The 57671-nt window shown below is 69.1% G+C and carries 49 protein-coding genes and 1 pseudogene (1 of these 50 running past the window's edge); 28 read left to right on the forward strand and 22 right to left on the reverse strand.

Annotation, left to right across the window (positions count from 1 at the left end; translation table 11 throughout):
• The 5 genes and pseudogenes from AB0J58_RS01120 to AB0J58_RS01140 all read left to right on the forward strand — a co-directional run.
• Positions 1–329 (forward strand): annotated as a pseudogene (locus AB0J58_RS01120) (AMP-binding protein); the annotation flags it as partial.
• Between the two features lie 159 nt (positions 330–488).
• A complete protein-coding gene (locus AB0J58_RS01125; protein ID WP_364209032.1) occupies positions 489–2624 on the forward strand; it encodes a condensation domain-containing protein in 2136 nt (711 codons plus the stop codon).
• Positions 2621–6412, forward strand: coding sequence for an amino acid adenylation domain-containing protein (locus tag AB0J58_RS01130; protein WP_364208553.1), 3792 nt, complete (start codon positions 2621–2623; stop codon positions 6410–6412). The genes AB0J58_RS01125 and AB0J58_RS01130 overlap by 4 nt, the downstream gene beginning before the upstream one ends.
• Positions 6409–6627, forward strand: a complete 219-nt coding sequence (locus tag AB0J58_RS01135) for an MbtH family protein (protein ID WP_343983256.1) — start codon at positions 6409–6411, stop codon at positions 6625–6627. Before AB0J58_RS01130 ends, AB0J58_RS01135 begins: the two co-directional genes overlap by 4 nt.
• Entirely contained in the window at positions 6624–7352 is a 729-nt protein-coding gene (locus AB0J58_RS01140) for an alpha/beta fold hydrolase (RefSeq protein WP_364208556.1), read from the forward strand. Before AB0J58_RS01135 ends, AB0J58_RS01140 begins: the two co-directional genes overlap by 4 nt.
• 9 nt (positions 7353–7361) lie before the next feature.
• On the opposite strand, the gene AB0J58_RS01145 is transcribed toward AB0J58_RS01140, so the two are convergent.
• Positions 7362–8243 carry an alpha/beta fold hydrolase gene (locus AB0J58_RS01145; protein WP_364208559.1) on the reverse strand — a complete coding sequence of 294 codons (882 nt, stop codon included), beginning with the start codon at positions 8241–8243 and terminating at the stop codon, positions 7362–7364.
• A gap of 249 nt (positions 8244–8492) precedes the next feature.
• Between AB0J58_RS01145 and arcC the strand changes: the two genes are divergently transcribed.
• The 3 genes from arcC (at position 8493) to AB0J58_RS01160 (ending at position 11140) form a co-directional block, all read left to right on the forward strand.
• Entirely contained in the window at positions 8493–9401 is a 909-nt protein-coding gene (arcC, locus tag AB0J58_RS01150; protein ID WP_343983247.1) for a carbamate kinase, read from the forward strand.
• 27 nt (positions 9402–9428) lie between these two features.
• A complete protein-coding gene (locus AB0J58_RS01155; RefSeq protein ID WP_364208562.1) occupies positions 9429–10520 on the forward strand; it encodes a ring-opening amidohydrolase in 1092 nt (363 codons plus the stop codon).
• Positions 10521–10585: 65 nt separating this feature from the next.
• The gene (locus AB0J58_RS01160; RefSeq protein WP_364208565.1) at positions 10586–11140 is read left to right on the forward strand and encodes an SseB family protein; all 555 of its coding nucleotides are present in this window, start codon (positions 10586–10588) and stop codon (positions 11138–11140) included.
• Here AB0J58_RS01160 and AB0J58_RS01165 read toward each other — a convergent pair.
• On the reverse strand, positions 11061–12080 hold the full coding sequence (locus tag AB0J58_RS01165) for a hypothetical protein (protein WP_364208568.1): 1020 nt from the start codon (positions 12078–12080) through the stop codon (positions 11061–11063). The genes AB0J58_RS01160 and AB0J58_RS01165 overlap by 80 nt on opposite strands.
• Positions 12059–13051: a hypothetical protein gene (locus AB0J58_RS01170; RefSeq protein ID WP_364208571.1), complete on the reverse strand. Its 993-nt coding sequence runs from the start codon at positions 13049–13051 to the stop codon at positions 12059–12061. Before AB0J58_RS01170 ends, AB0J58_RS01165 begins: the two co-directional genes overlap by 22 nt.
• Before the next feature lie 204 nt (positions 13052–13255).
• Here AB0J58_RS01170 and AB0J58_RS01175 point away from each other — a divergent pair, with 204 nt between their 5' ends.
• The 4 genes from AB0J58_RS01175 (at position 13256) to aroB (ending at position 16822) form a co-directional block, all read left to right on the forward strand.
• The gene (locus tag AB0J58_RS01175) at positions 13256–13957 is read left to right on the forward strand and encodes an A24 family peptidase (protein ID WP_364208574.1); all 702 of its coding nucleotides are present in this window, start codon (positions 13256–13258) and stop codon (positions 13955–13957) included.
• A 69-nt stretch (positions 13958–14026) separates the two neighbouring features.
• Positions 14027–15205 (forward strand): chorismate synthase, encoded by a 1179-nt coding sequence (aroC, locus tag AB0J58_RS01180; RefSeq protein WP_343983227.1) that lies wholly within the window; start codon positions 14027–14029, stop codon positions 15203–15205.
• A 40-nt stretch (positions 15206–15245) separates the two neighbouring features.
• Positions 15246–15749 (forward strand): shikimate kinase, encoded by a 504-nt coding sequence (locus tag AB0J58_RS01185; protein WP_343983224.1) that lies wholly within the window; start codon positions 15246–15248, stop codon positions 15747–15749.
• A complete protein-coding gene (gene aroB / locus AB0J58_RS01190; RefSeq protein ID WP_364148333.1) occupies positions 15746–16822 on the forward strand; it encodes a 3-dehydroquinate synthase in 1077 nt (358 codons plus the stop codon). Before AB0J58_RS01185 ends, aroB begins: the two co-directional genes overlap by 4 nt.
• Before the next feature lie 190 nt (positions 16823–17012).
• Here aroB and AB0J58_RS01195 read toward each other — a convergent pair whose 3' ends face one another.
• The gene (locus AB0J58_RS01195) at positions 17013–19094 is read right to left on the reverse strand and encodes an ATP-dependent DNA helicase (RefSeq protein ID WP_364208577.1); all 2082 of its coding nucleotides are present in this window, start codon (positions 19092–19094) and stop codon (positions 17013–17015) included.
• A 907-nt stretch (positions 19095–20001) separates the two neighbouring features.
• On the opposite strand from AB0J58_RS01195, the gene AB0J58_RS01200 reads away from it, so the two are divergent.
• Together AB0J58_RS01200 and AB0J58_RS01205 are read left to right on the forward strand one after the other, a co-directional pair.
• Complete coding sequence (locus tag AB0J58_RS01200) at positions 20002–21258, forward strand: hypothetical protein (RefSeq protein WP_364208580.1); 1257 nt, start codon at positions 20002–20004, stop codon at positions 21256–21258.
• A 192-nt stretch (positions 21259–21450) separates the two neighbouring features.
• Positions 21451–23034, forward strand: coding sequence for a Na+/H+ antiporter (locus AB0J58_RS01205; RefSeq protein ID WP_364208583.1), 1584 nt, complete (start codon positions 21451–21453; stop codon positions 23032–23034).
• A 6-nt stretch (positions 23035–23040) separates the two neighbouring features.
• On the opposite strand, the gene AB0J58_RS01210 is transcribed toward AB0J58_RS01205, so the two are convergent.
• Together AB0J58_RS01210 and AB0J58_RS01215 are read right to left on the reverse strand one after the other, a co-directional pair.
• A complete protein-coding gene (locus AB0J58_RS01210) occupies positions 23041–23472 on the reverse strand; it encodes a hypothetical protein (RefSeq protein ID WP_364208586.1) in 432 nt (143 codons plus the stop codon).
• Between the two features lie 115 nt (positions 23473–23587).
• Complete coding sequence (locus AB0J58_RS01215) at positions 23588–23845, reverse strand: UBP-type zinc finger domain-containing protein (protein WP_364208588.1); 258 nt, start codon at positions 23843–23845, stop codon at positions 23588–23590.
• Positions 23846–23975: 130 nt separating this feature from the next.
• Between AB0J58_RS01215 and AB0J58_RS01220 the strand changes: the two genes are divergently transcribed.
• The 3 genes from AB0J58_RS01220 (at position 23976) to AB0J58_RS01230 (ending at position 25118) form a co-directional block, all read left to right on the forward strand.
• Positions 23976–24377: a hypothetical protein gene (locus AB0J58_RS01220; protein ID WP_364208591.1), complete on the forward strand. Its 402-nt coding sequence runs from the start codon at positions 23976–23978 to the stop codon at positions 24375–24377.
• A gap of 70 nt (positions 24378–24447) precedes the next feature.
• Positions 24448–24789, forward strand: a complete 342-nt coding sequence (locus tag AB0J58_RS01225; RefSeq protein ID WP_343983198.1) for a DUF202 domain-containing protein — start codon at positions 24448–24450, stop codon at positions 24787–24789.
• Complete coding sequence (locus AB0J58_RS01230) at positions 24786–25118, forward strand: DUF202 domain-containing protein (protein ID WP_364208594.1); 333 nt, start codon at positions 24786–24788, stop codon at positions 25116–25118. Before AB0J58_RS01225 ends, AB0J58_RS01230 begins: the two co-directional genes overlap by 4 nt.
• A gap of 78 nt (positions 25119–25196) precedes the next feature.
• On the opposite strand, the gene AB0J58_RS01235 is transcribed toward AB0J58_RS01230, so the two are convergent.
• The gene (locus tag AB0J58_RS01235) at positions 25197–26318 is read right to left on the reverse strand and encodes a ferritin-like domain-containing protein (protein ID WP_343983192.1); all 1122 of its coding nucleotides are present in this window, start codon (positions 26316–26318) and stop codon (positions 25197–25199) included.
• Positions 26319–26411: 93 nt separating this feature from the next.
• Here AB0J58_RS01235 and AB0J58_RS01240 point away from each other — a divergent pair, with 93 nt between their 5' ends.
• Positions 26412–27044 carry a TetR/AcrR family transcriptional regulator C-terminal domain-containing protein gene (locus AB0J58_RS01240; RefSeq protein ID WP_364208597.1) on the forward strand — a complete coding sequence of 211 codons (633 nt, stop codon included), beginning with the start codon at positions 26412–26414 and terminating at the stop codon, positions 27042–27044.
• 67 nt (positions 27045–27111) lie between these two features.
• Here AB0J58_RS01240 and AB0J58_RS01245 read toward each other — a convergent pair whose 3' ends face one another.
• Both AB0J58_RS01245 and AB0J58_RS01250 read right to left on the reverse strand, forming a co-directional pair.
• Complete coding sequence (locus AB0J58_RS01245) at positions 27112–27606, reverse strand: transglycosylase SLT domain-containing protein (RefSeq protein ID WP_030923427.1); 495 nt, start codon at positions 27604–27606, stop codon at positions 27112–27114.
• Between the two features lie 349 nt (positions 27607–27955).
• Positions 27956–28348: a transglycosylase SLT domain-containing protein gene (locus AB0J58_RS01250; protein WP_364208600.1), complete on the reverse strand. Its 393-nt coding sequence runs from the start codon at positions 28346–28348 to the stop codon at positions 27956–27958.
• A gap of 220 nt (positions 28349–28568) precedes the next feature.
• On the opposite strand from AB0J58_RS01250, the gene AB0J58_RS01255 reads away from it, so the two are divergent.
• Entirely contained in the window at positions 28569–29054 is a 486-nt protein-coding gene (locus AB0J58_RS01255) for a glutathione peroxidase (protein WP_364208603.1), read from the forward strand.
• Here the strand turns inward: AB0J58_RS01255 and AB0J58_RS01260 are convergent.
• Entirely contained in the window at positions 29026–30024 is a 999-nt protein-coding gene (locus AB0J58_RS01260; protein WP_364208606.1) for a LacI family DNA-binding transcriptional regulator, read from the reverse strand. The genes AB0J58_RS01255 and AB0J58_RS01260 overlap by 29 nt on opposite strands.
• A gap of 177 nt (positions 30025–30201) precedes the next feature.
• On the opposite strand from AB0J58_RS01260, the gene ugpC reads away from it, so the two are divergent.
• The gene (gene ugpC, locus AB0J58_RS01265) at positions 30202–31422 is read left to right on the forward strand and encodes a sn-glycerol-3-phosphate ABC transporter ATP-binding protein UgpC (protein ID WP_364208609.1); all 1221 of its coding nucleotides are present in this window, start codon (positions 30202–30204) and stop codon (positions 31420–31422) included.
• A gap of 124 nt (positions 31423–31546) precedes the next feature.
• Here the strand turns inward: ugpC and AB0J58_RS01270 are convergent, their stop codons facing one another.
• Positions 31547–32299 carry an SDR family oxidoreductase gene (locus tag AB0J58_RS01270; protein ID WP_364208612.1) on the reverse strand — a complete coding sequence of 251 codons (753 nt, stop codon included), beginning with the start codon at positions 32297–32299 and terminating at the stop codon, positions 31547–31549.
• A gap of 367 nt (positions 32300–32666) precedes the next feature.
• Here AB0J58_RS01270 and AB0J58_RS01275 point away from each other — a divergent pair, with 367 nt between their 5' ends.
• The 3 genes from AB0J58_RS01275 (at position 32667) to AB0J58_RS01285 (ending at position 36149) form a co-directional block, all read left to right on the forward strand.
• Complete coding sequence (locus tag AB0J58_RS01275) at positions 32667–33509, forward strand: hypothetical protein (RefSeq protein ID WP_364208615.1); 843 nt, start codon at positions 32667–32669, stop codon at positions 33507–33509.
• On the forward strand, positions 33499–35265 hold the full coding sequence (locus tag AB0J58_RS01280) for a DUF4012 domain-containing protein (protein WP_364208617.1): 1767 nt from the start codon (positions 33499–33501) through the stop codon (positions 35263–35265). The genes AB0J58_RS01275 and AB0J58_RS01280 overlap by 11 nt, the downstream gene beginning before the upstream one ends.
• A gap of 290 nt (positions 35266–35555) precedes the next feature.
• The gene (locus tag AB0J58_RS01285; protein WP_364208620.1) at positions 35556–36149 is read left to right on the forward strand and encodes a hypothetical protein; all 594 of its coding nucleotides are present in this window, start codon (positions 35556–35558) and stop codon (positions 36147–36149) included.
• Here AB0J58_RS01285 and AB0J58_RS01290 read toward each other — a convergent pair.
• Genes AB0J58_RS01290 through AB0J58_RS01310 form a run of 5 tightly spaced genes read right to left on the reverse strand, consistent with a single transcriptional unit; the run spans position 36115 to position 41704 of the window.
• A complete protein-coding gene (locus AB0J58_RS01290) occupies positions 36115–37491 on the reverse strand; it encodes a polysaccharide biosynthesis tyrosine autokinase (RefSeq protein WP_364208624.1) in 1377 nt (458 codons plus the stop codon). The two genes, AB0J58_RS01285 and AB0J58_RS01290, sit on opposite strands and share 35 nt — an antisense overlap.
• A 4-nt stretch (positions 37492–37495) precedes the next feature.
• Positions 37496–38524, reverse strand: coding sequence for an MraY family glycosyltransferase (locus tag AB0J58_RS01295; protein ID WP_364209035.1), 1029 nt, complete (start codon positions 38522–38524; stop codon positions 37496–37498).
• A 5-nt stretch (positions 38525–38529) separates the two neighbouring features.
• Entirely contained in the window at positions 38530–39519 is a 990-nt protein-coding gene (locus tag AB0J58_RS01300) for a GDP-mannose 4,6-dehydratase (protein ID WP_364208627.1), read from the reverse strand.
• A gap of 56 nt (positions 39520–39575) precedes the next feature.
• Positions 39576–40541: an NAD-dependent epimerase/dehydratase family protein gene (locus AB0J58_RS01305; protein WP_364208630.1), complete on the reverse strand. Its 966-nt coding sequence runs from the start codon at positions 40539–40541 to the stop codon at positions 39576–39578.
• Complete coding sequence (locus tag AB0J58_RS01310; protein WP_364208633.1) at positions 40538–41704, reverse strand: glycosyltransferase; 1167 nt, start codon at positions 41702–41704, stop codon at positions 40538–40540. Before AB0J58_RS01310 ends, AB0J58_RS01305 begins: the two co-directional genes overlap by 4 nt.
• Positions 41705–42094: 390 nt before the next feature.
• Between AB0J58_RS01310 and AB0J58_RS01315 the strand changes: the two genes are divergently transcribed.
• Positions 42095–43351, forward strand: a complete 1257-nt coding sequence (locus AB0J58_RS01315; protein WP_364208636.1) for a hypothetical protein — start codon at positions 42095–42097, stop codon at positions 43349–43351.
• A 428-nt stretch (positions 43352–43779) separates the two neighbouring features.
• Positions 43780–44694, forward strand: coding sequence for a glycosyltransferase family A protein (locus AB0J58_RS01320; RefSeq protein WP_364208639.1), 915 nt, complete (start codon positions 43780–43782; stop codon positions 44692–44694).
• A 114-nt stretch (positions 44695–44808) separates the two neighbouring features.
• On the opposite strand, the gene AB0J58_RS01325 is transcribed toward AB0J58_RS01320, so the two are convergent.
• The 6 genes from AB0J58_RS01325 to AB0J58_RS01350 form a co-directional block, all read right to left on the reverse strand.
• Complete coding sequence (locus tag AB0J58_RS01325) at positions 44809–46125, reverse strand: polysaccharide biosynthesis C-terminal domain-containing protein (RefSeq protein ID WP_364208640.1); 1317 nt, start codon at positions 46123–46125, stop codon at positions 44809–44811.
• A gap of 136 nt (positions 46126–46261) precedes the next feature.
• Positions 46262–46423 (reverse strand): hypothetical protein, encoded by a 162-nt coding sequence (locus AB0J58_RS01330; protein ID WP_364208643.1) that lies wholly within the window; start codon positions 46421–46423, stop codon positions 46262–46264.
• Between the two features lie 84 nt (positions 46424–46507).
• Complete coding sequence (gene asnB, locus AB0J58_RS01335; protein ID WP_364208646.1) at positions 46508–48409, reverse strand: asparagine synthase (glutamine-hydrolyzing); 1902 nt, start codon at positions 48407–48409, stop codon at positions 46508–46510.
• 5 nt (positions 48410–48414) lie between these two features.
• Positions 48415–49557, reverse strand: a complete 1143-nt coding sequence (locus AB0J58_RS01340; RefSeq protein WP_364208649.1) for a glycosyltransferase family 4 protein — start codon at positions 49555–49557, stop codon at positions 48415–48417.
• 219 nt (positions 49558–49776) lie between these two features.
• Complete coding sequence (locus AB0J58_RS01345; protein ID WP_364208652.1) at positions 49777–50772, reverse strand: methyltransferase domain-containing protein; 996 nt, start codon at positions 50770–50772, stop codon at positions 49777–49779.
• Positions 50773–50983: 211 nt separating this feature from the next.
• Positions 50984–52315 (reverse strand): glycosyltransferase, encoded by a 1332-nt coding sequence (locus AB0J58_RS01350; RefSeq protein ID WP_364208655.1) that lies wholly within the window; start codon positions 52313–52315, stop codon positions 50984–50986.
• Between the two features lie 218 nt (positions 52316–52533).
• Between AB0J58_RS01350 and AB0J58_RS01355 the strand changes: the two genes are divergently transcribed.
• The 3 genes from AB0J58_RS01355 to rffA form a co-directional block, all read left to right on the forward strand.
• A complete protein-coding gene (locus AB0J58_RS01355) occupies positions 52534–54726 on the forward strand; it encodes a hypothetical protein (protein ID WP_364208658.1) in 2193 nt (730 codons plus the stop codon).
• A gap of 805 nt (positions 54727–55531) precedes the next feature.
• Positions 55532–56413 (forward strand): class I SAM-dependent methyltransferase, encoded by an 882-nt coding sequence (locus AB0J58_RS01360; protein WP_364208661.1) that lies wholly within the window; start codon positions 55532–55534, stop codon positions 56411–56413.
• 228 nt (positions 56414–56641) lie between these two features.
• A protein-coding gene (gene rffA / locus AB0J58_RS01365; protein ID WP_364208664.1) for a dTDP-4-amino-4,6-dideoxygalactose transaminase crosses the window boundary here: on the forward strand, positions 56642–57671 show its 5' portion. Its footprint extends 125 nt past the window's final position; only the first 1030 of its 1155 coding nucleotides appear in the window; its start codon is at positions 56642–56644; its stop codon lies off the right edge, out of view.

Consider the following 57671-nt stretch of genomic DNA (forward strand, 5'->3'; position numbering starts at 1 on the left):
ATCAGACGCCGTCGGCGTTTTATCAGTTGATGGCGGCGGAGCGGGATCTGGGTGGGGTGGATCTGTCGTTGCGGTATGTCATCTTCGGCGGGGAGGCGCTGGAGGGCGGCCGTATCGCCGAGTGGCATGGTCGTGGGATCTCCCTGGTGAACATGTATGGGATTACCGAGACGACGGTGCACGTCACTTATGCGCCGCTGAATGTGGACAGCGCGGCCGGATTGATCGGGGTGGGAATTCCGGATTTGCGGTTGTATGTGTTGGATGAGTTTTTGCGGCCGGTGCCGGTGGGTGTGGTGGGGGAGTTGTATGTGGCGGGTCCGGGGTTGGCGCGGGGTTATGTGGGCCGGGCGGGATTGACGGCGGAGCGGTTCGTGGCGTGTCCGTTCGATGGTTGTGGTGGGCGGATGTATCGGTCGGGGGATTTGGTGCGGTGGGGGCGGGGTGGGGGGTTGGAGTATGTGGGCCGGGTTGATCAGCAGGTGAAGGTGCGGGGTTTTCGGATCGAGTTGGGGGAGGTCGAGGCGGTGCTGGCGGCGCATCCGCTGGTGGCGGATGTGGCGGTGGTGGTGCGGGAGGATCGGCCGGGGGACCGGCGGCTGGTGGCGTACGTGGTGGCGGACGCGACGGACACGACGGTGGATCTGTCGGGTGGGTTGGATGTGGGGGGTTTGCGGCGGTTCGCGGGGGAGGTGTTGCCCGATTACATGGTGCCGTCGGCGGTGGTGGTGGTGGAGGTGTTGCCGTTGACGGGGAACGGGAAGCTGGATCGGGCGGCGTTGCCGGCGCCGTCGGTGTCGGGGTCCGGGGTGGGGGCCGGGGTGGTGTCGGGTGGGGTGTTGTCGGCGCGTGAGGAGGTGTTGTGCGCGCTGTTCGCGGAGGTGCTGGGGGTTGAGCGGGTGGGGGTGGACGAGGGGTTCTTCGATCTGGGTGGGGACAGCATCGTGGCGATTCGGTTGGTGGCTCGGGGGCGTGCGGCGGGGGTGGTGTTCTCGCCTCGGGATGTGTTCCGGTATCAGAGTGTGCGGGAGTTGGCCGCGGTCGCGGTCGAGGAGCGGCAGCGGCGGGGTGAGCCGGAGGAGGCGGGGGTGGGGTGGTTCCCCGCGACCCCGATCATGGCCTGGCTGAATGACCTGGCCGGGCCGATCGGTGACTTCAGCCAGACGGTCGTCCTGCAGGTTCCTCCCGGGTTGGGGTTGGATCGTCTGATCTGCGCGGTGCGGGTGGTGCTGGATCACCATGACGTGCTGCGGTTGCGGATGTCGGTGGACGGGGGGTATGAGGTCGCTCCGCGGGGGGCGGTGGTGGCCGAAGGGTGTGTGCGGCGGGTGGAGGTGTCGGGGGAGCCGGAGGATCTGGCCGTCGTGGTGGCCGAACAGGCGGCGCTCTCGCGGTCGGGGTTGGATCCGGTGGCCGGGCGGTTGGTCCGGGTGGCGTGGTTGGATGCCGGGCCGGAGGTGTCGGGCCGGTTGGTGGTGACGGTGCACCATCTGGCGGTGGACGGGGTGTCCTGGCGGATCCTGCTGCCGGACCTGTTCACCGCCTGGCACGCGGCCGGCCGGGAAGCGGCCCCGCTAGCGGCGGCTCACGAGGAGAACGTCCGCCAGACGGCCCCGCGAGAGGCGACCGCTCAAGAGGGAGCCGCGCTGGAAGCGGCCACTCAAGAAGCGGTCGGTCGGGGAACCGTCCCGGTGCTGGAGCCGGTGCCCACCTCCTTCCGTACCTGGGCACACCGCCTGCACGACGAGGCGGCCCGCAGGGTCGGCGAACTCGACCACTGGACCCGCACGCTCGGTGGCGGCACCGGGCGGCTGGACCCGTCCACGGACACCTTCGCCACCCAGCGCCACCTCACGCTCGAACTTCCCGCCGATGTCACCGTTCCGCTGCTCACCCGGCTCCCGGCGGCGTTCCGCGGCCGGGTCAACGACGTGCTGCTCGCCGGGCTCGCCCTGGCCGTGACCCGTTGCACCGGGCAGCGGGAGGTCCTGCTCGACCTGGAGGGACACGGCCGTGAGGAGATCTTCCCCGACGTCGACCTGTCCAGGACCGTGGGCTGGTTCACCACCATCCACCCCGTCAGGATCGACGCGGGTCCCGCCGACTGGACCGACCTTCCGGGGCCCACCGCCGCGCGGGCGATAAAACGGGTCAAGGAGCAGCTCCGTGCGACTCCCGGCGAAGGCATCGGTTACGGCCTGCTCCGCCACCTCAACCCCGTCACCGCGCGGGAGCTGGCCCGCTGTCCCGTACCGGAGCTGGCTTTCAACTACCTCGGCCGCGTCGAGGCCGCCACAGGTGCGGACTGGTCCCCGGCGCCTGAGTCGGAGGCGGTGGGCGGTGGGCACGCGGACGACCTCGCGCTCCCGCACGCGCTGGAGGTCAACGCCCTCACCAGGGACCTGCCGGACGGGCCGCGCCTCTCGGCGACCTGGTCGTGGGCCGGGCGCCTGTACGGCGAGGAGCAGGTCAGGGAGCTGGCCGAGGCGTGGTTCACCGCCCTCACCGGCCTGTCCCGACACACCGGAGACGGCCTGACCCCGTCGGACCTGCTGATTTCCATCAGCCAGGAAGAGATCGACGCGTTCGCGGCGGAACTCGACGCGGAGTGGAGCGCACGGTGAGCCAGCTTGAGGACATCCTGCCGTTGTCGCCGCTGCAACAGGGCCTGTTCTTCCACGCCGTGTTCGACGAGGCGGCGCCCGACGTCTACACCGCGCAGCTCGTGCTGGAGCTGGAGGGCGCCCTCGACGTCCCCGCGCTGCGGGACGCGGCCTGCCGGCTGGTGCACCGCCACGCCAACCTGCGGGCCTCGTTCCGGCAACGGGCGGGGGGCGATCCCGTGCAGCTGGTGCACCGGCGGGTGGAGGTGCCGTGGCGGGAGGTGGCGGGAACCGACGCCGAGACGGTGGCCGCCGAGGAGCGGGCCCGGCGGTTCGACCTGTCCAGGCCGCCGTTGATGCGGTTCGTGCTGGTACAGAGTGGCCCCCAGAGATACCGGCTGGTTTTCACCAACCATCACATCCTGCTGGACGGCTGGTCGACACCGCTGCTGGCGGCCGAGCTGTTCGCGCTGTACTCGGGCCGGGAGCCCGCCCCCGCGCCGCCGTACCGCAACCATCTGGCCTGGCTGGCACGCCAGGACCGGGCCGCCGCGCGGGAGGCGTGGTGCCGCGCCCTGGACGGGGTCGCCGGGCCGACCCTCGTAGCCCCGGACCTCGCCACCCGGACGCCGGTGAATCCCGGACGCGTCCGAGCCCGCCTCGACGAGGACCTCACCGGCCGCCTCACCTCCGTGCTGCGCGCCCGATCGCTCACCCTCAACACGGCGGTCCAGGGGGTCTGGGCGCTGCTACTGGCCCAGCTGACCGGCCGCGACGACGTCGTCTTCGGCGGTACGGTCTCCGGCCGCCCACCCGAGCTGCCCGGCGCCGAACGCATGATCGGGCTGTTCATCAACACCCTGCCGGTCCGGGTACGGCTGCACCCCGCCGAGACCCTGGCCGGGCTGCTCGAACGCCTCCAGGCGGAGCAGTCCGAGCTGTTCGCCCATCACCACCTCGGCCTGTCCGACATCCAGCGCGCCTGTGGGCTGGGGCGGCTCTTCGACACCATGACGGTCCTGGAGAACTACCCTCTCGACACCGCGACCCTGAACGACCGTTCCGCGGAAGCGGGCGTGGAGGCGGGACTGCGGCTCGCGGGTGCCTCGGGCAGCGACGCGACCCACTACCCGCTGGCCCTGGCGGTCGTCCCCGGTGAGCGCCTCTCCCTGCGGCTCGATCATCGCCCCGACGTCGTCCCGCACGCCGAGGCCGTCGGGCTCCTGGACAGGCTCGTCCTTCTTCTCGGGGCCGTCGCCGCCGACCCCGAGCTGCCGCTCGCCCGGCTCGACCCGCTCTCCGCCGACGAGCGCGTCCGGATCCTTGACGAGTGGAACGGCCCCGAATCCCCTCCCGTGCCCGAGGCCGCGGCGACGATCGCGAGTGTCTTCGCCGAGCGGGCGCGGCGGACGCCGGACGCCGAGGCCGTCGTCGGCGACGATTTCTCCCTCAGCTACGCCGAGCTGGACGGCCGGGCCAACCGGCTGGCTCACCGGCTGATCGGGCTGGGCGTCCGCCCTGAGACGCCGGTCGCGGTCCTGCTCGACAGGTCCGCCGACGTGGTCGTGACGACCCTGGCCATCGCCAAGGCGGGGGGAGCCTACGTCCCGATCCATCACGGCTACCCACCGGACCGGATGAGCTGGGTGATGGCCGACACCGGCGCTCCGGTACTGGTAACCGACCGCTCCCCCGGATTCGAGCACGCCGCCCAGGTGGTCCGGGTGGACGAGCCCGTCCCGGCCGATCCGGCACCGCCGGAGCCACGGGTCGAGGTTCACCCCGAGCATCTCGCGTACGTCATCTACACCTCGGGTTCGACGGGAACGCCGAAGGGGGTCGCGGTGCGGCAGCGCGACGTCGTGGCCCTGGCCGCGGATCACAGGTGGGAACGGCACCGGCGGGTGCTGATGCACTCGCCGCACGCCTTCGACGCCTCCACCTACGAGATCTGGGTGCCGCTGCTCCGCGGCGGCACCGTCGTCGTCGCGCCGCCGGGCGACCTCGGTCCCGACGCGTTCGCCGGTCTCGTCGCCAGGCACCGCCTGACCGCGCTGTTCATCACGACTGCACTGTTCAACCTGGTCGCGGAGGAGGCGCCGGGCACGTTCGCGCCGCTCGCCGAGGTCCTCACCGGCGGTGAGGCCGCCTCGGCCGCGGCCATGCGCCGGGTGCTGGCGGCCTGCCCGCGGACCCTGCTCGGCCATGTCTACGGACCCACCGAGACCACGACGTACGCCACCCACCACCCTGTCTCCGCTGTCTCCCGCGCCGGTACGCCGCCCATCGGGCGGGCCATGGACGGCATGCGCGCCTACGTGCTGGACGGCTTCCTGCGGCCGGTCCCGCCGGGGGCGCCGGGCGAGCTGTACCTGGCGGGCGCCGGGCTGGCCCGCGGTTATCTCGGCCGCCCGGCGCTGACCGCGGAACGGTTCGTCGCCTGCCCGTACGGCGGGCGGATGTACCGGACCGGGGACGTGGTCAGGTGGTCGGCGGACGGCGAGCTGGAGTACCTGACCCGTGCCGACCGCCAGGTCAAGCTCCGGGGATTCCGCATCGAGCCGGCGGAGATCGAGGCGGCCCTGGCCGGGCACCCGGATGTCGTCCAGGTGGCCGTGACCGTCCGTGACCGCCGCCTGCTCGCCTACGTGGTCGGCGCCGTGGCGGCCGAGGAACTGCGGCGGTTCGCCGGGCGGACGCTCCCCGAGTACATGGTGCCGTCGTCGGTGATCGGCCTGGACGCGCTGCCGCTCACTCCGAACGGGAAGGTGGACCGCGCCGCCCTGCCCTCGGAGTCCGCTCCCGCCGCGGGGCGCGACCCTCGCACCCCCGAGGAGGAGTCGCTCTGCCGGCTGTTCGCCCAGGTGCTCGGCCTGGAGCGGGTCGGCGCCGACGACGGGTTCTTCGACCTGGGGGGTGACAGCATCGGCGTGATCCGGCTGGTCTCCCTCGCGGCGCGGGAGGGGCTGGTGATCAGCCCGCGCGAGGTGTTCGCCCACCAGACGGCCGAGGCGCTCGCCCGCGCGCGGGGGAAGAGCGCGCGGGACCTGGGAGAGGGCGGGCTGGAGATGCTGCTCCCACTGCGTGCCTCGGGTTCCCGGCCGCCACTGTTCTGCGTGCACCCCGGTGCCGGGCTCGGCTGGCCGTATGCGGGACTGCTCCGCCATCTCGGCCCCGACCAGCCCCTTTACGCCTTCCAGGCCAGGGTGTTGGCCGAGCCCGACTACGTGGCCCCGTCGATCGAGGCGATGGCCCTGGACTACCTGGAGCGCCTGCTCCAGGTCCGGCCGCACGGGCCGTACCGGCTGGCGGGCTGGTCCATGGGCGGCCTGATCGCCCACGCCATGGCCGTGGAACTGCGCGAGCGGGGGGAGGAGGTCGCGCTGCTGGCGCTGCTCGACTCCTACCCGGGCCAGGAGATCAACCCGGACGAGCGCGATGTGCTAGTCGAGTTGCTCTCGGCCATCGACTACGACGGGCCGGGCGAGATCGGCGACGTCGTGGAGTTCCTGCGCGAGCGGGGCGGCCCGTACGCCACGCTGGACGAGCGGACGCTGACGGCGGTCTACCGGAACTACCGGAACGGTGTGAAGATTTCCGAGGAGTACGTACCGAGGATGTTCGAGGGGGATGTGCTCTTCGTGACCGCTGCACACGGCCACGAGGAGGGCGGTCCCACGGCTGCCGACTGGAAGCCGTACGTCACCGGTGCCATCCATGATCACCAGGTCGCCTGCGACCATGCGAACATGTTGAGTCCCGGGCCCGTCGCGGAGATCGCCGCCCTTCTCAGAGAGGACACAGAGTGAGCAGCAACCCGTTCGAGGACCCCGAGGGCGTCTATCTGGCGTTGATCAACGACGAGGGCCAGTACTCTCTCTGGCCCGCCTGGTCGGAGATCCCGGCGGGCTGGACCGTCGCCTTCGGCGAGGACTCCAGGCAGGCCTGCCTGGACCACATCGAGGCCAACTGGACCGACATGCGGCCCAACAGCCTGATCCGGGCACACGAGGGAAACGTATGACCTGGCTGCGCTGCGCCTCCCCCCGCCCGGGGGCGACCACGCGGCTGTTCTGCTTCACGCACGCGGGCGGGTCGGCCACCGCCTACCGGGACTGGCCCGCGCTGCTACCCGGCTCCGTCGAGCTCCACGCGACGCAGCTGCCAGGCAGGGCGGACCGGTTCGGAGAGCCGTCGCCGGAGGACATGGACACGCTGGCCGACCTGGTGACCGAGGCGATGTCGCCGCTGCTCGACCGGCGTTTCGCGCTGTTCGGGCACAGCATGGGAGCGACGCTCGCCTACGAGGTCACGCGCCGCCTGGAGGCCAGAGGACTCGCCCCGGCGCGGCTGCTGGTGTCCGGGGCGAGGGCACCGCACGAGTCCCGGGAGAGGCGCGCGATCTCGGAGTACGACGACGACCGCCTCGTCGCCGAGCTGGCCAAGCTCGGCGGTACCGAGGCGGAGATCCTCTCCCACCGGGCGATGCGCGAGATCGTCCTGCCCTACATCCGCGCCGACTTCCGGCTGGTCGAGGCCTACCGCCATCGCCCGGGGCCCCCGCTGTACACCCCGATCTCCGCCCTCGTCGGCGACGCGGACCCGGAGGTCACCCCGGCCCAGGCCAAGTCGTGGGAGGCCCGCACGATCTCCGACTTCTCTCTCACGGTCTTTCCCGGCGACCACTTCTACCTGCAGCCGCAGCGCGCGCCGGTGGTCGGGGAGATCACCCGGCTGCTCGCGGGCTGAGCGAGCCGATCAGAGGATGAGCGCGAAGCAGTCCGGCCGGTAGCCGCGGGGCATCGGCCCGGGAGTCTCCAGCGCCTTGTTGACATAGGAGAGCATCACCGGATCGAGCGCCTCCAGGTTGTGCCCGATGGCACCCTCGATGATCCCCTTGAGCGGGCAGTCGTCCTGGAGCATCCGGTTGGTCACCTGCTCGGGCGGCCCCTCGACGAAGGTCGAGGCGGCCTCCTGCTCGGCCTTCAGCCCGAGCGCGGTGTAGTCGACGCCGGGCTCGACCATGGAGGGGGTGTTGAGCTCCTTCATCAGGGCCGAGTCCGAGCGGAGCTCGTCGCAGACCGTCTCCCCGCCGCAGCTCCTGCGCAGCTCCCCGGTCAGCTCGTGGTGCGGCGCCCCCAGGGTGACCAGCTCGGACACCTTGCCCGACCCGCCCTCCGAGCGCAGGTACGCCCGGGGGACGATCCCCCCGAGGCTGTGCCCGACGATCGCCACCTTCTGGGCCCCGGTGGCCTGGAGCACCCCGTCCACGAAGTCGCCCAGCGTCCGGGCCGAGCGCCTGATCGAGTTGCTCCAGCCGTAGTCGAGGGCGAAGACGCAGTAGCCCTGTTTGCTCAGGTAGGGGGCCGCGACGGGCCAGGTCGCCGCGCCGGTGCTTCTCGCGCCGTGCACGAGCACCACCGGGTACGGCGCGTCCTCGCCGGGCCGGCAGTCGAAGTCGTTGGCCTTCGACAGTCCCGCCGAGGCCAGCCGTCTGGCCTCGGCGACCATGTCCGCCTTGGGCGGCGGGGACGCGGACCGCCCGCCGGTGAGCGTGCCGGCCGCGACGGTGAGCACCGCGAACCCCGTCACGACACACAGGACGATCACGATGATGTGGCCGAGACGGAACTGCCCCACTCGATCTCTCCTCAGAAAGAACGCCGGACAAGAGCCTTTCTCGCGACCCCGCCCCGGAGCTATGCCCTGCCCGCACCTGTTGCCGCCCCAAAGTTGGCACTCCGCGACAAGCGATTCCCCTGCCGATGCCACAGCGGGGGCGTCTACGCCCCGGAAGGCCACCCGGCTGGCGGATTGTGTCGAAGAGTTGGCCTTCCTTGGGCAGTGAGTGCCCATGAGGCGAGGCGCGGGGGCCGTTAGCGTCAGCCTGTGGGTGAACGAGTACTGATCGCGCTCGGTGGCAACGCGATGACGGGGCCCGACGGCGGGGCCTCACCCGGCGACCAGCGCCGCGCGGTCGAGCAGGCCGTCCGCCATGTCGCCGCGCTCGTCGCGGACGGCCACCGGGTGACCCTCACCCATGGCAACGGCCCCCAGGTCGGCAACCTGATCCTGAAGAACCAGCTCGCCGCGCACGTCGTGCCTCCGGTGCCGCTCGACTGGTGCGGGGCGCAGACGCAGGCCACCATAGGCACCCTCGTCCTCAACGCGCTCGACGGCCGCGCGGCCGTCGTGGTCACCCGCACGCTCGTCGACCCCGCCGACCCGGCCTTCCAGGACCCGGTCAAGCCGATCGGCCGCTACTTCAGCGAGGCGGAGGCCCGTCGATTCGAGGAGCTCGGACAGACCTGGCGCCGCTTCGACCGGGGCTGGCGCCGCGTGGTGGCCTCTCCCGAGCCACTGGAGATCCTCGACGCCCCCGCGATCGCCGCGCTGGTGGCCGCCGGCTTCACCGTCGTGGCCGCGGGTGGTGGCGGCGTGCCCGTGGCCCGCGACGCCGGAGGGCGGCTGGGCGGGGTCGAGGCCGTGATCGACAAGGATCTGGCGGCGGCGGTGCTCGCCCGGGACGTGCGGGCCACGGTCCTGGTCATCGCGACGGACGTCCCGGGGGCCGTCGTCGGGTTCGGCACGGCCCAGGCCAGGCCCCTGGGCGCGGTCACCGCGGCCGAGTTGCGCGTACTGCACGCCGCCGGGCACTTCGCCGGCGGCAGCATGGGGCCGAAGGTCGAGGCCGCGCTGCGCTTCGTCGAGCAGGGTGGCGACCGGTCGGTGATCACCTCCCTGGAGAACATCGGGGCGGCGCTCACCGGTGAGAGCGGCACCGTGGTGCGAAAGTGAACACGACGCGATTGAAAGGTGGCAGGGATGCCGGAACCCATTGAAGTGCGCAAGGTGCCCATCGAGAGCGTGACCGACGCCTCCGGGCTGGCCCGGCTCATCGACGACGGGGTGATCGAGGCGCACCGGGTGCTCGCGGTGATCGGCAAGACCGAGGGCAACGGCGGGGTGAACGACTACACCCGGATCCTGGCCGACAGGGCCTTTCGCGAGGTGCTGGAGGCCAAGGGACATCCTTCCCCCCAGAGTGTGCCGCTGGTGTGGTCGGGTGGCACCGACGGCGTGCTCAGCCCGCATGCCACGATCTTCGCCACCACGGCGAACGCCGAGCCGAGCGACGAGCCGCGGGTGAGCGTCGGCATCGCGATGAGCGATGTGATCCTGCCCGAGGACATCGGCCGGCCCGCGATGGTGGAGAAGGTCGCCGCCGGAGTGCGTGAGGCCATGAAGCTGGCCGGGATCGACGACCCCGCCGACGTCCACTACGTCCAGACCAAGACCCCGTTGCTCACCCTGTCCACGATCAACGACGCCAAGTCGCGCGGCAAGGACGTGGTGATCGAGGACACCGGACCGTCGATGGACATCTCCAACTCCACCACCGCGCTCGGTATCGCCGTCGCGCTCGGCGAGATCGAGATGCCCGCCGCCGACCAGATCCACCGCGACCTGTCGCTCTACTCCTCCGTCGCGTCCTGCTCCTCCGGCGTCGAACTGGACCGGGCCCAGATCGTGGTCGTCGGCAACGTACGTGGCATCGGCGGCCGCTACCGGATCGGCCACTCGGTCATGCGGGACGCGCTGGACGCCGACGGCATCTGGGAGGCCATCCGCTCCAGCGGCATCGAGCTGCCCGACCGCCCCCATCCCTCCGACCTGGGCGGCCGGCTGGTCAACGTCTTCATGAAGTGCGAGGCCGACCCGTCGGGCAGCGTGCGAGGCCGCCGCAACATCATGCTCGACGACTCCGACGTGCACTGGCACCGCCAGATCAAGGCCACCGTGGGCGGCGTCGCGGCCAGCGTCACCGGCGACCCGGCCGTGTTCGTCTCGGTCGCCGCGGTCCACCAGGGCCCGAGCGGCGGCGGCCCGGTGGCCGCCATCGCCGACCTCGGCTGACGGGGACGCGCTCGGGCGGGGGCGGAAATCCTCCCCGAGCGCCACCGCGGGTAGGCTCCCGGTTCGTGCCGAGTATTCCGCAGCCCCTGGTCCCCGGCGACGACGGCGCCGCCGACGCCGCCGTGACATCCGCGCTCGCCGCCTTCACCGCGGGGGAGGCGGAGGCCGGTGCGGTCGTCGCCGCGCTGAGCGGGACACGGCTGCTCGTGCCCGTGGTCGCCCTGCTGAAGGAGTCGGAGATCGGCGAGCACGGGTTGCGGCAGGAGAAGGAGAGCGAGATGGCTCTGCCGAAGCTCGTCGGCGCGGACGGGCGCGAGGCGGTGCTCTCCTTCACCGGGATGGAGCCGCTGCGGCGGTGGCGCCGGGACGCCAGGCCCATCCAGGCCACGATCCTCCAGGTCTGCCAGGCGGCGGTGCACGAGAACACCGCCGCGGTGGTGATCGACGTCGCGGGCCCGGTGCCCTTCGTGATCGAGGGTGCCCTGCTGCGGGCACTCGCCGCGGTCAAGTCGGGCACCCTTGACGAGCTGGGCCCCGAGGTCACAGTGGCACGGATGGAAGAGATCGCCGAGCCTCCCAGACGTCGGCGGTTCGGTTGGCCACCGCGTGGACGAGGTTGATCGTCAGAATCGCCGGGGCGATCACGGCGACGAACCCGCCGAAGTCGCGTTCGAAGACCAGGGCGAGGATCACGGCGGTCACGCCGTTCTGCTGGGCAAGCCCCAGATGTACCCGGTCGATCAGCGGCAGGCCGTGGGTGAGCACCAGCGCGGCGACCATCTGCGCGGCGTACGCGGCCAGCCCGAGCAGCACACCCATGCCCATGTTCGTCCCGCCGACGAGCAGCAGGCCCATCAGGAACGCGGACAGCGCGAACGCCGCGCTCACCGCCCGCCCCAGCCAGCGCGCGTCGGGCATGCGCAGGTAGAGCCCGGCGGTCGCCAGGCCGAGCATGAGGGAGCTCCACGCGGCCGACACGACGGCCCCGACCGCCGTCAGGTAGGTCAGCACCGGCGGAGCGTTCCTGACCAGCCGCCAGAGCAGGTAGACCCCGGCCGCGAACAGCACGTTCAACCCCAGGTCGGCGAAGTACGAGGCCGACAGGCCGCCCCCTCCCGAGCCGCTGACCAGCGCCGCCGCGTAGACGGCCAGGATGATCGTCACCGGGTCGTCGAAGGAGGACCACGCCCCGAGGATCGTCTTCGCCTGGCTTGAGAGCCGGCTGTTCCGCATCACCCCGGCGACCGAGAGCGGGTCGATCTGGGCGACCACCACCGCCATGATCAGCGCCCGGGGGTCGCCCGAGACGAGGTAGACGACACCGGCGATGAACGCCGTCTTGAGCAGCACCCCGACGGTGACCGCGAGCACGATCAGCCGGGAGTGCTCCCTGGCCTCGGCGCGGTCGATCCCGTGCGTGCTGCCGTACAGGCCGATCGCCAGCAGCAGGCTGCTGAACAGCACGTACGCGCTTGAGTGTGCCAGATCACGCAGGCCGCCCAGGTCGGCGGCCAGCCAGCCGAGACCGACGGCGACGATCAAGAGCCCGATTCGGGCCACCGCTCACTCCCTGGGATGGGTCGCAGGTGCCCCTGAGGTTTCGCGGGGCGTTGTCGCTGGTTGATCGGCGGAAGGGTGAAGTGCCCGCGGATCATGTCCACGAGCTTGGCCATCTTGTCGTCGGCGATGTCGACCTTGCGCTGGTCCAGCGTCACCCCGATCAGGTAACGGGTCTCGTCGATCCAGTAGAAGAACATGGCCCCGCGCTCCACGTCGAGGACCGTGCGGATCAGAACGCCGCCCTCCAGCCGGCGCAGCTGCTGGTTGAGCCGCTGGGTGAGCCAGTTGAGCTGGTTGCCCGCCTTGAGATAGATCCTTCGGCGCTCCTCCGGGTCGGTGTCGTGGAAGAAGTGGGCCAGGTCCGCGTCGTCGAGCACGTCGGTGTAGAAGCAGCACCGCTGGTCGCCGAAGTAGGCCACGAAGTGCAGGTCCTCCTGGTCGACCATGGCGACGCAGCTGGTCAGCGCCTTCTCCACCGAGGGGCCGACGTCCGGCAGGGTACGGATCAGGATCTCCGACTCGCCGATCACCCTGCGCTTGGTGGCGGTGGGCAGCGGGCCCATCCCGGCCTCCAGGTACGGCAGGTAGAGGCCCCGGCGATACTGGACGAGCAGGTAGACGCCGGTGGCGACGGCGAACGCGCTCACCCCCGTGGTGATCAGGCCGTGCAGCTCGCCGGGCAGCCCGCCCTGCCAGAGCACGGGGCCGAACGCCGCCACGAACCCCAGCACCACCTCGACAGCCGCGGTGCCCGTCAGCGCGATCACCATCAGCACCGGCAGCCGTGCCCTGATCCGGCCGAGCACGGTGGAGATGAGGGCGAGCATCACGATCACCAGGACCACGGTGGCCGCGCGGGCCACGTCGTACTCCTCGCCCTCGATGTACCAGGCGAGCAGTTCGAGCAGCACCGGAAGGAGGACGAACGACGCGATGACCGCGGGCAGCTTGCTGAAGCGATCCGTGTCCACGCGCACCGTCCCTCCGGGTATAGGGATCGGATACAGCCTCTGTGATCATCGTGAGCCCCGTCAATGACCTTCGAGGTCACTTCGAGCCTTCGAATCCCCGGCGGGGCCGGGGTTCGCGGATTATGGTCGCTCCGTGAGCGAGTACGCCGACCGGGCACACCGGCCCCCCAGCCGTCTCCGGGTCTTCGGGGCGGTGGTGGTCTCGTGAGCCTCGTGGCGGCGCCGCTCCTCCCGGTCCTGGTGGCGGCCACGTCGGGTGCGGTGATCGGGCTGTGGACGCGGCGGGTGGTGGCCCGCCACTCGGTGCCCGACGGGGAGCGGCCCGGGCGGCCCCGGCCGGTGGCGGGGGCCGTGGAGGTGACCACCGCGGTGGTGCTGGCCGCTCTCGCACTGCGGGCACTGTGGCCCGGCACACCCGCGGGGACGGCGAGTACCGCGGTCGGCAGGGCGGGGGAACTGCTCGCCTTCGGGGGACTGGCGGTGGTCGCCGTCGCCCTGTCCTTCGTCGACGTCGCCGTCCACCGGCTGCCCGACCGGCTCACCCTGGCCGCCTACCTGGGAACCGCCGTACCGCTCGCCGCGTCGGCCCTCGTCGACGGCCGCCTCGGCGACCTGCTCGGCGCGGGTCTGGGCGGCCTCGCCCTGGCGGGCTTCTACCTGGTGCTGCTCCTGATCAATCCGGCGGGAATGGGGCTGGGCGACGTCAAGTTCGCGGCGAGCCTGGGCACCGCCCTCGGCTGGCTGGGCTGGGACACCCTGGTCACCGGGGCCTTCCTCGGCCTGGTGGCCGGGGGCGTCTACGGGGCCGCCCTGATGGTCCTGCGCCGCGCGGGCCGCAAGAGCGAGATCCCCTTCGGTCCCTTCATGGCCGTCGGCGCCCTCGCCGCGGTCCTCACCGCGCTCTGACCGCCGGCGGATGTCTCACTGGGTGAACCGGGGCCATTCCAGTGAGCGACACATGGAAGACTTGTCAGCATGTTGCGTTGGCTGACCGCCGGAGAGTCTCACGGCCCCGAACTCGTCGCGATCCTGGAAGGCCTGCCCGCAGGGGTGGAGGTGACCACCGCCCAGCTGGACGAGGCGCTGCGCCGTCGCCGCCTCGGTTACGGCCGCGGGGCACGGATGAAGTTCGAGCAGGACGTCGTCACCATCGTGGGCGGGGTCCGTCACGGCCGCACGCTCGGCAGTCCCGTCGCCATCCGGGTGGGCAACACCGAGTGGCCCAAGTGGGAGACGGTCATGGCGGCCGACCCCGTCGACCCGGCCGTGCTGGAGGGGCAGGCGCGCAACGCGCCGCGCTCCCGCCCCCGTCCGGGCCACGCCGACCTCGCGGGCATGCAGAAGTACGGCTTCGACGACGCCCGCCCGGTACTCGACCGGGCCAGCGCCCGCGAGACCGCGGCCCGTGTCGCGCTAGGCCAGGTGGCGCGGAGCTTCCTCAAGCAGGCCCTCGGCGTCGACATCGTCAGCCACGTCGTCTCGATCGGCGGGGCGGCGACCACCCCCGGCGTCATCCCCGGCCCCGACGACCTGGCGGCGATCGACGCCGACCCGGTGCGCTGCGCCGATCCGGAGGGCAGCGCGGCGATGGTCGCCGAGATCGACAAGGCGCACAAGGACGGCGACACCCTCGGCGGCGTCGTCGAGGTGGTCGCCTACGGTCTGCCGCCGGGCCTGGGCAGCTACACCCACTGGGACCGCCGCCTCGACGCCCGCCTCGCGGCCGGCCTGATGGGCATCCAGGCGATCAAGGGTGTCGCCGTCGGCGACGGCTTCGAGACCGCCCGCCGCCCCGGCTCCCTGGCCCACGACGAGATCGAGAACACCTCCGGCGGCATCCGCCGGATCACCAACCGGGCCGGTGGCGTCGAGGGCGGCATGACCAACGGCGAGCCGCTGCGCGTCAGCGCGGCGATGAAGCCGATCTCCACGGTCCCCAGGGCGCTGGCTACCGTCGACGTGCTGACCGGCGAGGCGGCCAAGGCCCACCACGAGCGCTCGGACGTGTGCGCGGTCCCGGCCGCCGCGATCGTCGCGGAGGCCATGGTGGCGCTGATCCTGGCCGACGCCGCGATCGAGAAGTTCGGCGGAGACTCCGTCGAGGAGGTCACTCGTAACCTGTCCGGCTACCTCTCCTCGTTGGTGATCAAGTGAGCGGGCGCCAGGCCGGCGAGCCGCGGTCCAAGGAGGGCAGATGAGTCCCCGTGCAGTGTTGATCGGCCCTCCGGGGTCGGGCAAGTCGACCATCGGACAGCTCCTGGCCGACCGGCTCGGGGTCGCCTTCCGCGACACCGACACCGACGTCGAGCGCACGGCGGGCAAGCCGGTGAGCGACATCTTCATCGAGGACGGCGAGGAGATCTTCCGCGAGCTGGAGGCCGACGCCGTACGGCGGGCGCTGGCCGAGCACGACGGCGTGCTCTCCCTCGGCGGCGGCGCGATCCTCGCCGAGGCCACCTGCGAGCTGCTGGCCGAGCATCCGGTGGTCTACCTGGAGGTCGGTCTCGCCAACGCCGTCCAGCGGGTGGGCCTGGCCTCGGCGCGGCCGTTGCTCGTGCTGAACCCGCGCAGCCGGCTGAAGAAGCTGATGGACGCCCGCCGCCCCATCTACGAGAAGCTGGCCAGGATCGTCGTGGTGACCGACGAGCGAGAGCCCGGCCAGATCGTCGACGAGATCGTGAGAGGCCTGGAACCGTGACGATCTCCAGGATCAAGGTCGCCGGCGAGAGCCCGTACGACGTGGTGGTCGGCACCGGGGTGCTCGGTGAGCTGCCCGGCCTGCTCGGACCGAAGGTCCGCACCGTCGCGGTGATCCACCCCGAGAGCCTGCCGGAGATCGCCCGCCCGGTCTGCGGCGCGATCGAGGCGGCCGGGTACGAGGTGGTCCCGCTGCCGGTGCCCGACGCCGAGCGCGCCAAGACCGTCGAGGTGGTCGCGGAGCTCTGGTCGGCCTTCGGCCGCGCGGGCGTCACCCGGTCCGACGCCGTGGTCGGCGTCGGCGGAGGGGCGACCACCGACCTGGCGGGGTTCGCCGCCGCCACCTGGCTGCGCGGTGTCAAGGTGGTGCAGGTGCCGACGACACTGCTCGGCATGGTCGACGCGGCCGTGGGCGGCAAGACCGGCATCAACACCCCCGAGGGCAAGAACCTGGTCGGGTCCTTCCATCCGCCGGCGGGGGTCCTGTGTGACCTGGCCACCCTGGTCTCGGTGCCCCGTGACGACTATGTGGGCGGCCTCGCGGAGATCATCAAGGGGGGTTTCATCGCGGACCCGAAGATCCTCTCCCTCATCGAGGACGACCCCGAGGGGGCCAGGCTCCCCGAGGGGCGGCACACCCGCGAGCTGATCGAGCGCAAGATCCAGATCAAGGCCGACGTCGTCGGCGCCGACCTGCGCGAGGGCGGCCTGCGGGAGATCCTCAACTACGGCCACACCCTGGCACACGCCATCGAGCGCGTCGAGCGGTACCGGATGCGCCACGGCGAGGCCGTCGCGATCGGCATGGTCTACGCGGCCGAGCTGTCCCATCTGGACGGCAGGATCGGCACCGACCTCGTGGAGCGGACCAGGTCCATTCTGACCTCGGTCGGGCTGCCCACCGCCTACCGCCGCGAGGCCTGGCCCGAGCTCCGCGACCACATGCGCCTCGACAAGAAGAGCCGCGGCGCCATGCTGCGCTTCGTCCTCCTGGACGACCTGGCGAAGGTGTCCCCGCTGTCCGATCCCTCGGAGGAGCTTCTCGAAGCCGCCTACCGGAAGATCGCCCGGTAAGCCTCACGGCGCCGGCGGGCGCGGCGCCCCGGGGTGTGGGGTCGCCGCGGGCGGGAGACGCCGGTCGTGCGCCAGGCGCGTGGCACGCCGCCGCCGAGCGCACCTCCCGAACCCGGGCGACCCGGAACCTCCAGCGGGAGGCGGCCCCTGACGATCCCGGTGCCGGGGTCGCCGGGGGCCGAGGCGGTTTTCAGGAGGCGCTGAGGCGCTTGAGGGCGCTGCGGACCTTCGCCGGGTCGTTCGTGGGCCAGAAGGGCGGCAGGGAGTCGCGCAGGAACCCGGCGTAGCGGGCCGTCGCCAGCCGGGGGTCCAGCACCGCGACCACGCCCTTGTCGTGCTGGCTGCGGAGCAGGCGGCCCGCCCCCTGTGCGAGGAGCAGCGCGGCGTGGGTGGCGGCGACCGACATGAACCCGTTGCCGCCCTTGGCGGCCACATGGCGCTGGCGGGCGGAGCTGAGCGGGTCGTCCGGGCGGGGGAAGGGGATGCGGTCGATAATGACCAGGCGCAGCGAGGGGCCGGGGACGTCGACGCCCTGCCAGAGGGAGAGCGTGCCGAACAGGCAGGTCGGCTCGTCCTCGGCGAACTGCTTGACCAGCAGCATCGTGGAGTCGTCGCCCTGGCAGAGCAGCGGCACGCTCAGCCGGTCGCGCAGGGCCTCGGTGGCCGCCTTGGCGGCCCGCATCGAGGAGAACAGGCCGAGGGTGCGGCCCCCGGCGGCCTCGATCAGCTCGGTGATCTCGTCGATGTAGGCCTCGGGCAGGCCGTCACGCCCCGGCTGGGGCAGGTGCTTGGCGACGTAGAGGATGCCGCTGCGGGGGTGGTCGAAGGGAGAGCCGACGTCGATGCCGTTCCAACCGGCCCGGCTCTTGCCGGCCTTCTTCCCGGACCTGGGGTCGGCGCGCTCCTCGCCCGTCCCCTCCGCCTCCTTCCTGCCGCCCTCGGCGCCAAGGCCCCACTGGCGGGCCAGACCGTCGAAGGCGCCGCCCAGGGCGAGCGTGGCCGAGGTCAGGATGACCGTACGGTCACCGAAGAGCCTGTCGCGGAGCATGCCCGCCACGGTCAGCGGCGCCACCCGCAGCAGGGGAGGCCGCCGGTCGGTGCCCGCCTCCAGCCAGACCACCTCGGCCCGGTCGACCTCCTCGGCGTGGCCGAAGGCGTCGAGCATGCGCTGCGCGGTGTCGTGCACCTCGTCCAGGGAGGTGAAGGCCGCCTTGCGCAGTCCCGCGCCCTCCGGGTCGTCCTTGTCGCCGGTGCGCGGGCCAAGGGCGGTGATGCACGCCCACGCCGAGTCGCGGATCAGGGCGAGCGTCAGCCCGAGCACGTCGGGAAGCTCGTCGAGGCGCCCGGCGGGGGCGGCGGCGAGGAGGGCCTTGAGATCCTCTCCGGCCTCCATGAGCCGGTCGGCCAGGTGCTGCTCGATGAGCTTGCCGACCCGCCGCACGGTCACCGCGACCATGGTCTCCGACAGCTCGCCGCTGACCACCGAGGTGACGCGGTCGACCAGCTCGTGGGCCTCGTCGACCACGACCACCTCGTGCTCGGGCAGGAGCGGGAAGTCCTCCATCGCGTCGATGGCGAGCAGCGCGTGGTTGGTCACGACCACGTCGGACTCGCCGGCGCGGGCGCGGGCCAGTTCGGCGAAGCACTCCATGCCACTCGGGCAGCGCGTGGCTCCCAGACACTCCCTGGCGCTGACCGAGAACTGGCGCCAGGCCTGCTCGTTGACGCCGGGGACCAGCTCGTCGCGGTCACCGGTCTCGGTCTCGTTCGCCCACTCCTGGATGCGCTGGACCATCCGGCCCGTCGCGTTGACCTCCCGGGGGTCGAAGAGCTGGTCCTGCTCCTCGTCGGGCCACCCCGCGCTCGCCTTGTAGCGGCACAGGTAGTTGCGGCGGCCCTTGAGGATCGCGAACGTGGGCTCGTGCGGCAGCTGCGGGGCGAGGGCCTTGGCGAGGCGGGGCAGGTCGCGGTCGACGAGCTGGCGCTGGAGCGCGATGGTGGCGGTGGAGACGACCACGGCTCCCTTGGAGGTCATCGCGTGCCTGATCGAGGGGATCAGGTAGGCCAGTGACTTGCCGGTGCCGGTGCCCGCCTGGACGGCCAGGTGGTCGCCCGACTCGATCGCGTGCTGCACCGCCCTCACCATGGTGATCTGTCCGGGGCGTTCGACCCCGCCCACCGCCTCGACGGCGGTGCTCAGCAGATCCTCAACCGGGGGGATATCCACCTTTGAGGAGACGTCTTCGGGAGCGGTGATGGAGTCGGTCGGCACGACAGCCAACCGTACCGGCTCGCCCCGACAAGCGTGGCGGCTCCGGCGGGGGCGGTGCGCCCCCGCCTTCCTCGCCGACTCCGGAAGACCGGCACCTCCGGTTGGTGATCCACGTATCGCGGGTCCTGTTCCCGGTTCGGAAAGACGACCCGCCGGATCATCACCGGACCTCTCCGGATCTCCTCCGGGGTGCTCCCGCGCGCAGGGTCCCGTCGTTCACGGCGGGGAGGAAACGCGGAAAACGGTGCCGTCCGGTGGCGGTGAGTGACAGACTCGGTGCGTGCCGGTGACGGAAATGCTCAAACTCGCGCCCTCGCCCGAGCGGAGGCAGAGGCAGTGTGCGGACCTGCGCTCGCGGGGTTCTCATCGACCGCGGATGTTCGTGACGTACAAAGCGATTTCGGCCGGGGTGGTCGTGCGGCCGGTGGATCCGCGCGGCACCTTCCGCACCCGGCCATATCGACACACGGAATCGTTCTACCCGGGATGACTTTCGCGGTGTTTCGTGCGGGCTCGCCGGCCCGGCGGATTACTTCGCGGCGATCGATATCGTCCGCCGGCGACGCGGCCTGAGCCGTCGAATCCATCGACGGAGAGGAGTGGCCGGCTCGGCCCCAGGACCGGGAGGCTGACCTGGGCGTATGGCCTTTCCCTTGTGAGGGTCAAGCCTGGGAGGACATCTGGGCCCTGGGGCGGGTTCCCCTGCTCTTGAGCTTACGCTCGGATATAGTCCCCTTTAGGTGTTCCAATGCGTACCCTTTGCTCGTTAGGCGGTGACCGAGAGTGATGGTCGGCGTGACGGTGTCCGCCGCGATTGCACCGCGATTGCACCGCGTGAGGTGCGATTGCCCTGCAAAGTCCCTGCTCGAACTGGATGTTTGGGGCGTTTGAGTACATTATGTCCTCCATGTCGGAAGTTGTCCCGTTGCCGTCGTTCGGCGAGGTGTTCTTTGACGAGCGTGGCCAGGAGCGGGTGCTCCGGGTCACCTGGCACGAAGGCACGCTGGTGCTGAGCCTGTGGCGCGGCGAGATGTGCACCGCGAGTTTCCGCATGCCCATGAACGACGTGGGGCGGCTGGTCGACACCCTTGACGAGGGCTTCGTCCAAGCCGGTGGGCAGTACCCCGACGAGGTGGGCGAGCCCGTTCACCCCGAGCAGCGCCCTCCTGCCGAGCAGCAGGTCCACAGTGAGTATCCCGGCACCGGTCAGTACGCCAGACCGCGGCCCGAGGACTACGCCCAGCCCCAGCAGTATCCCGACCCGCCCGGTCACGTCCCCGTGCCGGACGAGCCCCGCCAGGTCCCCGCGCTCGGGCCGAACGACGTGCTCGTCGCGCGGGGAGTGGTGCCGCCGCCGGATCGGCCCGACTGGTCGCAGGATCGGATGGCGCCGGGGCACGGCTCCTCCGACGCCGTGCCGCGCGAGAACATGATCGTGAACGACGCCCTGCCCTACGGGCAGCCGCAGTCCTTCGATCCGCTCGGTACGGGCCCGGTGTCCGGTGAGGCCGCCTACCAGATGCCGGGCGGCTACCCGCCCGCGCAGCAGCCCGCTCCGTACGGCGCCCAGCAGCCGGACCCCTACGGCGCGCCCGCGCAGCAGCCCGCCGACCGGTTCGGCGCCCAGCAGTCCGATCCGTACGGCGTGCCGCCCCAGCAACGGCCCGTCGACCCGTTCGCGCCGCACGCAGACCAGTTCCCCAACCCCGCCCGCCGGCCGGACCCCGACCAGTACGGGCAGGGGAACTCGACGGACCCCTTCGGGTTCGCCGCCCAGCAGCAGGCCGGGGGCCACGGGATCCAGCAGCCCGACCCGTACGGTTACCCGGCTCCCGCGCAGCCGGATCCCTACGCGTTCGGCACCGCGCAGCCGCACCAGGCCGGTCATCCCGCCGACCTCAGAGACCTGTACGGCTCGCCGCCCGCCTACCCGCAGCAGGACGTCGATCCGTCCGACCCGCTGGGCCTGGGAGGCCAGTCGGCGCCCGACCAGAGGCTGCCGCGCCCCTACCTCCAGGACCCGCCGCACTCCACGGGCGAGAGGCTCCGCCCTGAGCAGGGCTACGACGACCGGTACGACCGCCGCCATGACGAGCACCGGTACGACGACAGGCGCCGCGAGGGACGGCGCCGCGACGACCGGGACGAACGCCGGGAGTGGTGACCCTCCAGGGGGCGTGAGTTCCCCGGAGGCGGGTTCCGTCGTGTCCCGGGTACGAGATCCGTATCCGGGAGTAGCGTCGTTCTGTCCGCCGAATGTGAGATCCGGCGCCGTGTGACGGTGTCCGCCGTCCCGGCCGGTTCACGAGGTGCGCGGAGGCACGGAAGCCGATCGATCCCTATCGGGCGGGGTGGCGTGGACCAGTCGACCGTGGTGCAGACACTGGCCGTGTCGGTCCTCGGCATCGCGGTGGCCGCGGTCGCCAGGCGCAGGGGGTGGCCGGCGCCGCTGCTACTGGTGCTCGTGGGCCTGGTGCTGTCGCCCGTCTTCCCCGAGTACGAGCTCGACCCCGACCTGGTCCTGCTGGTCTTCCTGCCCCCGCTGCTCTACTCGGCGGCGGTCGACAGCTCCTACCTGAGGCTCAAGGACTTCCGCAGGCCGATCGGGCTGCTCTCGATCGGCCTGGTGCTGTTCACCACGCTGGTCATCGGGTGGATCACCCATCTGCTCCTGCCCGAGCTGCCGCCGGCCGCCGCGTTCGCGCTGGGGGCGATCGTGGCCCCACCCGATGCGGTCGCCGCCGTCGCGGTGGCCCGCAGGCTCGGGCTGCCCCGCAGGACGGTCACCATCCTGGTGGGGGAGAGCCTGTTCAACGACGCCACCGCGCTCACCGCCTACCGGGTGGCGGTCGCGGCCGCGCTGGGAGGGGGCATCACCTGGCTGGAGGTCACCGCCGACTTCGCCCTGTCCGCGGTGGGCGGGGTGCTGATGGGCCTCGGGCTCGCCTGGATCCTGGCCCGGGTGCTGATCCGGCTGCGTGACCCGCTCATCGAGAACACCGTCATGCTGCTCGCCCCGTTCGCCGTCTACCTGGCGGCCGAGAGCGTACACGTCTCCGGTGTGATCGTCGTGGTGATCGTCGGGCTCTACACCGGCCACCGCCTGCCCAGGGCGGGCTTCGGTACCCGGCTGCTGTCCGAGGCGGTCTGGCGGGTTCTCGGGTTCTTCCTGGAGACGATCGTCTTCGCGCTGATCGGCCTGCAGTTCTGGCCGATCATGAGAGGGCTGGAGTGGGCCGACCCGTGGAAGCTCGCCGGGATGGCACTGGTCGTCTTCGCCGCCGTGGTGGTCACCAGGGTGGTCTGGCTGGTGCCCAGCGTCTACCTGCCCCGGATCCTGTCCGCGAAGATCCGCGAGAGCGAGCCCCACGCGCCGAGCTGGAAGCAGGTGGCCGTCGTGAGCTGGGCGGGCATGCGCGGGGTGGTCTCCCTCGCCGCGGCCTTCGCCGTCCCGCAGACCCTGCGGGGCCGCGACCTGCTGCTCTTTCTCACCTTCTCGGTGGTGATCGGCACCCTCCTGGTCCAGGGCCTGACGTTCCCGGCGCTGATCCGCAGGTTGAGGATCTCCAACGAGCGGGAGATCTACGCCGACAACCTGGCCGAGGCGGCCGCCCAGCAGGCGGCCACCTCCGCCTCGCTGGCCCGGCTGGACGAGCTGGTGGGCGAGGGCGTCGACGAGGTCTATCGGGAGGTCGTCGACCAGCTCAGGGCACGTGCCGAGCGCCGTACCCTCACCGCCTGGGAGCGGCTGGGCAGCGGCACGGGACCACAGGGGGAGGAGACGCCCAGCACGGTCTACCGGCGGCTCCGCCGTGAGATGCTGACGGTCGAGCGCGAGGTTTTCGTACGCCTGCGCGACGAGCGGCGCATCGACGACGAGGTGCTCCGCCGGGTTCTCCACGAGATCGACTTCGAGGAGGCCATTCTGGAGCGCGACTAGCCTCGGTCAGCCGCCCTGGGTGTAGGCGGTCTTCCACCGCGAGCACCGCCCGGTCGGCCGTGCGGAGGTGCCCCGGCAGGTCCTCACCTTGATCTGCAGGACTCCGCCGACGTTCTTGCGGAACGTCCCCGGGCCGGTGACGCAGTTGTAGTAGGACGCGGTGTGCCACCGTCCGCTCTGAGCGCTCAGGTAACGTACCTGGGCCCATGAGCAGCCCGAGCCGCGGGTGTCCTCCACCGTGCCGTACACGACGAGGCCCGACTGGCCGACGGCGACCTTGCCCCAGGCCACGGCGAGTCCGTCGGTGGAGTAGAGGGGGCCCCATTTCCAGACCGTGGGGGCGGCGGTGGCGGCCAGGGCCGGGGCCGGGGCCGGGCCGCCGAGAGCGAGCGCCGCGGCGGCGGTCAGGCCGAGCAGGACACGAAGACCGGTACGCATGGAGTGGTTCCAAACTCTTGAGTATCTTTACAGATCAAGAGATAGGCCTGCGCGCTTGGAAGAGACTTGTGACTGACAACATCCCCGCGGGGCGGAGGAACCCGGCCGCCGCCGGTCAGCCGATGATTTTGTCCACGTAGCACCACCGCCAGTCCTCGCCCGGTTCGAACGAGGCGATGACCGGATGGCCGATCGCCGTCGCGTGGGCGGTGGCGTGCTTGTTGGGAGAGGAGTCGCAGCAGCCGATGTGCCCGCAGGACAGGCACTTGCGCAGGTGAACCCAGCGATCTCCGGTCGCGAGGCACTCCTCGCACCCCTGCGGTGTGCGTGGCGCCGGGTCCTGGGCCTGCGTGAGATGTTGGCAGATCGGCATGGTCTTCCCTTCGTTCGAACACTGGTGATCGTACGCCGGGGCCGTGGTCCGGCCCCCACCGCCTCGCGGTCCGGGTAACGAGCCGGCCGACGGGCACCTGCCGCACCGGCTCGTTGGGTAGGGTCTGGGCATGCGACCCCTTCCGCGACGAATCCCCGCCCTCGCCGCCTCAGCGCTCGCCGCCGTCCTGATCACCACCGGCTGCTCCGAGATCCAGGAGGTGAGCCAGGGCATCGACAAGGCACAGCAGTGCGTGCAGGCCGCGGGCATCGTCACCGAGACCGTCTCGAAGGTCTCCGGTCTGCTCAACGACCCCGCCGCGATGGAACAGGCGCTGAAGGACGGGGGCGCCAAGCTGGGCGACCTGGCCGACAAGGCGGCCAACACCTCGCTGAAGGAGGCGGCCGACAGCGTCTCCAACACCCTGGAGGGCTTCAACGTCCCCGATGCCAACAGCGCCATCGACACCGCGCAGAAGGTGGCGACCGACTCGGTGCGGTGGGTCGAGCAACTGACCAGCGCCTGCGGGTAACCCTCACCTGCGCAAGGCTCCGCCAACCCGGGTTCTCTATGGGGAATGTGGCTGAAATAGCGTCGTTCTCATGAAGCCTCCGGACCGTGAACCGGACCCCCGGTTCACCCTCGCCAACGAACGCACCTACCTGACCTGGCTGAGCACATCGCTCGCGCTGAGCGCGGGCGGTGTGGCCATGGCCGCGGTCTCCGCTGATGTCTTCGTCCCGTGGATGCGGACCCTGCTCGCGGTGGTCCTGGTGTCGTTGTCGGCTCTGGCGGCCGCGATGGCCTACCCCCGCTGGCGTCGCGTCCAGCACGCCCTGCGCAGTTCCGCCCCGCTGCCGCCGCCCGCCCTCGCGCCACTGTTCGGGTACGGGGTGGCGGCGGTCGCCGTGCTCGCCCTGATCCTCATCCTGCTGTCCCGATGAACGGACCCTGGGACGAGGGGCTGCAGAGTGAGCGGACCCAGCTCGCCTGGATACGTACCAGCGCCCTGCTGGCCGTCACCGCCCTGGCCGGCGCGGGCATCGCCCTGCGCGCCGGCACACCTCTGCCGGCGATCGTCCCCTTCGTTCCGGCCCTGCTCTGCGCCGGCCTGCTGCTGACCCACACGGGCATCCGCTTCCGCCGGGTCCAGGAGGCACTCCACCAGAGCCGTCCCCTCGACAACCGGGCCGACGCCCTCATCGCCTGGCTCGGTACCCTCGCCACCGTGGCCGGGGCCGCCACCTTCGTGCTGGCGGGGTTCGGAAAGTAGGGAACACGCGGCGTGCCACGCTTCGACGATCCATCCGGTGTCGAGGGCGGGTCCGATGCCGGGCCGGAGCAGGTCCGGTCAGGGGCGGGGTTCGCCGCCGAGGGCGACGGTCTCGGCGACCTCCGCGTGGCGCTCGGCCTCCTCGGCGGCGAAGCGCTCGGTGTCGAGCCTCTCGGCGATGTCCTCGTCCTGCCGCATCAGCGCCTCCAGGCTCTGGCCCGCCATGTCCAGCACGCCCATGTCGGCGTAGGCCTGTTGCAGGCGGGGGCTCCACAGCCCGATGTCCTTGACGCAGGGAACGATGCGACTGAAGAGCAACGAGCGGAATAGCTGGAGATATTGGGACTTGTCAACGGATTCCATGGCATCAGCGACCTCGGCCTTGTTCAGGCCCAGGTTCTCCCAGGTCTCCTGGCCGCGCAGCCGGTCGCGCATCAGGTAGCAGCCCTCGATGACGAAGTCCTCGCGCTCGCGCAGCTCCGACTCGCTGAGCTGACGGTAGTAGTCGCGCAGTGCCATCCGGCCGAAGGCCACGTGCCTGGCCTCGTCCTGCATGACGTAGGCGAGGATCTGCTTGGGCAGCGGCTTGGTGGTGATGTCGCGCATCACGCCGAAGGCGGCCAGGGCGAGGCCCTCGATGAGCACCTGCATGCCGAGGTAGGGCATGTCCCAGCGGGAGTCGCTCAGCGTGCTGTCGAGCAGTGACTTCAGGTGCGGGTTGATGGGGTAGGCCAGCCCGACCTTCTCCTGGAGGAAGCGGGCGTAGGTCTCGGCGTGACGGGCCTCGTCCATGGTCTGGGTGGCGGCGTAGAACTTGGAGTCGAGGTCGGGGACCGACTCCACGATCCTGGCCGAGCAGATCATCGCGCCCTGTTCCCCGTGCAGGAACTGGGAGAACTGCCAGGAGGCGCCGTGCAGGCGCACCTCCTTGCGCTGCTTTTCGTCCATCCGCTCCCAGAGCGGGGTGCCGTGGATCGCGATGGTCTCGTCGGGGATGCCGAGCACGTTGTACGGGTCGACTTCCAGGTCCCAGTCGATGCGTTTGACCGAGTCCCACTGCTTGTCCTTGCCCTTCTGGTAGAGGGCGAGCATGTGGTCCCTGCCGTTGTCGTACTCCCAGGTGAAGCGGGCGGCCCCGGCCGCCTCGACGTCCCACGTGGAAAGCTCGGTGGGGATGGTGTAGAGATCGTGTGTCGACATGCGGCCTCCAGAGACGTACACCGTACGTACGCAATGAGCGTGCCACGTACACTGTACGTACGTCAATGGAATCAATGAGGGGACAATGGTCATATGCCTGCCGAACCACTGTCCCGAGCGCGCATCGTCAGCACGGCGATCGACCTGATCGAGCGGGAGGGCGCCGACGCGGTGTCCATGCGCGCGATCGCCGCCGAACTGGGCGTGGGCGTGATGTCGCTCTACAACCATGTGCCGAACAAGGAGGCGCTGCTGGACGCGGTGGCCGAGACCGTGTTGTCGCAGATCGAGTTCACCGACGACCCGGACGCCGAATGGACCGATCGGGTGCGCATGCAGGCGCTCGCCTTCCGGCAGATCGCGCACCACTACCCGCGGTGCACGATGGTGGTGGTCAGCCGCCAGCTCCGTTCCACCGCCGGGCTGCTCCCGGTGGAGCGGGCGCTGGCCACGCTGCGCGGCGCGGGCTTCGGGGGCGACGAGGCGGTGCGCGCCCTGCGGGTGTTCATCGCCTACATCGTGGGCTCGCTGCTGAGGGAGGTCGGGGTGACCCCGACGTTCGCCCCGGTGCACCGATCCGACATCCGCGTCGGCGAGGTCGACCCGCTGCTGTTCCCGCAGGTCGGCGAGCTGGCTCCGGCACTCCACGAGTGCGACCACGAGGCGGAGTTCGCGTTCGGCCTCGAACTGCTCATCCAGGCGATGGCCCTGCAGCTCAAGAGGTGACGCCCGGGACCTCGCGGCCCCGGGCGCCGGGAGAGCCTTCCCTTCCCCTGGACACTCTCCATGCGGGTCAGTACCAGTTGCTCGACCGGAAGTGACCCCACGCGCCGCACGGTGACCCGTAGCGGCTCTTGATGTAGCTCAGACCCCAGTGGATCTGCGTGATCGGGTTGTACCGCCAGTCCCCGCCGCTGCCGCCCATCTTCGAGCCGGGCAGTGCCTGCGGGATTCCGTACGCACCCGAGGAGTGGTTGTAGGCGCGGTGGTTCCAGTTGCTCTCCCTGGTCCAGAGACTGTCCAGGCAGCGGAACTGGCTGTGCGGCCACGCGCGGCGGGAGACGAGACGATAGGCGATCGTCTTGTTCCTGCTCTTGGCGGTCCTCGCGACCGCCTTCACCCTTGGCTTCACCTGGGTGACCCAGGTGAGGCGATGGACGGTTCTCGCCGTCCCTTTCCTGGACGACTCGGCCGTGCTGTCGGCCTGTCCCGAAGTCGAGGACCCGACCATCGCCGAGGCGGCGAGAACGGTCACGACTGTGTTGCGCAGAACGCGGTAGCTGTTCACATGGATCCTTGTCCTTGGGCCGCGTGCGGAAGTCGCAGGAGGGCACATGGGTGCTCTCGTGCGGCCGTAGATCCGGCGCCCGTGGCTCGGGCGGGGAACGTCCGCGCGGTCTCGCCGGCCTGTTTCCGGCATGAGACGCCGCGGCGGTCTCTCTAGGCGGCTTTCTAGTACGCGAGAGAGTGTCGGACAGGGGGATGGGACACGCGAAGGGAAGGTGTTTGCCCGATCTTCTTGATCTACGGGAGATTCGGCGAGGGTCCGGTTACGACCGGCGAATCGCCCATGCGTGGAGACGGTGTGAAAATCACCCCGTCATGGGGTTTCAGATCACCGCTCCGGGATCACTGGATCAGTACCAGCCCCGCGAGCCGAAGTGCGCCCACGCCCGGCACGGCGATCCGTAGCGCTGCTTGATGTATCCGAGTCCCCATCTGATCTGTGTCCTGGGGTTGGTGCGCCAGTCGCGGCCGGCGCTGGCCATCTTGCCCGCGGGCAGCGCCTGCGGAATACCGTACGCGCCCGAATAGCGGTTGCGGGCGCGGTGGTTCCAGTTGCTCTCCCTGGTCCAGAGCCTGCTGAGGCAGTCGAACTGGGCCCTGCTCCAGCCGTGCGCGGCCACCATCGGCCTGGCGACGGCCTGGTTGCCCGTTCTCGCCGAGGACGCCTGGGCGACCGTGGTGGTGGTGCCGAGGGTGAGCGCCGAGGCGATCACCAGCACACCGGTACGGCGTAGCGTCGACATGGGACTCCCTTGTGCCTTGGGGGTGGGGACGGCCGCCACGATGCCCGGCGATTCGCCGCCGGGCCAGTCGACAGCGACTGTCAGGAGCCATGTCAAAGATCGGTAAGGGAATGATCAGAGCCTTGGTGAGGGGGGCGCCGTCTCACCTGTGGCCTCTGTCACATTTCACTTTATGGACGACATAACTCTCAAATGTGACAGGGGGATTAGGGTGCGGAGCATGGGAATCCGTGATATCGCCATCCACACTCTTTCCGACGCGCCCACCACCCTGGCCGAGCTGGCCGGAGATCGGGCGGTCCTCGTCGTCAACGTCGCCTCCAAATGCGGCCTGACCCCCCAGTACGCGGCTCTCGTCGACCTCCAGCGGACCTACGGCGACCGGGGTTTCACGGTCGTGGGGGTGCCCTGTAACCAGTTCTACGGACAGGAGCCGGGCAGCGCCGAGGAGATCCAGGAGTTCTGCTCCACCACCTACGGCGTCGACTTCCCGCTTCTCGCCAAGAGCGAGGTCAACGGCGAGGGCCGGCACCCGCTCTACGACCTGCTCACCCAGACCCCCGACGGCGAGGGCAAGGCCGGCGACGTCGAGTGGAACTTCGAGAAGTTCCTCGTCTCGAAGGACGGGGAGGTGCTCGCCAGGTTCCGGCCGCGCGTCACGCCCGACGATCCCGCGGTCACCGAGGCGATCGAGAGGTCCCTCTAGCCGCGCAACTGCCCCTGACGATCAGCTCGGTGGGCAGCAGCACCCCGCGCGGCCGCCTGGTGCCGCCGCGCAGCACCAGTTCGGCGGCGCGGTAGCCGATGTCCTGGGCGGGCTGGACGATCACCGTCAGCGGCGGTGAGCACAGCTCCGCCCAGGGCACGTCGTCGAACATGATCAGAGACAGGTCCCTGGGGATGCGCAGGTCCAGTTCCCTGGCCGCCAGCACCGCCGCCTCGCCCAGCAGGTTCCCTCCCGCCAGTACGGCGGTCAGGTCGGGCCGGTGCTGGAAGAGTCCGGCCGCGGCGGCGTAGGCGGAGTCGCGGCTGCCGCGGGCGACCACGACCAGTTCCTCGTCGACAAGGGGGCCGAGCGCCTGCCGGAAGAAGGACAGGCGCTGTTCCTGGCCGGGACCGCCCAGGTAGGCGATGCGACGGTGACCCAGCCCCGTCAGGTAGTCGACCGCGGTCCTGATTCCCGCGCGGTCGTCGGCCAGCACCGCGGGGATGTCGGCGTGCCCGGGCGAGAGCCGGTGCGCGAACACGGTGGTCAGCCCGGCCCGCAGGGTCGGCGCCCAGCCGTCGCCGTCACCGGAGGGGACCGCGATCACCCGGTCCACGCCCTGTTCGAGCAGCGTGCCGATCAACTCGGCCTCACGCTCGGGATCGTCGCCGGTGGCGCCCAGGATCACCGGTTCTCCCGCCGAGCGCGCGCAGGTGAGCACGCCGTCGGCCAGGCGGCCGTAGAAGGTGTCGGTGATGTCGGGCAGCAGCAGCCCGATCCCGCCCGAGCGCCGCTGGCGCAGGTTGCGGCCGAGCGCGCTGGGCCGGTAGTCGAGCTGGGCCGCGACGTTCAGCACCCGTTCCCTGGTCTCGGGACTCGCCGATCCGCCGGACAGCACCCGGGACACCGTGGCGACCCCCACCCCGGCCGCCTCGGCGACATCCTTGATCGTCGTACGATGCCTGTTCATGGAAACGATTCCATCATTCTTTCCGTGTTCGATCCAGCGCGAAGCGATAACGACCGCCTTGCTGACAGGCCAGAACCGGTCATCCTCTTGACAGGGATGTCTGTTTCCGGTGAGATGCATGAAAACGTATCCAATATCGGGTGAACACGGGGTTGGCCCGAGGCGCTAAGGACTTCCATGGCATCCATCGTTCTCAGCAAAGTCGACAAGATCTACGCGGGCGGCGTCAAAGCCGTGAACGGCCTCGACCTTGAGATCAAGGACGGGGAGTTCATGGTGCTGGTCGGGCCGTCCGGCTGCGGCAAGTCCACCGCCCTGCGCATGATCGCCGGGCTTGAGGACATCAGCGGCGGCGAGATCGCCATCGGCGACCGGGTGGTCAACCACCTGCCTCCGAAGGACCGCGACATCGCCATGGTCTTCCAGAACTACGCGCTCTACCCGCACATGACCGTCGAGGAGAACCTTGCCTTCGGTCTGAAGCTCCGCAAGATGCCCAAGGCGGAGATCGCCAAGCGCGTCGGCGAGGCCGCCAAGATGCTCGGCCTCGACCAGTACCTCAAGCGCAAGCCCGCCGCCCTCTCCGGTGGCCAGCGCCAGCGTGTCGCCATGGGCCGCGCCATCGTGCGTGAGCCGCAGGCCTTCCTCATGGACGAGCCGCTCTCCAACCTGGACGCCAAGCTCCGCGTCTCCATGCGGGCCTCCCTCAACACCCTGCACGAGCGCCTGGGCGTGACGACCGTCTACGTCACCCACGACCAGGTCGAGGCCATGACCCTCGGCGACCGCGTCTGCGTGCTCCGCGACGGCCTGCTCCAGCAGGTCGACACCCCGCAGAACCTCTTCGACAAGCCGGTCAACCTGTTCGTCGCCGGCTTCATGGGTTCCCCGTCGATGAACTTCGTCAACGCCGAGCTGGTGCGCGGCGACGGTGGCGCGGCCGTCGCCTTCGCGGGCTTCAGGCTGCCGGTGCCGAACGAGACCTTCACCGAGAAGCGCGGCCTCGACCAGTACTTCGGCAAGAAGATCATCCTGGGCATCCGCCCCTCCGACTTCGAGGACTCGGTCGCCGCCAACGGCGCCTCGGGCGGCTGGACCCGCCTGCAGGTCCGCGCCGAGGTCACCGAGGAGCTGGGCTCCGAGATCAACGTGCTCTTCCTGATCGACGCCCCGCCCGTCCAGCACCAGGACACCGTGGCCGCCGCCGACGCCGACGGTGACGAGGAGGCGACGCTGCCGCTGGTGGGCGACAAGTCGCTGTGGACCGCCCGGGTCAACTCCCGCAGCCACGTCCGCCCCGGTCAGAACGTCGAGCTGGTCGTCGACACCCACAACCTGCACTTCTTCGACCCGGTCTCGGGCCTGGCGATCGGCCACGAGGCCAACGTTCGCGTCTGATTCGGCCCGGCGGACCTCAGGGGCCGTCGTCGACCACCCCCGCAGGCCGGAAAGGGCCCGCGCCACGACCCCCTCCCGTGGCGCGGGCCCTTTCTGTCTGTGACGTCAGGCCGGTGTTGTCAGGTCAGCGGCGGCCGAGGCGGCGGGAGACCAGGGCGATCACGTTGGCCGGAAGCAACCTGCTGACCCCGACGACGGCCTTGTAGCGAAGGTCGGGGACGCTCACCAGCACACCGCGGGCCAGGTCGCGCATGGCCTCGCGGACGACGTTGTCCGCCGACAACCACAGGAAGCCGGGGATGCCCGACTTGTCTATCGAGGCGCGCTCGTGGAACTCGGTGTGCACGAAACCCGGGCACAGGGCCATCACCCGCACGCGGCTACCGGCCATCTCCATGGCCGTGGACTCGCTGAAGTTGACCACCCACGCCTTGGAGGCACTGTAGGAGCCCCCGGGCAAGAACGCAGCCACCGACGCCACGTTGATCACCGCACCCCGGTCGCGCTCCCTCATGCCCGGCAGCGCGGCCAGCGTCAGCCGCAGCACCGCCTCGCAGTGCAGCTTGAGCATCCGCACCTCATCCTGCACGGGGATGTCGAGAAAACGGCCCTGAAGGCCGAAGCCCGCGTTGTTGACCAGCAGGTCGACCCCCTCGCGGAGCCGTCGCTCCACCGCCTCCAGCCCCTCGTCGGTCACCAGGTCGGCGGTGAGCACCTCGCTGCTCACCCCGTAGCGCAGGCGCAGTTCCTCGGCGACCGAGGTGAGGCGTTTCTCGTCGCGGGCGACCAGGACGAGTGAGAATCCGTCGGCGGCCAGACGTCGGGCGAAGGCGGCGCCGATGCCGGCCGTCGCCCCGGTGATCAATGCGGTTGGCATACCCGCAGTCTAGGGACGATCCGGCTAGGGACGACCCGGCCCGGTGGACACGGGTGCCCGCCGCAAGAAGGGCGTGCATGAAAATCGTCCTGCGTGTCAGGAATTTTCGCGGTAATCGGCGTATCCAGTGGTCATCCTACCGAGAGGGGGGGTTTCAATATTCGGAGAACGATCGGTGATCGTTCGGCAAGGTGAGGGGCAGCCTAAGTAGCAATTTTCGGGCGGGCGAATATAAAAGACTCCGGGGACACGTCGCTTGCGTGATGGGTGTCTTGTTCTGTGGCCGGAACCATTGCTGTGGGAGCCCAAAATGGCTATAAAATGCATAATATCCATCCTTATCATGGCGGCTGCTGGGAGCAGTCCGATGATCGGCCCCCTGGGGACGGCGGCCGCGGGAACCGGTCCACCAGCGTCGGTGATCGTCTCGGACACACAGCCCTACCCGCCGTTCATCAATGTCCTCTCCGTCGCCGTGGCCATCCTCGACGATGCCGAGGAGATCGCCGACGATGCCGAGGAGATCGCCCGGCAGGCCGCGGCCATCGCCGCCGCCTGCCGGCGGCAGGGCGGTGGCGAGAACGGTGTCACCCTCGACATCGGCGGTAACCTGCGGAGGGGCGACGGCGACGGGGACCTCTCGGCACTGAGAGTCGCCCCCGCCGCGGCGAAGCTCGCCGGCGACGCCGCCGCGGTCGCCTCCGCGACCCAGCAAGAGGCGGCCGGGACCGCCGATGACGGAGGCATCGCCGAGGAGGCCAGGCGGATCGCGAACGAGGCGAGGCACATCGCCGATGAGGCGGAGCGGATCGCCCACGAGGCGGAGGACGTCGTCACCCTCGCGGGGACGGTCGACCTCGAGGCCGCGAGGCTCGCCTCCAGGGCCGCGGAGATCGCCTTCAACGCCGAGAAGGTCGCCTCCGAGGCCGAGGCGGTGGCCGATCGGGTGGCCGACAACGGTTGTGGAGAGAACGTCGGTCGCGGTCACGGTGATGGCCTGGGGGAGAACGTCGGCTTTGACTGTGGCGGTGGCGGCTGCTGTAGCGGTGGCGGCGGTTGCTGTGGAGGACGTACGTGCGAGGCGGGCAAGGAGCTTCCGTTCACGGGAGCACCCGCCGGGGCGGTCGCCGCGCTGGGTGGTGGCCTGCTCGCAGTGGGGACCGGGGTGCTGTTGTTCAGCCGGCGCCGCCGACTCGCAAGTGCGAAGTAGCTCACGAGGAGGGAAGGCTCGCCGGGCCGTCCTACTGGCCTCCGCCGTCGTCCTGACGATCGCCGGAGGCTGGTCGGTCCATCTGGGACTGCGGGTTCGCGATCACCTGACGGCGGCCGCGGCCGCGCTGACCCGGCTTGAACCGCTGGTGAGTGCCGGTGCCCCCGCCTCGGCGGCGGGGGCGCTCGCGGAGGCTCGGCTGCACGCGGCCGAGGCGCGAAGGCTCACCGGGGGACCGGACTGGTGGTTGATCTCCCATGTTCCCTTCGCGGGAGACGCCGCGACGACCGTGGGTGGCCTTGCCTGGGCCGCCGACGAGCTGACCGATGTGCTCACCGGGGTACAGGAGGCGGGCGCGCCGTTCATGACGGTCACCGACCGTGCCCTGAACGACATGCGGGGACAACTGGCCACCCTCGACGCCGTGGCACCGGTTCTCAGCGATGCCGTCACCCGTCTGGCGCGGGTGGAATCACGCCTGCGGGCCACTCCGGCCGACACCCGCCTGAACACCCTCGACGAGGCCAGGAACACCGCGCTGAGCGGGCTCGCCCGGCTGCGCGGCCCCCTCCGGATCGCGGCCGACACCGCGGTACTGCTGCCGCCGATGCTCGGCAAGGAGGGTACCCGCCGTTACTTCCTGGCCTTCCAGACCAACGCCGAGGCACGAGGCACAGGGGGGTTGGTGGGAGCCTTCGGCATCCTGAATGCCGACAGGGGGAGGATCGCCGTCGAGCGGCTGTCCGCCAACACCGGCCTGGTCACGAGCCCCGTCCCCGTCGCCGACCACGGCCCGGACTTCCTCCGGCGCTACGGGCCGGGTGCGGCCAGGATGCTCTCCGTCTCCAACCTCTCCCCGCACTTCCCCTACGCCGCGGCCATCTGGACCGGACTGTGGGAAAGGCAGTCGCGCACCCGACTGGACGGCGCCGTCGCCACGGACCCGGTCGGCCTGGCCTACCTGCTGAGGCTGACCGGACCGGTCACCCTGCCCGGCGGGGAGCAGGTGACCGAGGGAAACGTCGTCGACCTCACCGAGCGGCTGGCCTACGTCCGCTATCCGGATTCGGCGGCGCGAAAACGGTTCCTGATCAGGGTGGCCGGCGCCGTCAGCGAGGCGCTACCCAGGGCTTTCTCGGACCCGATGGCGCTGCTGCCCGTCCTGGGCCGCATGGTGGGCGAGCGGCGGATCCAGGTCTGGAGCCGCCACGGGGCCGAACAGCGGCTACTGGCCCGAGCCCCGATCGGGGGGGTGCTGCCGTCACGGCCTGGACCGTTCGCGGGACTGGTGGTCAACAACTCCGCCGGGGGCAAGCTCGACTATTACCTGGATCGCTCCCTGGACTACGAGCTGGGCCCCTGCCAGGGCGGCCTGCGCTCCTCGACCGTGCGAATCCGGCTCACCAACGACGTGCCAAAGGAGGTCCTGCCCTCCTACGTCACCGGCCGGCTCGACCTTTCCCGGCGACAGCACCTCCCCGGCTCCAACCTGCTCTGGGTCTCGCTGTACGGCGGGCGCGGCGGACAGGTGACCGAGGCCCGGCTCGACGGCGCCCGGATGGCGATCCTCAGGGAGAAGGAGCGGTTCCACCCCGTTTACTCGACCATGCTGGAACTGGCTCCCGGTCAGTCGCGTTCCCTGGAGTTCGATCTCACCGAGCCGGTCTCGGGGAAACCGCCGCTGGCTCCGGTACAGCCGCTGGTCCGCCCCCAGCGAACCCGCGTCATCCAACACCCGGAGGGGTGTCCCTTCTGACGCCGTACTCTCCCCGGCGGAAGGCAGGGCGGGTTCGCTCCCGGTGCACTCCCGCGCCGCCTCGCTCGCCGGATCGGCAGAGAAGAGCAAAGAACTGCGCGCCGTCGGCGAAGGCGCGCCGGAGACGATCTACCCTCGCGCTTATGAGGGCTTCACCGTGGACCTGGAGAACCGTACCGGCCCCCGGGAGAACCGATGGCCCCGAGGTTCTTCCGGGGAAGGGCGAGAGCGCTCCGGCAGGGCACGAGGGCTGCGGGCAGCGCTGCTGGCGGGATGTCCGGGAGGTACGGGTGCCACGGGACAGTGTCCGCTTCCGCATCCTCTTCGTGTGCACCGGCAACGTCTGCCGCTCCCCGATGGCCGAGCGGCTGACCCGCTCCGCCATCGGGCCGTGCCCCGCGGTCCAGGTGATCAGCGCGGGCACCCGCGCCGAACCGGGGCGGGAGATGACCGAGCATGCCCGGCGGGTCCTGGTACGGCTCGGCGGCGATCCGGCCGGCTTCGGCTCCCGCCCGCTCAGCCCCGAGCTGGTGGCCGCCGCGGACCTCGTGCTGACGGCCACCCACGGGCACCGCGCGGAATCGGTGGCCATGCACCTCGCGGCGGCCACCCGGACTTTCACCATCGCCGAGTTCGGCACACTGGTGCGGGCCGTGCCGCCCGAGGAGATCGTCCGGCACCGGGATCCCGTACGGCGGGCCCGCGCACTGGTCGACGAGACACGGGCGATGCGCGGGCTGGTCCGGGTCGACCGGTTCGACATCGCCGATCCGTACGGGCGCTCCCGGCTGGTCTATCGGATGGTGGGACGGCGCATCGCGAGATCGCTCGCCGTCCCGCTCCGGTTGCTCACACACCCACCGGCTTCTTGGCCGGCTTTTTGACCTCTGCCTGGTACTCGTACCCGTAGCCGTGGTAGGCGTCGTTGCCCGACCGGACGAAGTTCAGGACGGTTCCCACCACGCGGACGTTGATCGATGACAGCAGCTCCGAGGCGCGGGCCATGTGTTCCCGGCGGGTCTTGCCGTACCGGGCGACGAGCAACGCGCCGTCGCAGAGTGCGGCGATCGCCGCCGCGTCGGTGATGGGCAGTAGCGGCGGCGCGTCGATGATCACCATGTCGTACGCCGCGGTGAGCTGGGCGAGTACCTCACGCATCCCGCCCGAGCCGAGCAGCTCGCTCGGGTTGGGCGGGATCTGGCCGCTCGGCAGGACGGACAGACCGGCCTCGCCCCAGACCTGGATGACCTCGTCCAGGCGTGCCCTGTCGATCAGCACGTCCGTCAGGCCGATCGCTCCCTCGATGCCGAGGTAGCGAGGAATGCTGGGACGGCGCAGGTCGCCGTCCACCAGGACGACCCGCCAGCCGGCCTGGGCCAGCGTGATCGCGAGGTTGGCGGAGGTCGAGGACTTCCCCTCGCCCGGCAGACAGCTGGTGACCACGAGTGATTTCGGCTGCCGGTCGACGCCGATGAACTGCAGGTTGGTGCGGAGCGCGCGAAACGCCTCGGATCTGGTGGACCGGCCGCGGTTGCGCAGGATCAGGGGGTAGTGCCGCGCGTCCCGCTCGTAGCCGATGACTCCGAGGGTCGAGTTGCCCGACGCCTCCTGCAGTGCCTGGGAGGTCTTGATGGTCGTGTCCAGCCGGTCTCGGAGGATGATCGCGGTCATGGTGGCCAGCAGCGCGGTCAGCACCGCGACCGCCAGGTTGGCCAGTGGTCTGGGACTGACGGGTTCCTCCGGGACATCCGCCTGGTCCACTATCGTGATCTTGACGGTGGGGCGGCTGCGCGGAGTGGGCCGCTCGATCTGGTCGATCAACTCGGCGAACCGGGCCCCCAGGGCGTTGGCCAGCTGGGAGGCTCGCGCGGGGTCGGTGTCGGTGACCGTGGCACGCAGGAACACGGTGCCCGGGACGGCCTCGGCGGTGATGTTCCCCTGGAGGCGCCCGATGTCCTCACCCTTGACGATCTGGCCGACCACCCGGCGGCTGGACAGCAGGCTGGCGTAGGAGTGCACCCGCTGGGCCGACAACATGCCCGCCTGATAGGCGGTGGAGAGACTGCCCTCCTTGTCATAACCCGACACCAGCATGGAGATCGTCGCGACATATTTCGGCGGCGTGTTCGCCGTGATGGCGAGCGCCGCGCCTACCGCCAGGATCACCGAGAGGAGGAGGAACAACCACTTCCTGCGCGCCAGTCGTATGTAGTAGAGCAGATCCACGGGGTCAACGCCGCCTTTCGCGGATTTTCTGAGGGGCCTTGGGGCGCTGGACCGGCGAGTCGACGCTCGCGCCGCGCAGTAGACCGATGAGGACGACGGCGATCACGCCCGCGATGACCACCGCGATGAGCGGTGACAGCCGGCCCAGGACCATCGTCAGGCAGAGGGCACCGGTGATCGCCGTGATCGCGCCCAGCGTCACGGAGACCGCCCGGGTTCCCAGGCCGATGTGGCGTAGCCGGTGAGACAGGTGATCGGTGCCGCCCTGCAACGGTGAGCGGTTCGCCAGTGTCCGGGAGAGGAAGACCACGCAGGTGTCGACGGTCGCGACGAAGGTCGGCAGGAACAGTCCGGCGATCGTCGCGTCCGGGGGCCGTCCGGTGACCAGGACGGTCGCCGAACAGGCCAGCGTGAATCCGAGGAACAACGATCCGGAGTCCCCCATGAACACTCTCGCGGGCGCCCAGTTGTGCGGCAGGAAACCCAGGCACGCGCAGGCGAGCGCGAACAGGAATACCGCGAGCGCGGTGTGGCCCTGTACCAGGGCCGTGGCCGCGAGGAGACCGGCGGTCACGGTGGCGACGGTTCCCAGCGCACCGTCCATGTTGTCCAGCAGGTTGAAGGAGTTCGTCATCACGACGACCCACACCACGGTGAGGGCGCCGTCCAGCCACGTCCCGGTCAGGGGTGCCTGGACGCCGGAGAGCACCACCCCGATCGCCACCACGGTCTCCACGGCCAGCCTGGTGGCCGCGGGCAGGGGGGCGATGTCGTCGATCAGGCCGAGGACGCACACCGCGACGGCGGCGAGGAGGATAGCGGTGATCTGCAGATCGGCGAGGCCGAGCACGATCACGGTGGGCGTGACCGTGCCCACCGTGATCGCGATACCGCCGAGATAGGGGGTCGGGCGGGCATGGGCCCTGTGCCCGCCGGGGCGGTCGACGAGATCCCAGTGCAGTGCCAGGTGCCTCAACGGCACGACGGTCGCCAGGCTGAGAAGGCAGGCCGCGCCCGCGGCGAGGGCGATCATTCCGTTCACCGGGGGCACGCCGCCGGAGCACCGCTGGACTCTCCGATGACCTCGGTGAGGATCCTGTCGAGAGAACGCTGCGGCACCCAGCCGGTGAGCGCGCGGAGCTTCGCGGTGTCCGGGACCCTGCGGGTCATGTCCTCGAATCCCCGCTCGTAGGCCTCGGAATAGGGGATGAGGTCGACCCCGGAGGTGGATCCGGTGAGCTCGATGATGAGTTTCGCCAGCTCCATGATGCTGACCTCTTCGGCGGAGCCGATGTTGAAAGTCTCACCGACGGCCGCGTCCTCGTCGAGCAGCCGGAGCAGCGCGTCGATGACGTCCGCGACGTGCGCGAAGCAGCGGGTCTGGGTCCCGTCGCCGAAGACCGTCAGCGGCGTGGCCGACAGGGCCTGCCGGACGAGGCTCGGGATCACCATGCCGTAGGTCGGGCTCTGCCGCGGGCCCACGGTGTTGAACAACCGGACGACGATCGTCGGCAGGCCACGCTCCCTGTGATAGGCGTTGGCGAGGATCTCGTCGACGGCCTTGGCGGTGCTGTAGGCCCAGCGGACCACCGCGGGGCTGCCGAGAATGCGGTCGGCGTCCTCGCGCAGCGCACCGGAGGAGTTCTTGCCGTAGATCTCGCTCGTGCTGGTGATCAAGATCTTCTTCCGGTACCGGTGCGCGGCCTCGATGACGATCTCCGAACCTCGGATGTTGGTCGTCAACGACCGCAGCGGTTGCTCGACGATCAGCTTGACGCCGACCGCGGCCGCCATGTGGACGACGACGTCGCACCGGTGGACCAACTCGTCGACCATGAGTTCGTCCAGGACCGAACCGTGCACGAAACGCAGGTCCGGGTGGGGCCGCAGGTTCTCCAGCCGCCCCGTCGACAGGTTGTCCAGGACGACGACGGAGTCACCACGCGCGAGCAGCGCGTCGGCCAGGTGCGATCCGATGAATCCACTTCCACCCGTTATCAGATAGTTGGTTCTTGATGCCGTGCTCACGGGTTCCCCTCATCACGTGCTTGGAGAGATCTCTGTTGGCGGGAGGAGGTGGTGGTTCACGCGTACGTGCCAAGCGTCGACTCGATACCCGGAACCTGGGTCGTCTCGAACCAGCGCACCGTTGTGCGGAGCCCGTCCTCAAGCGGGACGGGGCACACACCGGGGAACAGTTCGCGCAGAAGATGGGGAGAGGCCTGGGACTGCCGGATGTCGCCCGACCTCGGCGGCAGGTGAGCCGACTCGACCGGGCGGCCGAGGACCTCGGCGAGGACGTCTATCAGGTGCCGGAGGGAGACCGTGGTGCCGAACGCCAGGTTCACCGGCTTCGTGCTGGTCATCCGGAACGCGGCCGCGTCGGCGAGGACCCGGGTGACCGACCCCACGTAGGTGAAGTCCCGCGACTGGAGGCCGTCGCCGTGCAGCGGCACCGGCTCGCCCCGCAGCGCCGCGGAGACGAACGCCGGGATCACCGCCGCGTAGGCGTGTCCGGCGGTCTGCAGCGGGCCGTAGACGTTGAAGAAGCGGAACGGCATGACCGGTAGGCCGTAGCTGTGCGCGTAGGCCATCGCGTAGGCCTCGCCCGCGAGCTTGCCGGCCCCGTACGGGCTGAGCGGTCTGGTGGGCAGGTCCTCGTGCTTGTGGGGCTCGGGGCTGTCGCCGTACACCGAGGAGGAGGAGGCGAGGATCACGTGTGGCCTGTTCGCGCGGCACGCCTCGAGCACGTGGAGGGTGCCCGTAGCGTTGACGGAGTGCGAGGCCAGTGGGTCGAGGAGCGAGCGGGGCACCGACGGGCGGGCGGCAAGGTGGACGACGGTGGCGACGTCCGCGACGAGGTCGGCCAGGAGATCCCGGTCCAGGATGCTGCCCATCACGAAGTCCACTCCGACACCGTTGAGGTTGGCGAGCTCTCCGCTGCTCAGGTCGTCCAGCACGGTGATGTTCTTGACTTCGGGCCGAGCCGCGAGCGCACGGCACAGATTCGCGCCGATGAACCCCGCTCCACCGGTCACCAGGACTCTCACTTGTTCATTCCTCTCATGATTCCTGTCGTAACAAGGCGATCGCGGTGTTCCGCGTACAGTGCTCGATAAAGGGCTTCGGTGTCCGCGACGAGGCGCTCCACGTTGAAGGAGGCACTGGCCCATCGGCGGGCCGCCTCGCCCATCCGGCAGGCGAGCGCGGGGTCGGAGAGCAGTCTCACGGTGTGTCGCGCCAGTTCCCCCGCGTCGGCCCCGGCCAGCAGGCCGGTGCGCCCGTCCTGGACGATCTCGGCGACGCTTCCGACTCGCGTGGAGACGGCCGGGGTTCCGGCCATCCCGGCCTCGATGAGGGTGAGGGGCGTGCCCTCGTTGTCGGAGGTCAGCAGGATCACGTCGGCTGCGGCGTATACCGTCTCGACATCTTTTCTCCACCCGAGCATGCGAAAGGAGTCCCCCGCAGGCCGGATGCTCTGCTCCACCTCCTCCTTGAGGTCGCCTCCTCCGCAGATGACGAAGCGGCAGTCGGGCAGGCTCCGCAGGACGGCGTTCGCCGTGGCGACGAACCGGTCCGGCCGTTTCACTGATGTGAGCCGTCCTACGAAGGCCACGACAGGCGCGTCCGAGGGAAGGTTCAGAGCGGCACGGGCCGCCCCGCGCTCGGGAATCCGGCCCAGCCGGACACCGGGTGGTATCACGACATACTGCTCCGACCGGCCGATCCCGGCCGCTAGCAGGTCGTCGCGGACCTGAGATCCGACGGTCACCAGCCGATCCGACATGGACGCGAGGAGCCGTTCCACCTGTACGTACAGGTGACGTTTGGCCGGTGAGAAGTAGCCGTGCAGGAGATGGCCGTGGAAAACGTGGATCCGGGCCGAACCGACGCCGGCGAGGCGTGACGCCGTACGGCCGAGCGCACCCGCCTTGGCCGTCCGTGTGTGGACGACGTGCGGGCGGAACGCACGTATGGCGCTGATCAGATGGAAGAGGGCCCGATAGTCGTCGGTGGGTCTGAGCGGCCGGCCGAGGCCCGCGACTCGGTGAACCTGCACCGCCGAGTCGCGGAGCCGGAGGTGGTCCCCCTCGCCGCTGTCGACGTGACCGGTATAGAGATGGTGGTCGAACTCATCCGGGTTCAGCCCTTCAGACAATCCCATTACCTGGGTAGCGGGGCCGCCGACATTCATCCGGGCAATGATTTCCATGACACGAATCCGACTGTCGGGCTTCACACAGGCTCCTTGCTGACAGGCATGGCTCACGTCGAGAAGCTAACTAGGGATTCGGGCCGTTCCATCCACGCCGTCACGGCGGTGGTGAAATGTTTTATCGCTCCCTACCTGCGCGTTATCGAGCCGCGTTGCTCGGTGTGACGGCCGTCCGCGTCGCTTCACGGACAGCGGGCTCAACCGGCGGGATACGCCGGCGAAAAGAATCGGCAATGGTGGGTAATCACCAGACCATGGACATCCTCCGGACATGAGGACATCCGCCCCTCGGCGCTAGCGTCGCCGACGCAGAGTCGCTCGCCGGTGGGTCAAACCGACCGCCGGCCCCTGTGACGTCGTCCTGACGCGGATCGAAGGTAGCCTCCCGTGGAATATCTCATCGTTGCCGTCGCCGCAGTGGTGCTCGTCTTTCTTGTCCGTGCGAACCTGGACGCCGCAGTGGCGCGCCGGGTCCTGCCGGTCCTGCTCGCCGCCTTCGTCGTCCGGCTGGTCGTCCACGTCCTGGTGATGCGGAGTGGTGTCATCGACTACGGCGGTGACAATCTGGGCTACGAGGGGAGGGCCGTTGGAATCGTCGAATACTGGAGGCAGGAGGGTTTCCAGTTCGTCACGGCCGATGAGATCGACACCCTCACCTCCGTCGCTGTGCCGTGCCAGGTCTTCGCGATCGTCATCTACCTGTGCGGTGGCCTCGCTCCGCTCGCCTGCACCGCCATCGTCGCGCTCCTCGCCTGTGCGCTGTGCATCGTCATCTACAGACTTGCCCGGCTCGTCGGCGCCGACGAGCGCTCGGCGTTTCTGGTGCTCGTCGTCACGGCGTTCATGCCCGCGTTCCTGTTGCACACCTCGGACACATACAAGGACGGCTTCAACGCATTTCTCGTGGTGACCAGCATCGGCCTGGGAGTTTCGCTTTCACGACGATTCGACCTGCACAGGCTCCTCATGCTCGTCCCGCTGCTGTGGGCCCTGTGGTACGTGCGGCCGTACATGGTGTTCATGTGCGCGGTGCCGCTGATCCTTGGCCTGGTGGGTCTCAAGAGCGTGTTCTCCCCACGGCGCATGCTCGTCTTCGCGATGCTGCTGGTATCCGCCGTGTTCGTTTTCGGGGGCGTTTACGGGGAAGCCCAGATCGAGGCGGCCCAGGAGCAGCTTGAGAACGGCCAGTCGGCGGTCGTCCGTCGTGCCAACGGGGACGGGAGGTCGGGCGTCGTCTTCGAAGACGGCGGCGACCCGTGGAACGCGCTCGGCTCCAAGGTGCTCTACACGCTCCTGTCCCCGTTCCCCTGGACCGAGGGCGGCCTGATATTGCATCTCGGGAAGATAGACGTCCTTATCTGGTATTTCCTTCTTTACAGCGCGGCGCGCGGGTGCCGCCGGCTGTGGCGCCGTGACCGCGCGACACTCCTGATCCTCATGTCGTTCATCATCCCGGGCACGATCGTCTACGCCAGCACCATGGCCAACATCGGCCTGATCTTCCGGCAACGCATACCGATCGTCCTGGTCACGAGTGTGCTCGCCGCAGTGGCGTGGAGCAGGAGCTCACGGGGCGAGGAGCAGCCCGCGGTCTCTCCCTCATGCGGGCGGCCTGCCGATGACGGTGTCTCGAAGGTGATCTGACGGCGCGACCGGGCCGGGTCGCCGGAGGAAGCGCGGCCGGTGCTCCAACGGCGGAACCATACCTCCGACATGACCAACGTTAGCCGAACCTTTCGCCGGTGCATGCTGATCATCACGGCTGCGCGCCCGCCGTCCGCCGTAGCATCGGTCACGATACGACAGCCTGCGAACTCGCTTCAGGACGGATGGTTCGATCGCACGGTACCGAGCCGGCTCGAAGAGCCCGCGCGCGGTCTCCTCCGACTGCCGTCCGTTTCCAGGATCCGCCCTTTCCCGAGATGGGAGCCATGTGGTGATGATGCACCGGATCGACGTGAGTGCGGTCCCCGGCCTGGTCCTCGCCGGACGGCGGGCAGGCGACGATCGACCGTGCGGGGGAGCCGCCGTACCGCCCGATGTCTTCGCGACAGTGGTATGAGGTGTGCCGGATGCTGGTCACCGTTCTCACCCCCACGTTCAACCGGGCAGGGTATCTCCCGGAACTCCACGCGAGCCTATTGCGTCAGGACATGGACCTGGAATGGGTCGTCATCGACGACGGGTCGACCGACGACACCGAAGATGTCATGGAAGAACTGGCCCGGATCAGCCCGTTCCCGGTCCGCTTTCAGCGGCAGCCGAACGGCGGGAAGCACTCGGCGTTCAATCACGGGGTCTCGATGGCCCGCGGCGAGCTGATCGCTCAGATCGACTCGGACGACCTGCTCGTTCCCGGCGGGCTGTGCCGCCTCCTGGACCATTGGTCCGATATCGGGGACAGCCGGCGGTACGCCGGGGTCGCCGGCCTCTGCGTGGACGAGCGGGGGCACGTCGTCGGTGAGAGATTCCCGCGCGACGTGATCGATGCAAGCTGGCAGGAAGCGGTCTATCGGTACTCCACGGCCGGCGACAAACCGAGAATGTACAGAACCGATGTCCTCCGCGCGCATCCCTTTCCCCTGAGAACGGGGTACGTCGCCGAAAGCGTGCTCTGGCGGGCGATCGGAAGAAATTATCTGACACGTCACGTCAACGAGCAGGTCGTCGTGTGCCGTATGTCCGCGCAGAATCGCCTGACCCGGCGTCCCTTCGCCGAGATCGCCTCTGGGGCCGTCATGCAGCACGGCATCACCCTCGCTGAGGACATCGCATGGCTGCGCTCCAGGCCGGTTCATTTCGTCAGGGCCGCGGTGAACCTCTCGCGGGCCTGTTTCCATCAGAAGGAACCGGTGTGGCGCCGCTCCCGCGGTTTCGACGCGGTGACCGCCAGAGCTCTGAGCCTGGGCTCGATACCACTTGGCTGGGTGTTCTACCGAATGGACCTGCTCTCCTCTGGCTCAGGAGAAAGTCATCATGAGCGTTGAGGGGAGACTCGGCCCTCCCGGCCGAGGGCCCGTGACGTCCGTGGCCGGTGTCTGATCACGGCCACCGCCGGCCCCCAGGCGCCTCCGCCGACCTCCCCTGGAAGGAACACGGCATCAGGCATCATGGCGGCGCCACCGGGCGATCAGGCCGGAATCCGTTAGCGGTGCCAGTACCGAACGCGCCTCGGACAGGCGAGGCAGGAGATCGCGTAGCGGGAGATGTGTCGAACGCGTGAACCATGCCACTTCGAGCAAGGCCATGAGGATGTAGGCGACGCTGGACGCGAGGGCGGCGCCCAGCGCGCCCCAGCGAGGAATCAACACCAGGTTGAGCAGGACGTTGATGGTCAGCGCGCCGACGGCGATGACAGTCATGGAGATCGGCCGGGCGAGCCGTACGAGATGCTGCTCGACCAATCGGATCACCGAAAGCGCGATCATTCCGGGGGCCAGTGCCAGCAGCGGTATGACGCTACCGGCGAAAGGCCGGCCGTAGACCAGCGGGATCAGCACGGGGGAGACGGCCGCCAGGATCCCGATGAAGGCTGTGGAGAGAAGCAGGTTGAGCCAGAGGGCGCGGACGGTGATCTGCTCGGCCTGCCGGACGTCGCCATAGGCCTGCAGGGGAAGCATGACCCGGGTGATCGCCTCTGCCGGGATGCAGGCAAGGGAGAGCGTCGTGACCGCGACGGTGTAGATCCCGACCGTGGCGGCGGAGTCGAGAGCGTTTATCAGCAGGGTGTCAACGGTCATCAGGAGATAGAAGGCCACCAGCCCGATGTGGTAGCGGCTCCCCATGACGAGCTGGCGGCAGGCGAGCCGACCGTCCGTCAGCAGGGGACGCGGGCGGAGCGCCCGGATGAGAAGGATGAAAGGAAGGACCACTGACATCGTCCAGCACACGATGACGCTGGTCACCGTGACGTGGCCGGTGGCCGCCAAGACCAGAAGGGGGAGGCACTGGATCGACGCGGCGGCGACGGTACCGCGGTTGATGATGTCCACCTGTGATCGCAGCAGCGCGATGCCTTTGAGATTCGTGGCCGCCACGCCGAAAGGCACGGTCAGCAGTGCCAGGCCGAGCAGCGGAGACGTCGTCGGCATGGCGCCGACACGCATCAGCGTCAGCGCGATCAGCGCGGTGGCCGTCCCCGAGAGCAGGCCGATCACCAGGCCGTTCGCGAGAAGACTGCGGTGCCGTGCCCGGTCCGTCCACAGATAGATCTGTGCTTTCTCGACAGACAGGTGCCCCAGCAGGATGGCGGTGAGCGTCGTGGTCGCGATGACCGAGTAGGTTCCCCGCCCCTCGGGCTGAAGGGTCCGTGCGATCAGCACGCCCGTCACCGTGCCCAGCAACACCTGGACCGCATGGCTCCCGACGGTCTGGAGCACCCTGCTGAGGGAGGAGCTCAGGTCCGCGGCAGGGGGCATCGGAAGCCTGTCCGGACGCTGCGGGATGACCGCTCGGTTGAACGGCCGATCCGGTCGACCTCGGTGGATCTTGATCCGGAGGGAGAGTCGTGATGGACGAATTCGGGGTCTGGGGGTGATGTTGTGGCCATTCCGGCTATTCCACACATCGGGTCTCCAGGAGTCGGTGGTACAGGTTGATGTGCTGGGTGGTCATGGCGGTTGCGTCGAGGTTCTTGCGTGCCCAGGCGCGTGCCGCGGTCGCCAGGGCGGTGGCGTGCCGGGGGTGGGTGAGCAGGTGGGTGATGGCTTCGGCCAAGGCTGCGGGGCCGGCTTCTCGGACCTCGGTGCCCGGCGACGACGATCGGAACCCGTCGGCCGGCGGGCGGCTCCGCGTGCCGGGTCATCGCAGTTGCCGGGCCTGGCATCCGGCCCCGCTGATGAGGGCGCTCTCCGGGATTGCGTGCGCTCGGTTCCAGAGCTCGAACTGCAGCAGCGCCCACAGCCGGGCGCCGTGGTCGGCACCGTTCATGTGCCTACGGAGCAACTCCTGGACCACCGCTGGTCGGAACAGGCCTCTGCTGCGTGCGGTGCCGTCGGTGAGCATGTCGTAGGCCAGTTCCCGCAGTTCGCCACGGAGCCACGCAGCGAGAGGCACACTGAACCCCTTTTTGGGATAGCGCAGCAGCTGTTCGGGGAGCCAGGGGGCCACCGCGCGTTTGAGCAGGAGTTTGGTCTGGCCGCTGCGGATGTGCAGCGCGCTGGGAAGGGTGGCCGCCCACTCCATTATGTGGTGGTCCAGGAACGGTGAGCGGGCCTCCAGTGAGTTGGCCATCGATGTGATGTCAGCCTTGACCAACAGGTCACCCGGAAGATAGGTGAGGGTGTCGACATCCATGACACGGCCGAGATCGGTCTCAGCGGACGACCCCTGGAAGGCCTCCTCCAGCAGGAGGTAGCTGTCCACCCCCGTCAGTAAGTCCCGGAGCGCGTCGCTGTAGATCTCGGATTTCTGCTCCGGCGTGAAGTATGACATCAGACGGGCGTAGCGCTGTGATGGACGCGCCGCGGCGAACCTCATCAGCCGGCCCAGCCTGTGGGTCAGGGATCGGGAGTCGCTCCGCTCGCTCACGAGGGTGCCGGTGCGCGTGAGCGTCGCCGCCAGGGCCGGGGGCAGCGCCGGAATCCTACGGGCCTGGTTCATCAGCGCGTAGCGCTGGTAGCCGCCGAAGCACTCGTCGCCGCCGTCTCCGTTGAGCGCGACAGTGACGTGCTGCCGGCTCAGCTGGGCCACGTAGAAACTGGGGATCGCGGAGGAGTCGGCGAACGGTTCGTCGAAGTGCCAGGCGAGGCGTGGCAGCATGTCGAGCAGGTTCGATGTCACGACGAGCTCATGGTGATCAGTGGAGTACCGGTCGGCGACCATCCGTGCTTTGTGGCGTTCGTCGTACCGACTGTCCTCGAAGCCGATGCAGAATGTCTTGACCGGCTCGGTGCTCTGCATCGCCATGGCGGCGACCACGGCGGAGGAGTCTATGCCCCCGGACAGGAATGCCCCGATGGGCCGCTCGCTCACCATGCGGATCCGGGTCGCGTCCAAGATCAGTTCGCGTAGCCGTTCCTCCTCCTCCCGCTGGTCCACCACCGGTCGTGGGGTGCGGTTCGGCTGCCAATAGCGGTTGACCGTGATCCTGCCGTGCTCCCAGACGAGCACGTGTCCGGGGGAGAGCTTGTGCACGCCCTGGTAGATGGACCACGGCGCGGGGACGTACTGGTACGTCAGGTAGTGATGCAGGGCGACGGGATCGATCTCGCGGCCCATGCCGGGGTCCTGTGCGAGGGACTTCAGCTCGGACGCGAACCGGATAGAGGAGTGGTCGGCCCGCCAGTAGAGCGGTTTCTTACCCACCCGGTCCCTGGCCAGAACCAGCCGCTGGTGGTCTCGATCCCAGATGGCGAAAGCGAACATCCCCCTGAGCCGGTGAACGAGCTCTACGCCGAACTCTTCGTAGAGATGCACCAGGCATTCGGAGTCTCCGGCGGTACGCAGACGGTGCCCCTTGGCGATCAACATGTCGCGGAGCTCGGCGAAGTTGTAGATCTCGCCGTTGAACACGGCCACGACGCGGTTGTCCTCGTTGTAGACGGGCTGGTCGCCGGTCGCCACATCGATGATCGCCAGCCGGCGCATGCCGAGTGCCGAGTGTTCGTCACTGTGGAAGCCCGCGCCGTCCGGTCCCCGGTGCACGATCACATCGCACATGCGGCGGACGAGTTCGGGGTCTGGGTGTGATGTTGTGGCCATTCCGGCTATTCCACACATCGGGTCTCCAGGAGTTGGCGGTACAGGTTGATGTGCTGGGTGGTCATGGCGGTTGCGTCGAGGTTCTTGCGTGCCCAGGCGCGTGCCGCGGTCGCCAGGGTGGTGGCGTGCCGGGGGTGGGTGAGCAGGTGGGTGATGGCTTCGGCCAGGGCTGCGGGGTCGGCGGGGGGGACGAGGAGGCCGCGGTCTTCGAGGAGTTCGGGTGTGCCGCCTACCGAGGTGGCGATGATGGGCCGGCCGGCGGCCATCGCTTCCATGACCGCGTTGCTGAGGCCTTCGGACAGGGAGGGCAGTACGACGATGTCGGCGCGGGCCAGGAGGCCGGCGGTACCGGTGCGGGATCCGAGGAAGCGGACGTCGAGGCCGAGTGTGGTGGCCTGGGTTTGGAGGGGGGCGTATTCGGGGCCGTCGCCGACGAGGATGATCGTGCAGGGGTTGCCCTGCCGGGCCAGGGTGGCGGCGGCGTCGACCAGGAACCGGTGTCCTTTGATCTCCAGGAGGTTGGCCACGCACAGGATGACGGGCAGTGGGGTGTCGATGTTCTCTGGTTCGGCCGGGTCGAAGGCCGTTTCGGGGAGGCCGTTGTAGATCACGCTGAGTTTGTGCGCGGGGAGGTGTTCGACGGTGCGGGCGTCCTCGGCGACGGCGGCGGCGTTGGCGATGACGTGGTCGGTGATGCGGTTCACGGCCCGTTCCAGAGCCAGCACACACCAGCGTTCCCGCTTGAAGAAGCTCAGACTGCGCCGGCCCGCGACGACGACCGGAACCCCCGCCAGCCGGGCGGCGGGTGTAGCCACGACGTAACCGAAGTAGAGAAACGCATGCAGCACCTGAGGCCTCAGATGTCGCAACAGACGTATGAGACGGGCGGCGGCGCGCAGGTTGGCGACCAGGGCCGACGGTTCAAAGGAGAGGGACGCGAAGCCGAGCCGGTGTACCTCGATCCCCACCAGGCGCAAAGTCTTCGCACACCCCTCATCTCCCCGCAGGACGAGCACGCTGACGTCGATATTCCTCGCGTGCAGTTGCCGGGCCAGCAGGGAGACCTGCGCCTCGGTCCCCCCGGGCAGCGCCAGCTGCGGAATGAGAAGTGCGACGCGCCGGAGGCCGGATCTATCGTTGGCCGCCACGACGTTCCCCTTCCGGAGGCTGCTCTTCGGTATGAAATCCAATGTGAGGTGCCACGTCCGCGGTTCTCAGCCGGACTGGTCGTCAGGTGTGCGGTGAGGGTGGGGACGTGACCGGCCGGCCGGGCGGGGCCGTTTGACAGGCGTCACCCTGAGGAGGGTCGAGAGAAGTCGGCCGCCGAGCCTGGCCAGGCGCGCCGATCGCCGACGTGCGGACGCCGGTTATTTGACGCCGCGGATGACGTACAGCCCGCGGTGACGTTCGATGGAGACCTCACGCAAAGCCAGCTCCTGCGTCCACCGCTCAAGGCGCCGCCGGGTCTGCGGCTTTTCGTAGCGCGGCGAGAGCCAGTCGAAGGTGTCCAGTACCGACCAGCTCCGGGCGGTCTCTCTGTCCGTCACACCCAGATAGCGATGGTTCGCGACCGGGATCAGGCGTGCCAGGCACTGTCCCGCCCACGGGACGGCGCTGAGCTTCATGGACAGGGGGAGCAGCTTCGGCACGGCCTTCTCCACGAGGGCGTAGAGCTTGGCGGGAGGCACGTGTTTGGTGATCGGACGCAGCAGCTGCCGGGGATGGGGATAGGCGACGATCGCCGCGTACACGTCGATGCAGAACCGGCCGCCGGGCCGCAGATAGCGGAACAGCGTCTTGAACGTCTTCTCGACGTCCGGCGTGTGCTGGATCACCCCGCAGCAGAACAGGAAGTCGAACGACTCCTCGGGAAACGGCAGTGCGTAGATGCTGGCCTGGACAAGCCTCAAACGAGGAAAGTGGCCGTTCGAGGCGGCGTTGGCGTGGACGGCGCTGGATATGTCGACCGACGTCACCTGGGCGCCGGTCTCGCACAGGACCTCGGTGAACCGCCCCGCCCCGCTGCCGCATTCGAGTACGGTCTTTCCCGTGAGCTCGGCGGCCGACCAGCCGCTCGCGTTCATCAGTCGATCACGCGAGATCGGCATGCCGGAGTGTGAGTCAAGCTGCGTCAGCCGGTGCTGGTTCCACTGGTATCCGAACCCCTCCGCGTAGTTGTCCCGGGGAACGAACCGTGGAATTCCATTGTCGATGGGGTATGCGGTCGAGCACGAATCGCACCGTAGTTCGGCCGCGGCACGGAGTGGACCATGACAGCGCGGGCAGCACAGCACGGACTGCCAGACGGCCTCGTCGTCCGTCTCGATGTCCGTGCCGCCGTCTACGCGTTTGGAAAGAGTCATTCGATTGCCTATCCAGCAAGACAACAAGGACGGCCACGCCGGCCGGTCCCTGGTTCCCGAGTCATGTTACGGAGTGTGACCGCACGGACACGAGCAGGTGGAAGGGTGTGTCCCGAGACGGACCGTTGAAAAAGTTGAAAAAGACGACGGGTTCCGTCCCTCGCGCAGGAAAACGTGAAGCTGTTTTGGGCGCAACATGATCCGCTCTCATCTAGCGTTGGGCGCGGTGACCGATCGGTATGTTCAGATCTGTCGCGAACTTCTGACGTATGAGGCGCGCGTAGGTGCTCAGGTATCGATTGACGAGCCTGTCGCTGGTTAGGTGGTCCACCGCCCACGCCTGCGCCGAGGCGCCCAGTCGCTTCGCGAGCACATGATCGGTGAGCAGGCGCTGGATCGCGTCGGCCAGAGCGGCGGCGTCGGCCGGGGGGACGAGCAGTCCGCGGTTCTCTTCGAGGAGCTCGGGTACGCCGCCGACGCGCGTCGAGACCGTGGGAAGTCCGGCTGCCATCGCCTCCATGATGCAGTTCCCGAGGGCCTCTGCCAGTGTCGGATGGGCCATGATGTCGGCGCGGGCCAGCCAGGCGTGCACGTCGGTTCGGAAGCCGGGAAAGCGAACGTCGATCCCGAGCTGCTCCGCTTGCCTCTCCAGGTTGCCGCGTTCCGGTCCGTCCCCGATCAAAACGATGGTGCACCTCAGCCCGCGGAGTTCGAGGAGCGCCGCGGCGTCGAGCAGGTAGCGGTGACCCTTGAGGGGCTGAAGCCTGCTCACGCAGATCACGACGGGGAACTCCGTTTCCAAGGGGGCCGGGCTATGTGGAAGAAACGCCGTGGGTGGGAGGCCGTTGTGGATCACACTGATTTTGTGGTGGACGCGGAAGCGGCTTGAGAGCTCGTCCGCGATGCTCTGGCTGACCGGAACGATGTGATCGGCCATGTGGTTGGCGGCCCTGTCTATGAGCGATGTCAGAAGACCTCTGCCGGTGATCATGAGTGGTGTGTGACGTCCCGCCACCACTAAAGGGACCCCGGCCAACTTACCTGCTGGTACACCGATGGCGTAGGAGTGGAACAGGTGGGCGTGAAGCACGTGAGGTCGGGCCTGGCGCAGGAGGCGTACGAGACGGCAGAACGCCGCGACGTCGCAGAGGAGCGCTCGCCGCCAGCCGGCGGTGCTGATGGTCCGGAAGCGCAGATGCACCACGGGAACCCCCGCATCCTGGAGAAACGCTTCGAAGGGGCCACCGTCGAAGAGCAGGAGTACGCGGCTGTCGACACCGCGGGCACGTAGTTCCTTGGCGCGCAGTACGACTTGGCTTTCCGCGCCACCTATGCCCATAGTGCCGATCATGTAGAAAACGCGTAATTCTCGGCCATCCGTCAGGCGACGATTATGCCTGAGGCGTCGCCCCTTATGATTTCTGATCATGGCTGTAGCATTACAGATCGCGACTGTATCTCCCATTCCAGGAGGTGGTGTGTCTCGCCGCTCATCCGTACTGGCCGGCCCATGTGAACGAATGGCAAATACATTGAAAAACATGGCCGTCCAAATCCGGCCAGGACGCTCGTGTCGTGAGACTTGCGTGCATGGCTAAGACTCCGCACCTTCAAAGTCCCTTGCCGGATCCCCTTGAACTTATGGGAAAAGTGTCGGCAAATCGGACTCTACATAAACAAGGATGGTCGGTTTGGTGGCGGAGGGTCTGGTGCTTTCACGTATTTAAATGGTTTCCCGCGGCGTTTGTGACCATATTTGCTGTGACGGTGCTGGGTTTCTTTGGGGTTTCCGTCCGGGATATGGCCTGCTTCGGCGCCTACATCGCGCTGGGGCTCGCGCTCCCGGGGCTGCTGCTGATCCGCGCCCTATACGGCGGCAGGCGGACGCTGGCCGAGGAGATCGCCCTCGGGCTGACGCTCGGCTACGCGATCGAGGTGCTCGCCTATGTCGCCGCCCGCGCGGCCGGGATGCCGCTGCTCGTCATGGCCTGGCCGATCACCACCTACGCGGTCTTCGTCGCCGTTCCCCGCCTGCGCCGGCACTGGAGAGGCGGGCGTCGCCTTACCGCGCCGCTCTGGTGGTCCTGGTCCCTCGCCCTGGTCACCATCTATCTGATCGCCTGGAGCGCCGCCAAGTTCTTCAGGACGCATGCTCTGACGTGGCCGGCGCTTGGGGCGGCCAATCTCGACATGCCGTTCCACCTGGCGCTGATCGGCGAGTTGAAGCACCATATGCCGCCCACGGTGCCGATGGTCGCCGGTGAGCCACTCTTCTACCACTGGTTCGTCTACGCTCACCTCGCGGCGGCGAGCTGGATCACCGGCGTGGAACCGCTGGTGCTGCTGTTCAGACTCTTCATGCTGCCCATGATGGTCGCCTTTGTCGTCCTGATAGGGATGATTGGACGGCGCGTGGTGGGCGCCTGGTCGGCTGGGTTGCTGGCCGTCGCGGGCACTGTCTTCATGGAGGCCCCGAACCTGTACCTGGGGACAAGCGTCGGAATCTTCACGTGGCGTCCCCCCCAGTCGTGGCTGAGCCCCACCCAGGCCTTCGGTGCTCTCCTCTTCGTGCCGGTCGTCATCCTCCTGATCAACCTTCTTGAGCGCAGGCGTGTCGCCCTCGGCTCCTGGGTTCTCCTGGGCGTCTTCCTCGTGGCGGTGATGGGGGCCAAGGCCACCTACCTCCCCCTGCTCGCCATCGGCCTGGCGGCGATCGCGGTGATCGAGGTGGCGAGACGACGCCAGATGCCCTGGCGCGTGCTCGTCGTGCTGGTGACTACCGTGATGTGCTTTCTTTACGCGCAGTTCGTGCTGTTCGGCCAGGCGCGCCTAGGGATGATCGTCGAACCGCTCGCCATGACCCGCAAGATATGGGCGGAGCTGACCGGTCAGGACGGAGACATCGAGCCGTTGTCGGCCTCGGCTCTCGGCGTCACGCTGCTGTACCTGCTGAGCTGGGTCATAGAGTGGTGCGGGATCTGGGGCCTGCTGAGCCGACCGCGGTTGCTGCTGCGGCCTGCCGTGGTTGTGATGCTCAGCATCGGGGCGGGGGGGTTCTGCGCCACGCTTCTGTTCGGGCACCCTCATCATGCCGAGATGTACTTCTCCGTGGCGTCCTATCCCTATCTGGCGATAGTCGCCGTCTACGGGATCTTCGTCATCGTTCGGCGGGCTCAGGTGCCTCCGCGTGTGACGGCGTACGCGGTCGGCGCGGCGATCGTAGCGACCTGCTCGATCCGTATGATCTTCGGCGTCCGGATCCCCCTGGACCCGGGCCAGAGCGAGATCCTCCTGTACCGGCCGTATATCGCCTTTGCGGTTCTCGCCCTGCCGATGATCGGCCTGCTCCTCGTCGCCAACAGGCGGCGCCTCGTCGTCGCCGGAGCCATCACGATCTCAATGGTCACGGCCGTCGGCCTGCCCGCGGCCTGGGCGGCCCGTGTCCTCTCGTCGGTCGTTCCCGCTCCGGCGGGCGGTGGCGCGGCCACAGGCCCGGGAGCGTCGGCGCCGGTGATCCGCAGGGACGCCTTGACCGCCGGACGATGGCTGCGTGCCCACTCGGATCCGGATGACCTGGTCGCCACGGACACACATTGCCGAGGAAAATCCGAGAACCCCTGTGACAGCCGTGAGTTCTGGGTGTCCGCGCTGACCGAACGACGCGTGCTGGTGGAGGGGTGGGCGTTCAGCCCGGCGAATTACCAGCACTGGCACAGGGGCCTCATAGCGGAGCACCTGCCGTTCTGGGACCAGGAGCGGATCCGGCTCAACGATGCCGCATTCCGATCGCCCTCGGCGGTTTCCATCCAGCGGTTACGGACACGTTACGGCGTGCGCTGGCTGTTCGTCGACGAGCAGCGCACCGGTGTGGACTCCAAGATCGGTGACGGCGCGAACCTGAGGTTCCGTTCCGGCGACTACGCCGTTTACGAGGTGCCAGACGGTACGGCCTGACTCCTTCGCCGCACCCCGGCCCCGCCGGTGCCCGCCTATCAATTCTCAGGCCGAGGTTGACCTGTGACAACGGATCGTGACGGCCGGGCATTAGCCGGAGTGCCGGATGGTTGAAGCGGGGAGCCGAAGCGCCCTCGGCGAGCATTCGCATTCCGGGCGGAAAGACTCGTCTTGGCGTCATCGCATCACCTATCCGATGAACAGCGCCATGGCGGCCATGGTCCGTTGCGCGCTCCTTGGCCTGGGGTTGCCGGCCGCCAATGGACATTCCACAGCGGCGGAAACCTATGGCTCCGGCAACTTGTCGCCCGCCCTTCGGTAAAGGCGGAGGACGGCATGCAGCCACTAATTCGGGTCCCGCATAAATTCAAGCGGACAGGTGGTCGCTGAGGCCATGCGTTCTTCGCGGAAGGGCTCAAACACCGGTGGAGGCACTTGTTCCGGCAGGCGGTAAGGGGACGGGATCGCGTCCGCTGTCCCACAGGCCGGCGAAACAACTGACCCCCCGTCACCGACAGGCCGGTGCTCTATTACGGGCTCGGAGCGGTTTGGGACGCGAGTGTCACCTGCGTGGGGATCGTCGTCGGCGACACGGCCTGCGGGATCCGGGAAGCGGCGGGCGACGGCTCCGGGGTCGGTCCCGACGTGCCCTTCCTCGCCGGAGAGGAGCCCTCCGGCCTGGCGCGCTGCGTCCTGACCGCCCGCGACTTCTCGCCGGCCGGCCGTTCATGGAGAGGATCGCCCAGATCATGCGCTGGTATCGGAACAACGAGCCATGGTAGCGACGGTTGAAGGAGAGGACCTGATGAACGGGGAGGAACCGATGGGGTGCCCGGTCGACCGGATCACGGCCGCATTGGTCTGCCCGTCCTGCCGCGTTCCCCTCGACGCGTCGTACGGATGCGCGGCCTGCGGAACCGGCGGTCACCGAACGGGAAACCAGCTCCGTTTTGCCGGCTTCGGAGACGCCGAGCTACGGGACGATCCGCTCAATCGGATCAAGGAGACCGTCAAGCGCCGTTTCGGGCCCGCATATCCGCTTGTGATCCAACTGCTCTCACCTGTGCTGCTGAGACGGTTCATCCGCCCCTTCCTCATGAGTTTCGATCTTGATCGTGATCTGGTGGCGGATCTGGGGTCGGGTACCAACCGCTATGATTCACGACTCCTCTGTGTGGACGGGGGCGCGTACGCCAACGTTGACATTGTGGGTGACCTGCGAACACTGCCGATCGATGACGGGGCTCTCGCCGGTATCGTCAGCATCGCCGTACTCGAGCACGTGCCGGATCCGCAGGCTCACGTTCGGGAGATGTGGCGCGTGCTCAGGCCGGGAGGGCGAGTGCTGTGCTACGTGCCCTTCATGCAGCCGTTTCACGCGTCACCGTATGACTACCAGCGCTACACCGAGGCGGGTATGAAAACCCTCTTCAGCCGTTTCGACGTGATGCATGTGCGGATAGGCGCGGGTCCCACCTCGGCCATGCTGTGGACGTTCCAGGAGTGGCTGGCCCTCCTGCTCTCGTTCGGCAGCAGGCGGCTCTACCGCGTGCTGGCCCCCCTGATGTGGTTGCTCTCGCCCATCAAGGTCCTCGACGTCCTGCTGGCGCGGCACCCCAACGCCACGGTGGCGGCCAGTGGGTTCGTGATCGAGGCGCGGAAGCCGACGGAGGCCCGGCCGGAGTAGCGGCCGGGCCTCCGCAGTGCGCTCATCGACGTCGAACACCATGTCAACCCGGTAGCCGGTGCACTGGCGGCTGCCGACGGGAAGGTGCTCGCCATGCCGTGGGCGCGCCGAACGAGAAAGCCTGGGGTCGGCAGGGTTGACCGGTGTGACCTAAGACTTACGTAATGGATCACCAATGGACGGCAGCGCAACGTCTGCCGGCTGATCCTTCCGTTGTTCACTTCGGCTGTGAAAGTAACCGATCGGGAGACGATTCCCTTCAATCGAACGCATATCTCGCCGAACGAGCTGGACTATCTCGCCGAGGCCGTATGCCGGCGATCCACCTGCGGAGACGGGCCGTTCACCCGGCAGGCCTCCGAGCTCCTCGAGAAGATCACCCAGGCGGGCCGGGCGCTGCTGACCACCTCCTGCACGCACGCGCTGGAGATGTCGGCGATTCTGCTCGCCCTCCAGGTCGGCGATGAGGTGATCATGCCGTCGTTCACCTTCATGTCGATGGCCAACGCCTATGCCCTCCGCGGGGTGGTGCCGGTCTTCGTCGACTGCAGGCCCGACACCCTCAACATGGACGAGCGGCTGATCGAAACCGCGATCACCGATCGCACCCGGGCCGTCGTGGTCATGCACTACGCGGGTGTCGCCTGCGAGATGGAGGCGATCGGAGAACTGTGCGAACGGTATGATCTCGCGCTCGTCGAGGACAACGCCCACGGTCTGGGCGGGGCCTATCGAGGCCGGCCTCTCGGTTCGTTCGGCAGCATGGCCACCCAGAGCTTCCACGCGACCAAGAACGTGCAGTGCGGGGAGGGAGGCGCGCTGCTTCTGAACGACGCGGATCTGGTGGCGCGAGCCGAGGTCATCCGGGAGAAGGGCACCGATCGCAGCAGGTTCTTCCGCGGGCAGGTGGACAAGTACAGATGGGTCGACATCGGATCGAGCTATCTTCCGTCCGATGTTCTCGCCGCACAGCTAACCGCCCAGTTGGAGTCGTTCGGCACGATCCAGGCCCGGCGCCATGCGGTATGGCGCCGGTATCACGATGAACTGGCGGACTGGGGTGCGGTGAACGGGGTCGCCCAGCCGACGGTCCCAGATGGCTGCGCCCATCCGGCGCATCTGTACTATCTCTTGCTTCCGGATCTGGTGAATCGGCAGGAGTTGATCGCCCACCTCTCGAAGAGGGATGTGCAGGCGGTGTTCCACTACCAGCCGCTGCATTCCGCGCCCGCAGGGGTGCGATACGGGCGGGTGGCCC

This window comes from Streptosporangium sp. NPDC049644, assembly GCF_040675205.1.
GTDB lineage: Bacteria > Actinomycetota > Actinomycetes > Streptosporangiales > Streptosporangiaceae > Streptosporangium > Streptosporangium fukuiense.

What these genes read in the sequence shown, in the direction of transcription:
- AB0J58_RS01295 (WP_364209035.1), bottom strand. Translation starts at nt 38,524, where the DNA reads ATGATCGCCCTCGCCGCGGGCGCGGCCTGCCTTCTCAGCCTGGCGACC.
- AB0J58_RS01360 (WP_364208661.1), top strand. Translation starts at nt 55,532, where the DNA reads ATGAACGGGGAGGAACCGATGGGGTGCCCGGTCGACCGGATCACGGCC.
- AB0J58_RS01345 (WP_364208652.1), bottom strand. Translation starts at nt 50,772, where the DNA reads ATGACTCTTTCCAAACGCGTAGACGGCGGCACGGACATCGAGACGGAC.
- AB0J58_RS01185 (WP_343983224.1), top strand. Translation starts at nt 15,246, where the DNA reads ATGAGTCCCCGTGCAGTGTTGATCGGCCCTCCGGGGTCGGGCAAGTCG.
- AB0J58_RS01255 (WP_364208603.1), top strand. Translation starts at nt 28,569, where the DNA reads ATGGGAATCCGTGATATCGCCATCCACACTCTTTCCGACGCGCCCACC.
- AB0J58_RS01320 (WP_364208639.1), top strand. Translation starts at nt 43,780, where the DNA reads ATGCTGGTCACCGTTCTCACCCCCACGTTCAACCGGGCAGGGTATCTC.
- AB0J58_RS01215 (WP_364208588.1), bottom strand. Translation starts at nt 23,845, where the DNA reads ATGCCGATCTGCCAACATCTCACGCAGGCCCAGGACCCGGCGCCACGC.
- aroC (WP_343983227.1), top strand. Translation starts at nt 14,027, where the DNA reads ATGTTGCGTTGGCTGACCGCCGGAGAGTCTCACGGCCCCGAACTCGTC.
- AB0J58_RS01225 (WP_343983198.1), top strand. Translation starts at nt 24,448, where the DNA reads ATGAAGCCTCCGGACCGTGAACCGGACCCCCGGTTCACCCTCGCCAAC.
- AB0J58_RS01235 (WP_343983192.1), bottom strand. Translation starts at nt 26,318, where the DNA reads ATGTCGACACACGATCTCTACACCATCCCCACCGAGCTTTCCACGTGG.
- AB0J58_RS01260 (WP_364208606.1), bottom strand. Translation starts at nt 30,024, where the DNA reads ATGAACAGGCATCGTACGACGATCAAGGATGTCGCCGAGGCGGCCGGG.
- AB0J58_RS01155 (WP_364208562.1), top strand. Translation starts at nt 9,429, where the DNA reads ATGCCGGAACCCATTGAAGTGCGCAAGGTGCCCATCGAGAGCGTGACC.
- asnB (WP_364208646.1), bottom strand. Translation starts at nt 48,409, where the DNA reads ATGGCCACAACATCACACCCAGACCCCGAACTCGTCCGCCGCATGTGC.
- AB0J58_RS01220 (WP_364208591.1), top strand. Translation starts at nt 23,976, where the DNA reads ATGCGACCCCTTCCGCGACGAATCCCCGCCCTCGCCGCCTCAGCGCTC.
- AB0J58_RS01240 (WP_364208597.1), top strand. Translation starts at nt 26,412, where the DNA reads ATGCCTGCCGAACCACTGTCCCGAGCGCGCATCGTCAGCACGGCGATC.
- AB0J58_RS01200 (WP_364208580.1), top strand. Translation starts at nt 20,002, where the DNA reads ATGTCGGAAGTTGTCCCGTTGCCGTCGTTCGGCGAGGTGTTCTTTGAC.
- AB0J58_RS01270 (WP_364208612.1), bottom strand. Translation starts at nt 32,299, where the DNA reads ATGCCAACCGCATTGATCACCGGGGCGACGGCCGGCATCGGCGCCGCC.
- AB0J58_RS01325 (WP_364208640.1), bottom strand. Translation starts at nt 46,125, where the DNA reads ATGCCCCCTGCCGCGGACCTGAGCTCCTCCCTCAGCAGGGTGCTCCAG.
- ugpC (WP_364208609.1), top strand. Translation starts at nt 30,202, where the DNA reads ATGGCATCCATCGTTCTCAGCAAAGTCGACAAGATCTACGCGGGCGGC.
- AB0J58_RS01230 (WP_364208594.1), top strand. Translation starts at nt 24,786, where the DNA reads ATGAACGGACCCTGGGACGAGGGGCTGCAGAGTGAGCGGACCCAGCTC.
- AB0J58_RS01310 (WP_364208633.1), bottom strand. Translation starts at nt 41,704, where the DNA reads ATGGAAATCATTGCCCGGATGAATGTCGGCGGCCCCGCTACCCAGGTA.
- AB0J58_RS01275 (WP_364208615.1), top strand. Translation starts at nt 32,667, where the DNA reads ATGATCGGCCCCCTGGGGACGGCGGCCGCGGGAACCGGTCCACCAGCG.
- AB0J58_RS01210 (WP_364208586.1), bottom strand. Translation starts at nt 23,472, where the DNA reads ATGCGTACCGGTCTTCGTGTCCTGCTCGGCCTGACCGCCGCCGCGGCG.
- AB0J58_RS01350 (WP_364208655.1), bottom strand. Translation starts at nt 52,315, where the DNA reads ATGTTTTTCAATGTATTTGCCATTCGTTCACATGGGCCGGCCAGTACG.
- AB0J58_RS01250 (WP_364208600.1), bottom strand. Translation starts at nt 28,348, where the DNA reads ATGTCGACGCTACGCCGTACCGGTGTGCTGGTGATCGCCTCGGCGCTC.
- AB0J58_RS01140 (WP_364208556.1), top strand. Translation starts at nt 6,624, where the DNA reads ATGACCTGGCTGCGCTGCGCCTCCCCCCGCCCGGGGGCGACCACGCGG.